Source organism: Paenibacillus aceti (assembly GCF_003614185.1).
GTDB lineage: Bacteria > Bacillota > Bacilli > Paenibacillales > Paenibacillaceae > Fontibacillus > Fontibacillus aceti.
Window position 1 is genome coordinate 3067324 of the sequence record NZ_KZ987724.1, and the last position, 57671, is coordinate 3124994.

The 57671-nt window shown below is 43.8% G+C and carries 54 protein-coding genes, 3 pseudogenes and 2 other annotated features (2 of these 59 only partly in view); of the genes and pseudogenes, 9 read left to right on the forward strand and 48 right to left on the reverse strand.

What is annotated here, in order from left to right; translation table 11 throughout:
- Positions 1-583 (reverse strand) — a sequence feature (16S ribosomal RNA rRNA prediction is too short) (it extends 44 nt beyond the left edge of the window).
- A 413-nt stretch (positions 584-996) separates the two neighbouring features.
- From BFJ94_RS25635 to BFJ94_RS13715, 12 genes and pseudogenes are all read right to left on the reverse strand, one after another.
- Positions 997-2679: a LysM peptidoglycan-binding domain-containing protein gene (locus BFJ94_RS25635; RefSeq protein WP_205571024.1), complete on the reverse strand. Its 1683-nt coding sequence runs from the start codon at positions 2677-2679 to the stop codon at positions 997-999.
- A gap of 215 nt (positions 2680-2894) precedes the next feature.
- Positions 2895-3774, reverse strand: a pseudogene (gene ilvE / locus BFJ94_RS13665) (branched-chain-amino-acid transaminase).
- 5 nt (positions 3775-3779) lie between these two features.
- A complete protein-coding gene (pheA, locus tag BFJ94_RS13670) occupies positions 3780-4664 on the reverse strand; it encodes a prephenate dehydratase (protein ID WP_120463158.1) in 885 nt (294 codons plus the stop codon).
- Positions 4661-5629: a homoserine kinase gene (gene thrB, locus BFJ94_RS13675; protein WP_120465235.1), complete on the reverse strand. Its 969-nt coding sequence runs from the start codon at positions 5627-5629 to the stop codon at positions 4661-4663. The genes pheA and thrB overlap by 4 nt, the downstream gene beginning before the upstream one ends.
- Before the next feature lie 67 nt (positions 5630-5696).
- The gene (locus BFJ94_RS13680; RefSeq protein ID WP_120463159.1) at positions 5697-6983 is read right to left on the reverse strand and encodes a homoserine dehydrogenase; all 1287 of its coding nucleotides are present in this window, start codon (positions 6981-6983) and stop codon (positions 5697-5699) included.
- 47 nt (positions 6984-7030) lie between these two features.
- Positions 7031-7468 carry an ACT domain-containing protein gene (locus BFJ94_RS13685; RefSeq protein ID WP_120463160.1) on the reverse strand — a complete coding sequence of 146 codons (438 nt, stop codon included), beginning with the start codon at positions 7466-7468 and terminating at the stop codon, positions 7031-7033.
- 196 nt (positions 7469-7664) lie between these two features.
- On the reverse strand, positions 7665-8978 hold the full coding sequence (gene obgE / locus BFJ94_RS13690; protein WP_120463161.1) for a GTPase ObgE: 1314 nt from the start codon (positions 8976-8978) through the stop codon (positions 7665-7667).
- Positions 8969-9745, reverse strand: coding sequence for a Spo0B domain-containing protein (locus tag BFJ94_RS13695; protein ID WP_120463162.1), 777 nt, complete (start codon positions 9743-9745; stop codon positions 8969-8971). Before BFJ94_RS13695 ends, obgE begins: the two co-directional genes overlap by 10 nt.
- Positions 9746-9935: 190 nt before the next feature.
- Positions 9936-10247: a 50S ribosomal protein L27 gene (rpmA, locus tag BFJ94_RS13700; protein WP_120463163.1), complete on the reverse strand. Its 312-nt coding sequence runs from the start codon at positions 10245-10247 to the stop codon at positions 9936-9938.
- Positions 10248-10266: 19 nt separating this feature from the next.
- Positions 10267-10599, reverse strand: coding sequence for a ribosomal-processing cysteine protease Prp (locus BFJ94_RS13705; protein ID WP_120463164.1), 333 nt, complete (start codon positions 10597-10599; stop codon positions 10267-10269).
- Positions 10600-10612: 13 nt separating this feature from the next.
- The gene (gene rplU, locus BFJ94_RS13710; protein WP_120463165.1) at positions 10613-10924 is read right to left on the reverse strand and encodes a 50S ribosomal protein L21; all 312 of its coding nucleotides are present in this window, start codon (positions 10922-10924) and stop codon (positions 10613-10615) included.
- A gap of 13 nt (positions 10925-10937) precedes the next feature.
- Positions 10938-11021: a sequence feature (ribosomal protein L21 leader region), on the reverse strand.
- Between the two features lie 56 nt (positions 11022-11077).
- Positions 11078-11863 carry a DeoR/GlpR family DNA-binding transcription regulator gene (locus BFJ94_RS13715; RefSeq protein ID WP_120463166.1) on the reverse strand — a complete coding sequence of 262 codons (786 nt, stop codon included), beginning with the start codon at positions 11861-11863 and terminating at the stop codon, positions 11078-11080.
- A 347-nt stretch (positions 11864-12210) separates the two neighbouring features.
- Here BFJ94_RS13715 and BFJ94_RS13720 point away from each other — a divergent pair, with 347 nt between their 5' ends.
- From BFJ94_RS13720 to BFJ94_RS13730, 3 genes are all read left to right on the forward strand, one after another.
- Positions 12211-13155: a metallophosphoesterase family protein gene (locus BFJ94_RS13720; protein WP_120463167.1), complete on the forward strand. Its 945-nt coding sequence runs from the start codon at positions 12211-12213 to the stop codon at positions 13153-13155.
- A gap of 18 nt (positions 13156-13173) precedes the next feature.
- Positions 13174-14031 carry a DMT family transporter gene (locus BFJ94_RS13725; protein WP_120463168.1) on the forward strand — a complete coding sequence of 286 codons (858 nt, stop codon included), beginning with the start codon at positions 13174-13176 and terminating at the stop codon, positions 14029-14031.
- 161 nt (positions 14032-14192) lie between these two features.
- Positions 14193-14792 carry a hypothetical protein gene (locus BFJ94_RS13730; RefSeq protein WP_120463169.1) on the forward strand — a complete coding sequence of 200 codons (600 nt, stop codon included), beginning with the start codon at positions 14193-14195 and terminating at the stop codon, positions 14790-14792.
- Between the two features lie 286 nt (positions 14793-15078).
- On the opposite strand, the gene BFJ94_RS13735 is transcribed toward BFJ94_RS13730, so the two are convergent.
- The 19 genes and pseudogenes from BFJ94_RS13735 to BFJ94_RS13825 form a co-directional block, all read right to left on the reverse strand.
- On the reverse strand, positions 15079-16272 hold the full coding sequence (locus tag BFJ94_RS13735; RefSeq protein WP_120463170.1) for an Rne/Rng family ribonuclease: 1194 nt from the start codon (positions 16270-16272) through the stop codon (positions 15079-15081).
- Between the two features lie 66 nt (positions 16273-16338).
- Positions 16339-17196, reverse strand: a complete 858-nt coding sequence (locus BFJ94_RS13740) for a M50 family metallopeptidase (protein WP_120463171.1) — start codon at positions 17194-17196, stop codon at positions 16339-16341.
- Positions 17189-18097 carry a M23 family metallopeptidase gene (locus BFJ94_RS13745; protein ID WP_120463172.1) on the reverse strand — a complete coding sequence of 303 codons (909 nt, stop codon included), beginning with the start codon at positions 18095-18097 and terminating at the stop codon, positions 17189-17191. The genes BFJ94_RS13740 and BFJ94_RS13745 overlap by 8 nt, the downstream gene beginning before the upstream one ends.
- A gap of 144 nt (positions 18098-18241) precedes the next feature.
- Positions 18242-19036: a septum site-determining protein MinD gene (minD, locus tag BFJ94_RS13750; protein WP_120463173.1), complete on the reverse strand. Its 795-nt coding sequence runs from the start codon at positions 19034-19036 to the stop codon at positions 18242-18244.
- 3 nt (positions 19037-19039) lie between these two features.
- Positions 19040-19699: a septum site-determining protein MinC gene (minC, locus tag BFJ94_RS13755; protein ID WP_120463174.1), complete on the reverse strand. Its 660-nt coding sequence runs from the start codon at positions 19697-19699 to the stop codon at positions 19040-19042.
- Between the two features lie 76 nt (positions 19700-19775).
- Positions 19776-20306: a rod shape-determining protein MreD gene (mreD, locus tag BFJ94_RS13760; RefSeq protein ID WP_120463175.1), complete on the reverse strand. Its 531-nt coding sequence runs from the start codon at positions 20304-20306 to the stop codon at positions 19776-19778.
- Entirely contained in the window at positions 20306-21181 is an 876-nt protein-coding gene (gene mreC, locus BFJ94_RS13765) for a rod shape-determining protein MreC (protein WP_120463176.1), read from the reverse strand. The genes mreD and mreC overlap by 1 nt, the downstream gene beginning before the upstream one ends.
- A gap of 194 nt (positions 21182-21375) precedes the next feature.
- Positions 21376-22410: a rod shape-determining protein gene (locus tag BFJ94_RS13770; protein WP_120463177.1), complete on the reverse strand. Its 1035-nt coding sequence runs from the start codon at positions 22408-22410 to the stop codon at positions 21376-21378.
- A gap of 39 nt (positions 22411-22449) precedes the next feature.
- On the reverse strand, positions 22450-23139 hold the full coding sequence (gene radC / locus BFJ94_RS13775) for a RadC family protein (protein ID WP_120463178.1): 690 nt from the start codon (positions 23137-23139) through the stop codon (positions 22450-22452).
- Between the two features lie 129 nt (positions 23140-23268).
- Positions 23269-23406: pseudogene (locus BFJ94_RS13780) on the reverse strand (Maf family protein); the annotation flags it as partial.
- Positions 23361-25199 carry a recombinase family protein gene (locus BFJ94_RS13785; protein ID WP_120463179.1) on the reverse strand — a complete coding sequence of 613 codons (1839 nt, stop codon included), beginning with the start codon at positions 25197-25199 and terminating at the stop codon, positions 23361-23363. The pseudogene BFJ94_RS13780 and the gene BFJ94_RS13785, both read right to left, overlap by 46 nt.
- A 39-nt stretch (positions 25200-25238) precedes the next feature.
- Positions 25239-25481: a hypothetical protein gene (locus BFJ94_RS13790; RefSeq protein WP_120463180.1), complete on the reverse strand. Its 243-nt coding sequence runs from the start codon at positions 25479-25481 to the stop codon at positions 25239-25241.
- A gap of 344 nt (positions 25482-25825) precedes the next feature.
- On the reverse strand, positions 25826-27256 hold the full coding sequence (locus tag BFJ94_RS13795) for a DNA primase family protein (protein ID WP_120463181.1): 1431 nt from the start codon (positions 27254-27256) through the stop codon (positions 25826-25828).
- A 162-nt stretch (positions 27257-27418) separates the two neighbouring features.
- Positions 27419-28132 carry a hypothetical protein gene (locus tag BFJ94_RS13800; RefSeq protein WP_120463182.1) on the reverse strand — a complete coding sequence of 238 codons (714 nt, stop codon included), beginning with the start codon at positions 28130-28132 and terminating at the stop codon, positions 27419-27421.
- A gap of 1 nt (position 28133) precedes the next feature.
- Positions 28134-29465, reverse strand: coding sequence for a hypothetical protein (locus tag BFJ94_RS13805; RefSeq protein ID WP_120463183.1), 1332 nt, complete (start codon positions 29463-29465; stop codon positions 28134-28136).
- Between the two features lie 130 nt (positions 29466-29595).
- Positions 29596-30201 (reverse strand): hypothetical protein, encoded by a 606-nt coding sequence (locus tag BFJ94_RS13810; protein ID WP_120463184.1) that lies wholly within the window; start codon positions 30199-30201, stop codon positions 29596-29598.
- Positions 30202-30391: 190 nt separating this feature from the next.
- Entirely contained in the window at positions 30392-31780 is a 1389-nt protein-coding gene (locus BFJ94_RS25640) for a stalk domain-containing protein (protein WP_205571025.1), read from the reverse strand.
- 61 nt (positions 31781-31841) lie between these two features.
- Complete coding sequence (locus BFJ94_RS13820; RefSeq protein ID WP_120463185.1) at positions 31842-32372, reverse strand: hypothetical protein; 531 nt, start codon at positions 32370-32372, stop codon at positions 31842-31844.
- Positions 32369-33223, reverse strand: a complete 855-nt coding sequence (locus BFJ94_RS13825) for an SHOCT domain-containing protein (protein WP_120463186.1) — start codon at positions 33221-33223, stop codon at positions 32369-32371. Before BFJ94_RS13825 ends, BFJ94_RS13820 begins: the two co-directional genes overlap by 4 nt.
- Before the next feature lie 207 nt (positions 33224-33430).
- Here BFJ94_RS13825 and BFJ94_RS13830 point away from each other — a divergent pair, with 207 nt between their 5' ends.
- The 4 genes from BFJ94_RS13830 to BFJ94_RS13845 all read left to right on the forward strand — a co-directional run bounded on the left by BFJ94_RS13830 (position 33431) and on the right by BFJ94_RS13845 (position 35626).
- Positions 33431-33634: a helix-turn-helix domain-containing protein gene (locus tag BFJ94_RS13830; protein ID WP_120463187.1), complete on the forward strand. Its 204-nt coding sequence runs from the start codon at positions 33431-33433 to the stop codon at positions 33632-33634.
- Positions 33635-33801: 167 nt separating this feature from the next.
- Positions 33802-34485: a helix-turn-helix domain-containing protein gene (locus tag BFJ94_RS13835; protein WP_120463188.1), complete on the forward strand. Its 684-nt coding sequence runs from the start codon at positions 33802-33804 to the stop codon at positions 34483-34485.
- A 15-nt stretch (positions 34486-34500) separates the two neighbouring features.
- On the forward strand, positions 34501-35193 hold the full coding sequence (locus BFJ94_RS13840) for a helix-turn-helix domain-containing protein (protein WP_229716822.1): 693 nt from the start codon (positions 34501-34503) through the stop codon (positions 35191-35193).
- A 76-nt stretch (positions 35194-35269) separates the two neighbouring features.
- A complete protein-coding gene (locus tag BFJ94_RS13845; RefSeq protein WP_162944281.1) occupies positions 35270-35626 on the forward strand; it encodes a hypothetical protein in 357 nt (118 codons plus the stop codon).
- A 36-nt stretch (positions 35627-35662) separates the two neighbouring features.
- Here BFJ94_RS13845 and BFJ94_RS13850 read toward each other — a convergent pair whose 3' ends face one another.
- The 4 genes from BFJ94_RS13850 to BFJ94_RS13865 are packed head-to-tail and all read right to left on the reverse strand — an operon-like array spanning position 35663 to position 41866.
- On the reverse strand, positions 35663-36853 hold the full coding sequence (locus BFJ94_RS13850) for a restriction endonuclease subunit S (RefSeq protein WP_120463191.1): 1191 nt from the start codon (positions 36851-36853) through the stop codon (positions 35663-35665).
- Positions 36850-38409, reverse strand: coding sequence for a type I restriction-modification system subunit M (locus BFJ94_RS13855; protein WP_120463192.1), 1560 nt, complete (start codon positions 38407-38409; stop codon positions 36850-36852). Before BFJ94_RS13855 ends, BFJ94_RS13850 begins: the two co-directional genes overlap by 4 nt.
- Positions 38406-39083: a restriction endonuclease subunit S domain-containing protein gene (locus BFJ94_RS13860; RefSeq protein ID WP_120463193.1), complete on the reverse strand. Its 678-nt coding sequence runs from the start codon at positions 39081-39083 to the stop codon at positions 38406-38408. Before BFJ94_RS13860 ends, BFJ94_RS13855 begins: the two co-directional genes overlap by 4 nt.
- Before the next feature lie 29 nt (positions 39084-39112).
- A complete protein-coding gene (locus BFJ94_RS13865; protein WP_120463194.1) occupies positions 39113-41866 on the reverse strand; it encodes a type I restriction endonuclease subunit R in 2754 nt (917 codons plus the stop codon).
- A 240-nt stretch (positions 41867-42106) separates the two neighbouring features.
- Here BFJ94_RS13865 and BFJ94_RS13870 point away from each other — a divergent pair, with 240 nt between their 5' ends.
- Positions 42107-44272 carry a hypothetical protein gene (locus BFJ94_RS13870; protein WP_120463195.1) on the forward strand — a complete coding sequence of 722 codons (2166 nt, stop codon included), beginning with the start codon at positions 42107-42109 and terminating at the stop codon, positions 44270-44272.
- Between the two features lie 164 nt (positions 44273-44436).
- Here BFJ94_RS13870 and BFJ94_RS13875 read toward each other — a convergent pair whose 3' ends face one another.
- Positions 44437-45303 carry a virulence-related protein gene (locus BFJ94_RS13875; protein WP_188831373.1) on the reverse strand — a complete coding sequence of 289 codons (867 nt, stop codon included), beginning with the start codon at positions 45301-45303 and terminating at the stop codon, positions 44437-44439.
- A gap of 231 nt (positions 45304-45534) precedes the next feature.
- Between BFJ94_RS13875 and BFJ94_RS13880 the strand changes: the two genes are divergently transcribed.
- Positions 45535-45786, forward strand: coding sequence for a single-stranded DNA-binding protein (locus tag BFJ94_RS13880; protein ID WP_205571027.1), 252 nt, complete (start codon positions 45535-45537; stop codon positions 45784-45786).
- 99 nt (positions 45787-45885) lie between these two features.
- On the opposite strand, the gene BFJ94_RS13885 is transcribed toward BFJ94_RS13880, so the two are convergent.
- The 12 genes and pseudogenes from BFJ94_RS13885 to BFJ94_RS13935 all read right to left on the reverse strand — a co-directional run.
- Positions 45886-46860, reverse strand: a complete 975-nt coding sequence (locus BFJ94_RS13885) for a hypothetical protein (protein ID WP_120463196.1) — start codon at positions 46858-46860, stop codon at positions 45886-45888.
- 17 nt (positions 46861-46877) lie between these two features.
- The gene (locus BFJ94_RS13890) at positions 46878-47294 is read right to left on the reverse strand and encodes a Rieske (2Fe-2S) protein (RefSeq protein ID WP_120463197.1); all 417 of its coding nucleotides are present in this window, start codon (positions 47292-47294) and stop codon (positions 46878-46880) included.
- Between the two features lie 115 nt (positions 47295-47409).
- Positions 47410-47595 (reverse strand): hypothetical protein, encoded by a 186-nt coding sequence (locus tag BFJ94_RS13895; protein WP_120465238.1) that lies wholly within the window; start codon positions 47593-47595, stop codon positions 47410-47412.
- 180 nt (positions 47596-47775) lie between these two features.
- The gene (locus BFJ94_RS13900) at positions 47776-48216 is read right to left on the reverse strand and encodes a hypothetical protein (RefSeq protein WP_229716824.1); all 441 of its coding nucleotides are present in this window, start codon (positions 48214-48216) and stop codon (positions 47776-47778) included.
- Between the two features lie 90 nt (positions 48217-48306).
- A pseudogene (locus BFJ94_RS26215) lies at positions 48307-48477 on the reverse strand (YkgJ family cysteine cluster protein); the annotation flags it as partial.
- Positions 48478-49512, reverse strand: coding sequence for a hypothetical protein (locus BFJ94_RS13905; protein WP_120463199.1), 1035 nt, complete (start codon positions 49510-49512; stop codon positions 48478-48480). It lies immediately after the preceding pseudogene.
- A gap of 21 nt (positions 49513-49533) precedes the next feature.
- Positions 49534-51078 carry a hypothetical protein gene (locus BFJ94_RS13910; RefSeq protein ID WP_120463200.1) on the reverse strand — a complete coding sequence of 515 codons (1545 nt, stop codon included), beginning with the start codon at positions 51076-51078 and terminating at the stop codon, positions 49534-49536.
- 312 nt (positions 51079-51390) lie between these two features.
- Positions 51391-51690 (reverse strand): recombinase family protein, encoded by a 300-nt coding sequence (locus BFJ94_RS13915; protein WP_120463201.1) that lies wholly within the window; start codon positions 51688-51690, stop codon positions 51391-51393.
- Between the two features lie 90 nt (positions 51691-51780).
- Complete coding sequence (locus BFJ94_RS13920) at positions 51781-52497, reverse strand: hypothetical protein (protein ID WP_120463202.1); 717 nt, start codon at positions 52495-52497, stop codon at positions 51781-51783.
- Between the two features lie 260 nt (positions 52498-52757).
- Positions 52758-54287 carry a PIN domain-containing protein gene (locus BFJ94_RS13925; RefSeq protein ID WP_120463203.1) on the reverse strand — a complete coding sequence of 510 codons (1530 nt, stop codon included), beginning with the start codon at positions 54285-54287 and terminating at the stop codon, positions 52758-52760.
- A 114-nt stretch (positions 54288-54401) separates the two neighbouring features.
- Complete coding sequence (locus BFJ94_RS13930) at positions 54402-56954, reverse strand: UvrD-helicase domain-containing protein (RefSeq protein WP_120463204.1); 2553 nt, start codon at positions 56952-56954, stop codon at positions 54402-54404.
- 235 nt (positions 56955-57189) lie between these two features.
- Positions 57190-57671: the 3' portion of a WG repeat-containing protein gene (locus BFJ94_RS13935; RefSeq protein ID WP_120463205.1), read on the reverse strand. 331 nt of this gene lie beyond the right edge of the window; only the last 482 of its 813 coding nucleotides appear in the window; its start codon lies off the right edge, out of view; its stop codon occupies positions 57190-57192.

The following is a 57671-nucleotide window of genomic DNA, read 5'->3' on the forward strand; positions in this document are numbered from 1 at the left end:
TTACGCCCAATAATTCCGGACAACGCTTGCCCCCTACGTATTACCGCGGCTGCTGGCACGTAGTTAGCCGGGGCTTTCTTCTCAGGTACCGTCACTCCGATAGCAGTTACTCTACCGGACGTTCTTCCCTGGCAACAGAGCTTTACGATCCGAAAACCTTCATCACTCACGCGGCGTTGCTCCGTCAGACTTTCGTCCATTGCGGAAGATTCCCTACTGCTGCCTCCCGTAGGAGTCTGGGCCGTGTCTCAGTCCCAGTGTGGCCGTTCACCCTCTCAGGTCGGCTACGCATCGTCGCCTTGGTGAGCCGTTACCCCACCAACTAGCTAATGCGCCGCAGGCCCATCCGTAAGTGACAGATTGCTCCGTCTTTCATTATCTTCCCATGCGAGAAAATAAATTATCCGGTATTAGCTAACGTTTCCGCTAGTTATCCCAGTCTTACAGGCAGGTTACCTACGTGTTACTCACCCGTCCGCCGCTAACCATCAGGAGAGCAAGCTCTCCATCAAGTCCGCTCGACTTGCATGTATTAGGCACGCCGCCAGCGTTCGTCCTGAGCCAGGATCAAACTCTCCAATAAAGATGAAAGGAAGTTTTACCCGAAGGTAAAATCTCTTTCAACTAAACAAGTGTTTGACTTGCTCATTTTGAATCTGACTTATTTCTTAGATTTCACTTGACGTGAAACACGCTCACTCGTTGTTCAGTTTTCAAAGATCAACTTCGTTTTCGTTGCCGTCTTTCGTTCTCGGCAGCAACTCTTATACTATATCATGTTACTCATTGAAAAGCAAGTGTTTTTTTGAAAGTTTTTAAATCCTTGCTTGCAACAGCTTGTCCTTCTCACATCCGCTGACGATGGATTATCGTTCAACGGATTATTAATATACCATACAATAACTCTCCCTACAACCCTTTTTTTCAAAAAAAAACATAGAAATAAAAGAGCAGGGCATCTACCTCACTCTGCCCCGCTCTTTTCTATTTCTATCGTTATCCCCAAGGATTGCGCCGAGTCGAACTCTTGCGGCTCTTTTGGGAGGTAGATCCCGACTTGGAGCTGGAGCGTTTACCGCTTCCTTTCCTGCTTACGGAACCTGATTGACTTCCCGAGATTTTAACCTCTTTTTTAGCAGTTGTCTTTGATTTGGTTTGCGGCTTCTCAGCTACATCCTCCTCGGCGACCCTACCTTGTTCTGATGCGAAGCCTGCTTGTTGTTCTCGAGCACCGCCCAATTCATTGAATGTGCCAAATCCTCCCTCAAACGTTACAGGAGCTACAGGAGCATAATATTGAGGCTGCTGAACGACGGGAGCGCCATAATATTGGTTAGGAGCATAGTTAGCAGGATTAGCCTGGAACGCAGGGTCGAAAGGAGCTACTGGATACTCATAACCATAAGGATACCTATAATGGCAGCCGCAGGAATACATCGGCCATGGCCCAGGTGCGGGTCCATATCCAGGTCCATACCCTGGCCCACACTGCTCCGGAGATAGCCCTGGAAAAGGACTGTTCGGCGCAATCGGCGCTACGTTGTTATCACTATTAGGTGTTGGGCCTCCCCAGCCACTTTGCCCTTGTGCCCAAGGTTGATTGTCCGGCTGCCCTGATGGCATCCATCCCATTCCCATCATATTCCCCATCATGTTATTGCCTTGCTGCATCCAATCCTGGCCTAAACCTGGGTATCCTCCGGTCATAGCCTCGTTCTCCATCATCGGCCCCATCATAGAAGGACCCTGGTTGGGAAGCTGCGGGAAATCATAGAATGAAGAGATTTGGTGTGATTTATGGTGCATCTTATGGTCATCGCATCCATGGGTGGAAGACGGGTACATCGGCATTCCGCCCCCATAAGGATCTACAGAATAATATGGAGACGACGACCAAGGCTCCGGACATTCTGGAACTGGCTTGCACGGCGGCTCTTCTGACTTAACGGATTGGAACTGTATTTGTTCAACGAATTCCAGTTTGATTGGCGGCATCGGATTAGGGGCAGGCATTGGCGGGTTGGAATTTTCAATCGGTGAAATCGGCTTCGGCATCGGTGGATTTGGGTTCGGAGCTGGCGGGTTTGGAGCGGGCATTGGTGGATTCGGATTTGGCGCTGGAGGTGTGGGCTTTGGTTTTGTCATTTCTTCCTTAGGTGGATTCGGTTTCTGCTCAGGTTTCTGCTCAGGTTTCTGCTCAGGCTTCGCCTCTGGTTTAGTTTCCGGCTTTGTCTCTGGCTTTGGCGCAGGTGCTGGTGCTGGTGCCGGTGTCGGCTTCGGCGCAGTATTCTTCTTGCCTCCTGTTCCGGGAACCTTCCCTTCACCACTATGCCCTGGCGGATTCGCCATGCCTCCCCCCTTAACAGGGATCAAGACGATATCCCCTGCCTTCAGCACATTTGGATCGCTAATTTGCGGATTAGCATTGATAAGCGTCTGCAACGGGATGCCCCAAGCTTTTGACAGCTTCCACAGCGTATCCCCTTGTTTGGCCACATGCTTGTAGCCTTCACCCTCAACCTGAACCGCACCCGCCGGAATCTTCACCTTCTCTCCAAGGGTCAGTTGATCCGGATTGGCGATTTGCGGATTGGCTTCAATCAACTTTTCCAGCGGTACATTGTACTTTTGAGATAGCTCATATAATGTATCGCCTTTTTTCACGATGTGTATTTTCACGCGCTAAAGACCTCCTAGGTTTCTTCTCCGGTACGTGATATTCGCCCGGGGCCCAATTAATACATCCTATGCAAAAAGCCCAGTTTTGACATCCTTGAAAATAAAAAAAGCTAAAACAATCCCGCCCGAGGATTTGAGGCATGAAAAACCCCCGCCATCTCATCAGATGCACGGGGGCCATGACCTTAACATTAATATGAATTGTCAAAATAGGATTACCAGACCTTCAATCCATCCTGATCGACGATACTGCGGAAGTCTTCAAGCAATTCCAGTGTAACCGGGCCTGCCGAACCGCCGCCAATAATACGTCCATCTACCTCACGAACCGCGATGACCTCAGCCGCCGTCCCTGTCAAGAATACTTCATCAGCTACATAGACATCATGCAGAGTGAACGGCTCTTCCTTCAGCTTCAGCCCCTTCTTCTCGCAAATTTCAATGATCGCCTGACGAGTAATCCCCTCCAATGCTCCCAGATAACAAGGTGGCGTCGTAATAACCCCGTTCTTCACGATAAAAATATTATCGCCGGAGCCTTCCGTAACATAGCCTTGGGCATTCAGCATAATCGCCTCGCCAGCGCCAGCCAGGTTGGACCTGAATTTTCACCAGAATATTGTTCAAATAATTTAACGATTTGATCTTAGGATTAAGCGCATCGGGAATATTGCGGCGCGTCGATACGGATACGGCCTTCAATCCATTCTTATATGCTTCCTCCGAGTAGATCGCAAGCTGCTCCACAATAATAATGACAGAAGCCTTCTCGCAGCGATTAGGATCAAGCCCTAAATTGCCCGCACCGCGAGATACAATTAAGCGAATATAACCGTCGCGCATCTCATTGCGGCGCAGCGTCTCGACCAACGCCTGCTCCATCTCTTCATAGGTCAATGGAATTTCAAGCATAATCGATTTAGCGGAATCATACAGGCGGTTCAAATGCGCTTTGCATTTGAAGATATTCCCGTTATAAATGCGGATGCCCTCGAAGATCCCATCGCCATACAGGAAACCATGGTCATACACCGAGACTGTCGCTTGCTCCTTCGTAACGAATTGACCATTTAAATAAATCCATTGTTCTGCCATTAATACTACACCTCCGAATTTAATACCTTGCTAGAATAACTAGGATAGCTTCCAAGCACTCTGACTTGGCATCCTAAGGCCTCGATTTCTTCTATAGCAGAGGGAAGCAGTACCGCGTCCAGAGCGGCCAATACATCCATATAAAAATAATAACTACCTAATCGCTTCTTCGTAGGTCGTGATTCTATTCTAGATAAATTCAGCTTGCGCCATGCGAATGCGGATAGCACCTGATGCAGCGCACCCGGGAAGTCCTCCGGCAGAGTCACGAGAATACTCGTCTTGTCCTGCGCACCCTGTACTGGAATTTGCAACGGCTTCGGACCGATCAACACAAAACGCGTGTAGTTATTATCATGATCCGTCACTCTGCTTGCAAGGATGTCCAGAGCATGCTGCCTCGCTCCAAGCGAAGTACCGATCGCTGTCCAGCCTTCACCTGGATTATGCTTGACCAGTTCGATCGCTTCCGCTGTACTGCCCACATTCTCCAACTCCGCGTGCGGCATATGCGTCTTGAGAAATTTCATGCATTGCGCCATCGCTACCGGATGGGATAGCACTCTGGAAACCTGGGAATAATCATTCTCCCCCGCAGCGCTAACAAGCTCACTGCGCCGTCCAATCAAATTCTGAATGGAAGGGTAGACCCATTCCACCTGCATCGGAACATCCACTTCATGGACGAGCCAATCCATATGCAGACTCACCGAACCCTCGATGGTGTTCTCCATAGGAATAACGCTATAATCCGTCTGACCCTTCTCCGTTGCCAGAAAAACGTCGGAGATCTGCTTGAAATGATGCAGCTCCACAGGCTCCTCGCCAAATAAGTGAAGAACTGCTTCATGAGACACCGTCCCCTCAGGCAACAATGCTATTCGTTTCATGCTTTGACTTCCCCTCTTACGTAATCCAGTAGTGAACTGTCATTATCCATAGTAAGCTCCTGAGCTCCATATGTGCAAGGTTTAAGCCAAAGCGTTCTCGCCGATATATCGTGAGACTTAAGCACTTCTATCAGGAAGCCTTCCAGCTGTTCTCGCTTTCCGGCCTGCCCATCCACAAGCGCGAGCAATGTAGGCCCTGCTCCGCTCAGCGCCGTCCCCAGCGCGCCATGCTGTGAAGCCTCCTCCAGAATTTGCATCATTCCAGGCACCAGCGGAGCCCGATAAGGCTGATGCAGCCGATCCCGCATAGCTGCGGAGATCAGATCGAGCCTTCCCATAGCCAGAGCGGCCGTCAGTATTGAAGTATGACCGACATTATATACTGCATCACTTAGACTAACCTGCTTGGGCAATACTTCACGCGCCTTGGAGGTAGATAATTGGAATTCAGGTATGGCGACCAATACCTCCAGCTGCTCTGGCGGCTCAATGCGCAGAATATCAGCATGGACTCCGTCCCATACAGCTGTAATTATCCCGCCATAGAGTGAAGCCCCAACATTGTCAGGATGATGCTCCAGGGCAACAGCCATATCAAGGAGCTTAGAAGCCGATAATGGCGAGCCAATTAATGCATTCGCGGCATACAAAGCCCCGACTATAGCCGAAGCACTGCTGCCCAGACCACGAGTCAACGGGATATCCGAGTACATGGAGATCTCCAGCTCGGGAATGTCCACCCCCGCCTCAGCAAAGACGGATTGGGCCACAATGTATACAAGATTACTTTTATCCTGAGGAAGACCTTCCAGATTGTCACCATATAAATGAAAAACCGTCGAAGCTGCAGGCTTCATCTCCACCCACGAATAGAGAGACAACGCCATGCCTAATGTATCAAAACCCGGCCCCAAATTCGCCGTGCTTGCCGGAACCCGAACCCGAACACCCGAGCTGCGAATCATACTCATAACCAACCACCTTCATATCTGTCACCGATCATAGTCATCATGTCATAAACCATATCCTCTTCTAGCCTTCCACACGGTATGCACTCTTCACTTTGCGGATAACATCCAGCGACTCGAAGTGATTCAGCACTTTGTCCATGGCCGCCTTGCTTGCATTATGCGTTACGATAATAATCTCTGCATCGCTCGTGCTTGCATTCGGAGACTGCACCACCGATTCCAGGCTGACATCATATTCAGCAAACACCTGAGTAATCTTCGACAACACGCCCGCTTTATCCGCCACCTGAAGCAGCAAGAAATTTTTATATGCGATCTGTTCGTCTGTTCTCAGCTTCTTCGGCTTATATGGGCCGATCGCTCTCAGACCGTTGACACCGAGCTTCTTATTCTTAATCACTGCGACCAAATCAGCTACAATCGAGGTCGCCGTAGGCATTTCCCCTGCACCAGGGCCATAGAACATCGTCTCGCCTACCGCCTCGCCGTAAACATATACGGCATTAAATACACCATTAACAGCGGCAATCGGGTGGCTATGCTTCACCATTGTCGGCTGCACACTGATACTATACTCATCATCCTGCCGTTCAGCGATTCCTAGTAATTTAATCTCATAGCCCATTCTCTTGGCATACAGTATATCTTCCTTGCTAACTGCAGTAATGCCACGTACCGCCACATCCCGCAGATCTACGTTCGTCCGGAATCCAAGCGATCCAAGGATCGCCATCTTACGGGCGGCATCCAGCCCCTCAACATCAGAAGTCGGATCAGCCTCGGCATATCCAAGCTGCTGTGCCTCCGCTAATACATCATCATAAGAGGCACCTTCCTGGCTCATTTTCGTTAAAATATAGTTTGTCGTTCCATTCACAATCCCCATGATCTTCAGAATGCGATCCGAGGAGAAGCCTTCGATCAGCGTGCGAATAATCGGAATACCTCCGGCTACGCTGGCTTCATAGAATACGTCGCATTGCTGCTCCATCGCCTTCGCCAAAATTTCCGCACCATAGAGGGCCATTAAATCTTTATTGGCTGTGACGATATGCTTGCCGCGGTTCAGCGCCTCCAGAATATATTCCTTCGTCTGTTCCACGCCGCCCATCACTTCGATAATGACATCGATCTCCGGGTCATGGATAACTTCCCAAGGATCCTCCGTTAATTTGTTACGTTCGATATCAATGCTGCGATGCTTATCTATGTTCTTCACCGCGACCTTCTCAATGACAATCGGTGATCCGACCTGACTGCTCAGATCCTCCTGATGCCCTTCCACAATCCGGACGACGCCGGTGCCAACTGTACCCAGTCCAAGCAGACCTACCTTTACTGATTTCACTCGCTGTCCCCTCCTATATCCCACTCTCGGGTAATCATTTTGACAACCTATCCTTGACCGACGATCTCTGCCTTTTTTACGCCGGGGGTTCCCTGAAGCATCTCAAGCATCCCGTCCAGCTCCTCGGTCAGACGCGATGTTTCCACGGAGATAACTACATTTGCCTTGCCTTGCAGCGGAATACTCTGGTTAATGGTAAGCACGTTGCCGCCAGAGCCAGCGATCATTCCCAACACCTTGGATAGAATACCGGAGCGATGCTCCAGATCGAAAGATATCGTGACAATGCTCTCGCGTTCAATCTGATTCAACAGATGAATTCCGTCCTTGTATTTATAAAAGGCGCTCCGGCTAAGTCCTACTTGTGCCACGGCTTCATTGACTGTCTTTACATCTCCTGAAGCGAGCAGCTGCTTAACCTGAAGCGTCTTGAGCACAGCATCCGGCAGAATATCCTCGCGAACCAAATAGTAGCGTTCCTTCACAAACGTCCTCTCCTTAGAGACTTATGTTTTTGTATAGTGGACATTATAACGGAAATCTACTATTCCGGCAATCCATTTTTCGCATAATTAACGTAGACTTCCACCCAAATCTATATATTCAGAAGGTAAATATACAGAAAACGGCTACTGTCCACGTAATGGGGACGTACCCGTCTCTGTATGCTTTATTTATCCATTAATAGTAGTAACTGCTGCCTTCCACAAATTCGAATTCAAAATCACCGATGCGCACAATGGTCCCGTCCTCGGCACCGCGCTTGCGCAGCTCATCATCAACGCCCATATGGCGAAGGGTGCGGGCCAGCTTAAGGATAGCCTCATGCGAATTGAGCTGCATCCGCTTCATCATGCGCTCGATCTTCTCGCTCTCGACGACGAAGGTCTCGTTCTCCCGACGAATTGTGAAGCTGTCGTCTTCCTTCTTGTCCAGCTTATAGATCTTACGCTCTGTCTGTTCAGCAACTTCTTCAACCGCTGGTGCATCAGGGATCTGATCTAGCAGATCTGCTGTCTTATACAGAAGCTCCTGAACACCCTGGCGGGTCAGAGATGACATCTCCAGGATTTCGAGGTCAGGATGTATCTTACGCACCTGCTCACGGAATTCCACCAGGTTGTCCGCCGCTTCAGGAATATCCATCTTGTTCGCGACGACAATCTGTGGCCGACTCGCCAGCTCAGCATTGTACTGCTCCAATTCGGCATTGATCTTCTGCCAGTCGTCGAACGGATCGCGGCCCTCTGAACCGGCCATATCCACGACATGAATAATCAGCCTTGTCCGCTCGACATGGCGCAGGAACTCATGTCCCAGGCCTACGCCTTCATGTGCCCCCTCGATCAGGCCAGGCAGGTCAGCCATGACGAAGCTGCGACCGTCCCCAACATCAACTACACCCAGATTCGGCGTAATCGTCGTGAAATGATAAGCACCAATCTTCGGCTTCGCGGCAGATACGACCGAGAGCAAGGTTGATTTGCCAACACTCGGGAAGCCGACCAAGCCGACATCGGCCATCACCTTCAGCTCCAGCACGATCCAGCGCTCTTCGCCCTCTTCACCATTCTCGGCCAGCTCTGGAGCCGGATTATTCGGTGTAGCAAAACGGATATTGCCACGGCCGCCACGGCCGCCCTTGGCCACTACAACCTGCTGCCCGTGCCGCGTCAAATCGGCGATAACCTCCTGGGTATCGTCATCGATAATGACAGTCCCCGGCGGAATGCGCACAATCATATTCTCTGCATTCGCGCCGTTCTGGCTCTTGTTGCGTCCCTTCTCTCCGCGAGGCGCCTTGAAATGGCGCTGATAGCGAAAGTCCATCAACGTACGCAAACCTTCATCCACGCGGAATATAATGTCGGCTCCTTTACCGCCGTCTCCGCCGGCCGGACCGCCCTCTGGTACGTACTTCTCCCGTCTGAAAGCGACGATCCCGTCTCCGCCGTCGCCTCCTTTTACATATATCTTCGCCTTATCTACAAACATGCGTTCACCTCATTCGTATTATGCACTGAAGTCTTTACTGGAACTCTAAGTCTGCAAGAGAACCGATTTGAATCGATACGCTCCGCCCGGACGCTCTTGCCAGACTGCCAATCATCAATATATTTCTGTAATTTATCAGCATTGCCCGCTTCACCCTCAGGATAAAAGGCTACGACTACCTCGCCATTCTCCTGATACATGCATAGATGGAGTTCTAACACCTCATCCCATGAAGAGCGGCCCATGAACTGAAATTTCTTGATTGTATCCACAATCGCTTCCGTCAACTCTTCAGCATCCTCTGCCCGAAGCATTACATCCAGTTGCAGCTCATCCCTGATCTCTATTCTGAGATCAATTGATCTGTTCACCTCACGGAAGGATTGTAGAAAGAACACGAGCGATGGAATGCCCAATCTTGAAATTTTACTCTCTAATACCATATGTTCTTTTATTCTTTCCACACAGATACCCAGTTTATCATATTTCCCAAGCTTCATATAGCCATATATAAGCTGAAGATCATTCATCCAGTCATGCCGATGATGTCCTAAAGTAGCTGTAGCCGTTCTCTGTACCGATTCCAGCAAATGCTTGCGCTCAACTGCGGCCCGTCTCTGGATGTATCTGATGTAGCCCTGAAATAGGATCAATAAGCATAGGGCGATAATGATATACCCGTAGAGTGAACGAATGAAATACATAGACGTCAGGCAAGACAGCACCAGCACCGCATAGAGAGTTGGAACCGCGAATCGATGTTTCATAGCCTTCCTCGTTTCTGCACAGATTAGGTAAAAAATGTACCTTAATAACATACTCAGTATATCACAATCCTTGTCCAAAAACGCTTTTCAGCACATGGATCTCTGCCAGAAAATTCCGTCTAAAAATTAAAAAATCCCTGGCACCTAGATGCCAAGGACTTTGTAAACCTTCGCTATATCAGCAAAGTTCTTAAGCTTCGACTGCAGCTGCTACCGGAGCAGCTTCCACTGGGTAGACGCTCACTTTTTTGCGGTCGCGGCCCCAACGTTCGAACTTCACTACGCCGTCAACTTTTGCGAACAGCGTATCGTCTTTACCGATGCCCACGTTAGTACCTGGGTGAATTTTCGTTCCGCGTTGACGAACGAGAATGCTTCCGCCAGTTACAACTTGACCGTCTGCACGCTTAACGCCAAGGCGTTTCGCGATACTGTCGCGTCCGTTCTTCGTGGAACCTACGCCCTTCTTCGAAGCGAACAACTGAAGATCCAATTTCAACATTGTCCATCTACCTCCTTCTTCAAATAATAACGTTCTGTATCTGAATATACGTTCCGTATGAATCCTCGATACTCTTAAGCATTACAACCATAGACGAGAGCAATAGCTGCACCTGGTCCGAGGCCTCTGTCTTCACATCAGCAGGCAGCTTCGCATTAAGAAAGCCGCTCTTCATCTGACATTCCATAGCAACTCCAGCGAGTTCCTCGATGGAATTAACGGTTCCAACAGTGATAGCCGATACCCCAGCACATACTATATCTTTCCCGTGATCCGCGTAATTAGCATGACCTGACACTTTAAAGCCGACTATACTGTCATCCACTTGACGTAAAACAGAGACGATAATCACTTATCGCACCTTCTTACGCTTGGATTTTCTCGATAGTTACTTTAGTGTAAGGTTGACGATGACCTTGTTTCTTATGGTAGTTCTTCTTAGGTTTGTATTTGTATACGACTACTTTTTGGCCCTTGCCGTGCTTCTCAACTTTCGCTGTTACACTAGCGCCGGATACCAATGGAGTTCCCGCTACCAAACCTTCACCTTTGGATACTGCCAATACACGGTCGAACGTCACGCTAGCGCCGTCCTCAGCATTCAATTTCTCGATGTAAAGAACATCGCCCTCTTGAACACGGTATTGTTTACCACCAGTTTCGATAATTGCGTACATTTGCTTGCACCTCCTCATGTCTCAGACTCGCCTAATTCAGGTGCCGCTCTCCAAGGAAGCGGTCTTGCATACCCGATCGGAGCGGTTACAGCATGTGTACAAGGCTCACTCATATCACATACCCTAGTATATTACCACGACGAGATATGAAAATCAACTGGGATCATCACCGCTGCCAATCAACACCTCGACATCCAGCCTGTTCAGAGCTTCAATCCATTCCGGCGAGCAGCCCGGATCGGTTACAATCATGGAGATCTGCTCCAGAGGAGCAATATGTGCGAAGGTCGTGACTCCGAATTTGGAGTGATCGGCGACCACGATAGTTTCCTCGGTCCGCTGCATCATTTTTCGCGATACCAAGGCTTCCTCCAGATGATAATCAGTGACTCCATCGACGATTGAAATACCTCCGGCTGAAATAAAAGCTTTATTCACTTTAAACTGCTCCAGGAGTTGATGCGCGATCGCATCGGTCGCCGCTTGACAGTTCTTGCTGACCTCGCCACCGGCAAAGATCACCTTGCCCTGAAAATCCTCCAACGCACAGGTAAGAATCGGTACGGAGTTGGTAATGACCGTCACATCGGCGCGATGCTTCAACTCCCGCATGATCTCCAAAGTGGTCGTACCGTTATCCAGCAGGATCGTCTCTCCCTCTTTCACCAACGAAGCCGCGAGCTTGCCAATCGACTGCTTCTCCGCATAATGCATTTGCGACCTCTTGAGGAAGGTCGGTTCAATCCACTCCGAGCGAGTCTGTACCGCTCCGCCATAGACCTTGCGCAGCTTCCCTTCCTTCTCCAGCCGATCCAGATCCCGGCGTATCGTCTCGGTCGAGACGTTGAACAGCGCCGCGAGCGCATGCACCTGGACCTTACCTTCAGCGCTTAGCTGGGACAGTATAGTCTGACGACGTTCCTCGTGAGTTAAGGACATAAAGACTCCTCCTATATAAATTGGTTTGGCGAATTTAGCAGGATTTATCAGGAATTAGCAGGGGCCATTCCAACTATATCTCAACTATATTCCACCGACACATTCCATCGAATCAATTCCACCGAACCTATGTGTTTTGTTGTTGTTTTCATTTTTAGTTTATAGGTAACTCACAACCGTTGTCAAACTGCTGCGCATTACCGGCAAGGCCAATTGTTAACGCAATGTATACGAAATTTGTATTATTGTAAAAAAGCATTGACAAAACGATTCCCTGAGCATAAAATCAACACGAAAACAACATTAAATTAACATAAAACAACACCAAAACACCAAGGAGGGGCATTATGAGCCACCGCTTAGCTTTTCGACAGGATGGAACTTTTACAATTGTACAATTTACGGATCTTCACTGGAAGGACGGAGGAGACGCGGATCTTCAAACCCGTGAATTAATGAAGCTGACACTAGATGCGGAGAAACCAGATCTCGTCGTATTTACAGGAGATGTGATATACACGGGTCACAATACCAATTGCACCGACCCGGTTCAAGCCTTCCGCGATGCGGTAGCTACAGTAGAAGGATACGGCATCCCATGGGCAGTTGTATTCGGCAACCATGATACAGAGAGCATGATTACTCGGGAAGAGCTTATGCAAGTCATTCTCGACCATCAGCACACTGTAACGGAAGCTGGACCGAAGGAGATCTACGGAGAAGGCAATTATACGATTGAATTAATGGATTCCAAGGGACGTCCGGCAGCGAATCTGTATTTCCTGGACTCGGGCAGCACCTCGCCTCTACCGCATGTTCCCTACTATAACTGGGTACGCCGCGATCAGATGAACTGGCTGGCTAGTGAATCGGTCCGGCTTAATCCGGCGGATCAGGCGGAGAAATTGCCAGCGCTTGCTTTCTTCCACATTCCTGTTCCCGAATATCAACAGATGTGGGATACCGAGGTCTGCTACGGCCATAAGCATGAACCTGTCTGCAGCGCGCCCGTCAATTCAGGCTTGTTCACCACCTTACTTGAGATGGGGGATGTCATCGGTACCTTCTGCGGCCATGATCATGTGAATGATTATCACGGTACACTTCATGGCATTCGCCTCTGCTATGGCAGAGCAACAGGCCTCAACACTTATGGTCGCGAAGGCTTCCCGCGCGGTGCCCGCGTCATCCGTCTGACGGAAGGCGAGAGAGATTTCACTACTTGGCTACGCCTTGAGAACGGTTCGAAGATCACTGAGCAGCCTATCCATCAACCGGAGAATGCAAAATAACAGAAAGGCTAACCTACAATGCTGATACCTATTTTACTTGTTCTCGCATCCGGACTATGTCACGCTGTCTGGAACCTCTTTACGAAACGGAGCATTAACAAAGGCGTCTTCCTGTGGACGATTATGATGATCCCCGCGGTCCTTCTACTGCCTGTGCTAATTGCAGAGCTCTGGAGAACTCCGCTATCCTGGGGTGACTATGGACTATTAGTGCTGTCCGTTGTGTTACAAGGTGTATACTCCTGGCTCCTGTCCAAAACCTATGAGCTAGGTGATCTATCGCAAATTTATCCGATTATGCGGGGCACAAGCACCTTGCTGGTGCCTTTGATCGGGGTTGTTTTTCTCAAGGAATCCTTGTCTCTATTCGGTTGGACCGGAATCATCCTGATGATCGGCGGGTTCTTCGTACTTAGTGGAGTCACTGTCGGAAACAAGCAGACCGCTAGACAACCACAAAGTCTGAAGCCCTTCGCCTTGGCGCTTCTGGTAGGGCTGTGTACGACCAGTTATGTATTCGTAGATAAGCTGAACCTTCAGAATATCTCTCCTCTGGCTTTGCTCGAAGTGACCAATATCGGTTTTGTAGCGGGTCTGACCCCGCTCGTGCTGACTTCAAAGGCATTGAAGCGAGAATGGAAGGCCAATCACAAGACGATTCTTCTCGGTGCGATCCTGAATCCTGGCTCGTATCTGCTCTTCCTGTTTGCGATGCAGCAGGCGCCGATGGCTCATATTAGCCCATTGCGAGAAATCGGGACGGTGTTCGCTACTTTCCTCGGCGTGCTGATTCTCAAGGAACAGCAGGGCCTGAAGCGGATTGCTACCTCGATTATCATCTTCTGCGGAATTATGCTGATCGGGATATTGGGATAAGTCAAGTTCATAGCGTTAAGTGCATAAGTCGAGTCTGGAGCGTGATCTCCGGCTCGGCTTTTTGGCTTTTCACCCCACGAGCATTGTAATATTTATACATATTAGGTATCCTGAATTTGAATGAATTGCTTGAGTTCCTATTATTTAGTCGAGGTGAAAATATGAAAAAAAGACTTTCTAGACTGCTGGTCTCGGTCTGTTTTCTTGTCTTCATCGCGGAATGGGATCGTCAGGGATATTATACGATGCGCTATAATCTGAGGAACTCCCAGGTCACCAGACTGTGGGATAACGATGATGGCGGAAGCACGTCCATCCGTGCTATTCATCACCAGAGGATCTATTTCGGTTATTACTATCCTTCTGAGGAGAGAGGGATTTCAGACCTGCTGGATGAGCGAGCGCTTAAGGTTTATTCCTCCCAGCTGAACGGGAAGGATATCCAGGAAGAAACGGGCATTCCGCCGGCACCGATCATTTTCAATACGCTGATCGATGATCAGTACAGCTATGTGCGCCCTGTATCGTTCCAGTTAAAGAGGATTGAAGGGATTGCTGACGAGTTGAAAATCTACAAGAACTCTAAGCTTGTTCACAGCATCCCTATGTCCCCTGAATCCGTGTATCAATCTATAATCGTCGGAGATGAGCGTTATATGTTCATGACAGGAACCGCTGATAATAAGAGCTATATTCAATATTTAGATAAGCAGGAGATCGAGACGGGGACAGCTGATTTCAAAAAGATACTGGAAGATTAGGTAGAATATTTCTAGCTATCAAATAGAAAACCCACACTTCCATGGAAGTGTGGGTTTGGGCTAACAATGCCTATTCTAATGAAACTGGGTAGCGCTATTTGCGCCAAAAAGGGCCGCCCGCGATTCTAAACGAAACTAGGTAGCGCTATTGAAGCAAATTTGGGGGCTAATGCCCGGTTTTGACCAGAATAGCGATATGAGGTTTCGTTAAAATTTTCTTATCGCTGATTTGGCGAAAATAACGATATGGTGTTTCGTTAGAGATTCCGCAACCCCAGCCAGCCGATTATTCACTCAACAACAGTACATTTTCTTCACGCACCCGCTTGCGGGTCATCTCCAGCAGGCCAAGCTTGGTCCAGCCCAGAATATGATGCTGGGTCCGGTCGCCCTCCAGCGAGGATTCCAGCATATCCAATACAGCATTCTGATGCTCTTCCCGGTCCATATCTATGAAATCGACAATAATAATGCCGCCGGCGTCGCGCAGCCGTACCAATCTGGCAATTTCCTGCGCCGCCTCCATATTCGTCTGGAACACCGTCTCCTCCAGCGTCTGTCCGCCGGTGAATCTACCGGTATTTACATCGATCACCGTCATTGCCTCGGTATTATCCCATACTATGTATCCGCCGCCCGGAAGCCAGATTTTCCTCTGGAAATCCTTCTCTAGCTGCTGGCGAATTCCATAATGCTCGAACAATCCTTCCTCGCCGCCATACACCATAAGCTTGGGCGATTTGCCTGGAAGCATCGTATCCAGAAAAGCCGTAGTCTGTTCTAATTGCTCGCGGCAATCCATAATCAGCTCATCCGTCTCCGGACTATAGATGTCCCGCATTAATCGCTGGAGCATCCCGAGATCATGGTGAAGCAAGCTCGGCGCTCTCACATCCTCCGCTTTGCGCTGAATATGATGCCAACGCTCCCGCAGCATCCCCAGATCCTCTGCTATAGCCTCCGGCTCCGCATTCTCCGCCACCGTGCGCAGAATAAGTCCTTCCTCTTCGTCTCGCAATTCCTCGCCAATCGTCCTTAACCTTGCTCTTTCCTCTTCCAGCCCAATTTTCTTGGAAACCGCAACATAGCCTGCCGTAGGCATGTAGACGAGCCACCTGCCCGGCAAGGAATAATGAGTCGTTACCCGAGCCCCCTTATTCCCGAAAGCATCCTTAACCACCTGTACAACCAGTTCTTGTCCCGGTTTGAGCAGGCTTGAAATCAACGGCTTTTGCCGCGGCTGTTTCTCCAAATGCGGGTGAAGCAAGTCATCGATATAAAGAAATGCATTCTTCTTCTGTCCGATATCGACAAAAGCAGCCTGCATACCAGGAACTACATTCACAACTTTGCCCTTGAAAAAGCTGCCCACCAGTCCCCGTTTCTGAGAACTTTCCGCTGCATACTCCACCAGTCTGCCATCTTCCAGCAGCGCCATTTGGGTGGAATCAGGACCGCAGTGAACAATCATTCGCTTCATCATCTCACCCTTTGCCTTACTTTCTATCAAAAAACTGCCCTACCATTATAACATGACATAGGCATGCTAAGCGCCTGGCTTTCCCCGTAAAAAAGAGGAAATTATCCGCTGCTCCGGCAAGACAGCCACGATATCCCCTTGTTGATTCATCACATAGACGAAATGATACTTCTGTCTTCTAAATAGACGCAAAATTTGCTCCAAAGGTTGCGATTTATTCGTTACAATCGGCTGGGCCAGCCCTCCGTTCATCCAATGGCGTACATACACTTGCTCCCGATTCACTAGAAAACGCATAAAACGGTACATAATATTGCGATAATCCATCCAATTTGAATAGAATAGAAAGATTCCGACCAACAGCAAATTTAAATTGGGCATGCCTTGTCCAAACATATATGGGACTACTGCATACAGGATCACTAACACGCTGAACAGTAGACTGATCCGCAAGGAATAGACGAGTGTGAGGTGAAAGGGAAGTATCGTGCTGCAGAGTGATTGCCATACCTTGCCTCCATCGAGGGGCAGAATCGGCAGCAGATTAAATAGAGCGATCAGGAGATTACTATGGATAAAATAAATAAAGAAGGCGCCCTCCCATAATCCACAAACCTTCAGCAGCAAGGATATACCTATTAGAATGACATTCTGCAAAGGCCCGGCCAAGGCGATCGCGATCTCCCGGCGCACGGTCAGATGACTCGTATCCTCCATCTCCGCCACCCCACCGAACGGAAGCATCTGGATGGACAGCACATTTACGTCGAAGCATCTGGCGGCGAATACATGGCCTAGCTCATGGATGAATACGATCGCGAACAAGGCGATCAGCTCCAGGAAATGCCCGGTCAGCACCGAAGCGAGCATGATGATGACAAAAAAGGGATGTACCGAAATCTTGATGCCACTCCACTTAATCAAACGAAATCACATCCGCGGGATCGATATATCGATCATTCTTTTTCAAGGCAAAATAGAGGGTTGGAAGTGCATCTCCTTCACCAGCAGCAAGGCTTCCGATGGACTCGCCCCCTTCGATCCAGTCTCCCCGGTTCACCGTGGTCTGCTCCAAATATCCATAGATCGATTTATATCCATTCGCATGCTGAATCGTCACTGTCATCCCTGTCAGCGCATCCTGCTTCACATCCAGTACACGGCCTGTATCGATGCTTCTCACTAGCAGGCTATCCGCCGCAAGCTGTTTCGGAACTAGCTCAACCCCCTTCAGATTCAAAGCAAAGGGATTAGCCAGATGTCCGCTCAGCGGTGAGATAAACCCCCTGGCCGCTCCAACCTTTACCCCCTTCTCCTCATTATGCTTGAAGATCGGGATGAAAGAGGGTGCTCCGCCTATATTTTTCTCATACCATGCTTCGATCGCGCCAAAGTCCATCTCCTCCGTCATGGCCTTGGCCACGAAGACTCTAACGGGAAAAGCCCAATCCGGTTCATAACGCTCTATCCCCCAGATGCCGATAAAAATAAGCGCACTGATCAAAAGACGCAGAAACATCGCCGTCCAGAAGCTGATACGCCGCTTCCCGCCAAAATAGTCATCCCTTTCACCGGAGTAATAGCTGGGGCTCTCCTGCCATCGTCCTTGCCCCCGCTTCCAGAGCAGCTCAGGATCTGCCTCTTCCTGCTGATCTATGATGTTAGGGTAACGGTTGGCAGGCTCCCGCTGCACCGACTGAGCCGACAGGCGATAAGCAGGGTCGCTCCATTCCTTCTCCTGGAGGACTGGCCTGTGCGCTTCCGGTGAGGTTAACTGCTTGATCCTCTCTTCCCGCCGCTTCTTAATATTCGACTTCACATCCATCGTCCTCATTCCTCCGCTCAGACTGCTTGTCATACTCTATATTTATGAGCGGTCGAGCAGGAATATGAACAAGCTTCCCCCGCCTGACAATTCAAAAAAAACCGATGCTAAGCATCAGCACCGGTTCATTTCTATTTTATCTAATTAGCCCATTCCAAAAAACTTCTTGAAGCGCTTGAAGCGCCCCTGCTTCTGCTCTAACAGCATCAGCGGCACGGTATCTCCCAGAATACGACGCGCGATATTGCGATAGGCGATGGCAGCCATTGATTCTGGATTCATCACCGTAGGCTCGCCAGTATTGGCCGCCTTAATGACGAGTTCATCATCCGGTACGATCCCCAGCAGATCGATATTCAACACCTGAAGAACGTCATCGATATCGAGCATATCGCCCGTCTTCACCATATTCGTGCGAATCCGGTTCACCACCAACTTCGGCGAGGAAATCTGTGAATTTTCCAGCAATCCGATAATCCGATCCGCATCGCGCACGGCAGCGTTCTCCGGTGTCGTCACGACAATAGCCTGATCGGCGCCAGCGATGGCATTTCTAAATCCTTGTTCGATCCCGGCAGGACAGTCGATGATAATATATTCATATTCCTTCTTCAGTTCCAGTACAATATCCTTCACCTGCTCAGGCGTCACTGCATTCTTATCCTTGGTCTGCGCAGCTGGCAGCATGTACAATTCATCAAACCGCTTGTCCTTGACCAGCGCCTGATTCAAGCGGCAGCGTCCTTCAGCCACATCGATCAGATCGTAGATGATTCTGTTTTCCAGTCCCATGACGACATCGAGGTTCCTAAGGCCGATATCCGTATCCACCAGACATACCTTCTTGCCGAGCAGCGCAAGCGCTGTGCCGATATTTGCCGAGGTAGTCGTCTTGCCGACACCGCCTTTGCCAGACGTGACAACGATAGCTTCTCCCATCAATTACACCCCTTTGAACACGTTTAAATCCGGCCTCACCCGGAGCAAATTCGTAATCTTATCAATCTGCATTTGCCCGTCACGTAAAAAAGCGAACTCCATGCTTGTCTCCCGATTCTCCCACTCATCCGGTGGCCTGCTGATAATCTCTGCGATCCGGAGCTGGGTAGGTGCCAGATAAGAGGCCGCGATGACCGCCTCCTCATTGCCAGCTATGCCCGCATGGGCCATTCCCCTAAGCGCTCCCATTATTAAAATATCTCCGGTACACGTAACCGTTCCCCCTGGATTGACATCCCCCAGGAAGAGCAGGTTGCCTTCATGATGCAGCACCTGCCCGGAACGAACCATTCCGCACATCGTGGCAATTTTCGCCGTGTCCTCTTCCGTGATCATGCCTGGTGTGTCCACGGAGCGAATAAGCAGATTGCCTTTTTGTCTCAATATATCAAGCAGCGCTTCCTTCTCTTCGTCCGACACGATCCTCATCCCGAATTTCACATCAACATGAATGATCGGGCCAGTCAGGATGTTCTGATGGCTATGCTCCAATTTATAACGCAATTCGTCAAGCAGAGCCCCGAATTCGCAAGTATCGTCAAACAGGAAAACCAGGCCATCCTTGATGCCCTTAATTGTCACATGGTTGGATTTCACCGTCATAAGCCTGTCCCTCCCTCTTATTCAATTCGCGTAGATGCGAACAAGTTCCTGCTTGCATTCCTTGAAATATGCGAAGTCAGGACTTCTGTTCCGGGGAGCGACGCTTGGTGAGAATCTCAAGCTGCCGTCTTAGCGGCACATAGATTGCCAGTGCGAACACAAATTGCACGAACATATTCGGTATGATGTGATTGACGAGCGCCCATGAATAGGCCTGATGAGTTAGCTCGAACAAGGAATAGATGCCGAATATTGTAGAGTCCAGCAGCAGACTGCCGAAGATGATGAGGATCAGCACCATCGGAAGCGGGATCGGACGGGATCTCGATGGAAGTCCCACCAGATACCCGGTAAATCCCATGGCAAAAGAGTAAGGCCCAATGATAGCACCATAGAAGACAACATCATGCAATACTCCAAAAATCAGACCGAGAACTAGCCCGGTATGTCGGTTCTCAAAAATGGAAAAATACATAATCACCACAAAAACCAGATGAGGAAATAGCCGCGTCTGCCATGAATATGGAATTAACCAGGGGACAATCGTTCCCTCAACAATGAACAGGACGAACAGCAGCAAGATTAATATCGTTTTTCTCTTCCTCACTATTCTTCAACCTCCGGAGCAAACACCACGAACAGTTCCTTCCAATCAGTAAAGCTTGCTGCCGGTTCTACCGTAGCGGTGTAGGTCAGACCATATTGGCCGACTTCGATCTCCTTCACCTTACCGATCACCATCCCTCGAGGGAATACGCCACCGATGCCCGAAGAGACGATCAGATCATCCTTGGCAAGCGGAGTAGGCGATGTAATCCGTGACATGAGGAAATAACCGGTTGTCTGATCATAGGACTCAATCATACCGAATACATCATTCTCCTTGCCTTGAGCGGTCACAGCAATCCCGTTGGAATTGGGATCCTTGGCATCCATCGTGGTCGCCAGTCTGACGGTAGAGGTGAAGTTACTCACATGGCTAATGACGCCGACCAGCCCTTCTGCAGACGATACAGCCATTCCTTCCTTAACCCCTTCCCGTTCACCGATGTTCACGACGATCGAACGGTTAATCGGGTCATCATTGATGCTCACGACCTGAGCGATCTTCCATATATAGTCATACTGTTCTTTCTGAGCCTTGGTAAAATCAAGATCCTTCTTCAGTTGCTCATTCTCCTGCTCAAGCCGATTGAATCTCGCTTTGTCGCGTGTATAATGAGCCAAGGCGATCTTCAGTTGTTCATTCTCTTCCTGTAAAGAACGCAGGTTGGAGATGTCCTCAACCACACCTGCTATGTATGAGGTGGGTCTATAGAATAAATTTTGCACGAAGCCAACCGTATCCTTCACAAATTTCTCCGGCCAGGACAAGCCTGCTCTCGATCCGAGGGTAAAGCCCATCACCGCGATAAAAAGAATAAGTCCGATCAACAAAACAAATAATCTTTTGTTGCCAAGTAGCTTAAACAGTTTAAGCACCCTCCAACCTTACGAATTTCTTCTATTGTAGCTCCTCACAGTTTGTCTTTGAAACAAGCAGAAACGAATCCTCGTCCTCTGACGAACGGTATCCGTTTCTGGCAATTAGCTACACAAATAGAAAAGCGGCTTGGCCATCCATAGCCGGATGGCGCCGCTAATCAATATTAATTTCCGCATCTATCCCGCCGTTATTAGCGTCTGGAACGAAGCGTCGAACTGTTCTTCGTCTTGAACAGATGAATATTGTCCAGGGCACGGCCTGTACCGATAGCTACACAGTCGAGCGGATTATCAGCAACGATCACAGGCATCCCGGTTTCACTGGCCAGCAGCTTGTCCAGGTTGCGCAGGAGCGCACCCCCGCCGGTGAGGACGATACCGCGGTCCATAATATCGGCCGCAAGCTCAGGAGGGCATTTCTCAAGGGTTACTTTGACAGCATCTACGATAGCGCTGACCGTATCGTTAAGAGCTTCTGTAATTTCATCGGATGTAATCGTGATCGTCTTCGGCAATCCGGTAACGAGGTCACGACCGCGAATTTCCATCGTCTCTACCTTCTCAAGGGCGAGCGCAGAACCGACATCCATCTTCAATTGCTCGGAGGTTCTCTCCCCGATCATCAGATTGTATTGACGTTTAATATACTGAATGATCGATTCGTCCATCTCATCACCAGCGACGCGCACCGATTTGCTCGTTACGATGCCGCCGAGGGAAATCACAGCAACCTCTGTCGTACCGCCGCCGATATCGACGACCATACTGCCTGTAGGCTCCCAGACCGGCAGATCGGCACCGATGGCCGCTGCGAAAGGCTCTTCAATCGTATAGGCCTCACGAGCTCCTGCCTGCTTGGTCGCATCCTCAACAGCACGCTGCTCTACCGCAGTAATTCCGGAAGGAACACAGACCATGACATTAGGATGACGCTGGAACATCGAACGCTGCTTCTGCGCCGAACGGATGAAATATTTGATCATCGTCGCCGTCGTATCAAAATCAGCGATAACCCCATCCTTCATCGGACGGATCGCGCGGATATTGCCAGGCGTTCTGCCGATCATTTTCTTAGCCGATTCCCCTACAGCAACGATGTTCTTATTATCAGTATGGATGGCAACCACCGAAGGTTCCCTCACAATAATTCCTTTGCCACGGATATAAACAAGGGTATTTGCAGTCCCTAAATCAATTCCTAAATCTTTCGAAAAGCCACCAAACATGCTGTAATCTTCCTTTCTTCCTGTATCTAATCAATTATATTACATCAAACCCTGCTCCTTCAAACTCACGAATTGACCGTCTCCAATCACGATGTGATCCAGTACATCAATTCCCACAATTTCACCCGCTTCGCACAGACGGCGCGTCATGCGGATATCTTCCGGACTTGGCGTCGGATCTCCGCTCGGATGATTATGGGCGCAGACGATCGATGCACTACTGCATTTAATCGCAGCGCGATACACTTCGCGAGGATGAACGATCGATGCGTTCAAGCTACCAACGGAAAGCGTCTCTTGAGCAATGATATGATTTTTCGTATTCAAAAAAAGACATACAAAGTGTTCCTTAGGTAAGTATCTGAGCTGCTCCATCAATACGTCTGCCGCGTCTTGCGGACTACGAATACTCGCAGTCTCCGGCAAACGTGATTTAGCCAGTCTTTGTCCAAGTTCGATCCCAGCCTTGATCTGTACAGCCTTGGCCGTACCGACCCCTTTCATTTGCGTTAAGTCGTCTAGACTACGATCTACTAGGCCGCGAATGCCGCCGATCTCAGCGAGAATCCGCTGGGCCATATGGACAGCCGACTCATGCTTCGTGCCGGTCCGCAGCAATATCGCTAACAGCTCGGCTTGGCTGAGCGCCCCTGCTCCATATTCCATCATCCGTTCTCTCGGGCGCTCCTCGCTAGGAATGTCACGCAGCATATAAGGTGCCAAATTCATCTTGAACCCTCTCCTCCGAATATTAGTTCAGTACCAAGTCTTCTAAAGTCTTAGTCACAAGCTTCATTCGGAAGGATATGCTTTATCACTTCCTAGTATAAACGGATTTATTTTCTTTTTGTTACATTTCTACAATACATATACTCCAAAATTGCGAAGCATATCAACGAGCAAGGATAGCGGAAGACCGACAACATTGAAATAGCAGCCTTCTATACCAGTTACGATCGTTGCTCCCAAGCCTTGAATGGCGTAAGCGCCAGCCTTGTAGTGCACGATGGTTCTTTTAAGCTGACAGTATCATTGACGAGTTCCCCGCCATAAAAGTTTGACGCCAAAGTAGAAACTAATGTTTTGATTACCGCCCCCGCTTTATAAGTAACGGTGGCTTTATAGCCGTCACCGTTACCATCAGGGTCATGATCCCCACCTTCGTACTGTAGCAATTTCTCAATATTGGCTTTCAAGTAAATTGTAGGTTCTCCGTCTTCGTTGACAATTATTTTATCAACTAACAAACTAAGATCCTTACGATCAAACATCTCTTTTCCAATAAGTTCATCAAGAACACTCAACGCAGTAACTGAACCTTCCTGAAACCTTGAAGATTGCTTTTTAATTTCAGTTAAATCATCAATCTGCCTTTGAATATCTTTGATTAGCAAACGCTTCTCAGCTTCAATTTCTGCATATGCTTCTGAGATAATTTCCTCATCTTCGGGGCGTCGAGCAACTTCATTTATCCTCTGCTTCATTGTTACTTTCAGTTCATCAGAAAGTTGCTTTAGACTTGAATTTAGCCTCTGGAGGGACTTATCTAGATTGTCTGTTCTTTTCACCTGATCTTTCAATTTACCATCGAAACCACTAATTGCATTGCTCAGTTTTTCTCTGAGGACAACAAGGTGGGCTTTTATTGCAAGCAGCAATGTTCGATCTAAGATGTAATGTGTTGTACAAGCTATTTTACCTACTCTTCTGTATGTCCCGCATATGTAGGACTTGTGTTTGCCTTCCTTATTAAGAGCAACAAATCCACGTCCGCAATCGGCACAAACAAGAAAGCCAGTGAATAGGTTTACATGCTTATGTCCCGAACCTCTATAATGCATGGTGAGACGTTTTTCAGCGATCTCCTGTGCAAGTTCGAAATCCTCCACACTTACCAGAGGTTCGTGATTATTTGTAAACACATAGTGCTGAGACGGATCGACCCTCAGAATTTTCCCATTGATCTCAGCAAGCTTATATTTACCTTGTCGAAGTACTCCAATGTAAAAGTCATTTCTTACGATTCTTTGAACCATTCGCTGAACCCAAACATGTGTAACATCTTTTTTGTAAACTTTACCTTCAGCTTCTTTATTTCTTTGGATAACCATTGATGGAGTAGGCACTTCGTTTTCAGTCAGATAAATACAAATTTTTCTGTAGCCGTCACCTTGTAAATACATTTCGAAGATCTTCTTAACCACCCAAGCAGTTTCTTCATCAATAATTACTTTCTCTCGGTTAAGCGGATCTCTCTTGTAGCCGTAAGGAACTGCTGACAAATACTTGCCATCAATCATTTTGGTCTTGTTGTTATCTTTTATTTTGGTGCTTATATCTTTGACATACCTCTCATTATACCACGTTTTTATTCCAAGTATCGAGTCGTCATCAACGAATGAGTCGTAGTTATCACTTATCAGAATTACTCGAACACCTAACCTTTGCATATCTTCGAGAAACAGCAATGTATGAGCATTATGCCGTCCGATACGTGATATGTCCTTTACCAAAAGCACAACTTTATACCCATTTTCAATTGCAAAATTAATATCTTTTAACATCCGAGCAAAATCAGGTCTGTTGAAAGAATATCCGCTGTAATTATCATCTTCGTACAAATTCTTTTCAGAAATTTCTTTCCCAAACACCTCTTTTGCATGATTCGAAATTATCTTCTTTTGGGCAATAATTGTAGCGTAATTCTTCCTATCTTCATCGCGGCTAATGCGTGTATAACCAATCAACAAACACTTATCTCCAGAATTTACAACCTTAAAATTAGTCATATTTGATACCCCATTTCTTATATTTTCATTGGATTTGGGTCATTGTACCTTGGTATCGAAAACTGGTTCAACATTGTTTTTGAGTGCGTTTTGAAGCACTAATTTTTCAAGACCAACAAGGACATCATCAGTCCCAGAAACGAATGTGATCAGTTTATAGGACTTGAATTTTCTGGTCTTGAGATCTTCCTTGAGTTCCAAAAATTCCGCCGAATCCTTATCCTGCTCAGTCATCCAGACATACACCAACTTATTTGCATTATCCATCTTCACTTTGATCAAGATAATGCACCTCCAACGACCCACAACACAGACATGTTGGAATACCAGATCTTGGAGAGGAAGGTCTTTCTTGACTTGACTAACTTACTAATGATCGCAGACATGTTTAACACTCCGTTTTCACTATATTTGGAGCGGTAACTCCATGCCTGCTTGTTAAGGACTCTTGAAAAATATCCGTAACACGAACTCAACTCAAGACAGGTGCAGATCAATTGGACTCAAAATAAGAAAAAGCACTCACTTCCTGACTAGAAACAGTCAGAGAGATAAGTGCTTCATAATTGAAATTCTACAAAATAGAGCTTTCCTCCTTAAGCTCGCAAGCGAGCTACTTCAAAAACTCACTCCGGATAATAAAAGTAAATCCCAAGCCCCTCGACATAAAAATCACCGTTGATTTTCTTCTCGCGAACTTTAATGCCTTGCTCGATGAGAACTCTGCTGAACATCTCCCAAAACTTTGTGGAGCCTATGGACTTTACATTGTCCAAGCCATTATTATCTGCCCATCTTGAAAAATCTCGCTTAAAGTCTGATCTTAAGGTCTGTTCACCTTCAGCCCAAAATACCCGCGCTTTGAAATACTCGGGGATCGGGTTTTGACTGACCTTATAATCCTCTAATGCTTTTTCACACACTTTACTTTCGGTCAGATTAAAGTTGTTATCGATTAAACGAGCCAAGCCTTTCATTGCAAAATTCAGTATGCCTGGTAATTCTGTCAGCAGCTTATCGAGAAGTGATTTGTCCATGTAGCTTACCCCCTCAATAGGGGCTTCGCCTGCTCTCAACTCCCGATAAATTTTGTTGAAAGGAATGATTTGAAGTCTTCGGAAATACCCATTTGTTAAATCATTTGAATCCATCATACTGTTCAGCAATACAATCGTCTTAGCAAACAATCTTGTGTTGAAAGAAGCTTTGAATTTCTGCTCGACGTTTACCGCATCTCCACCAGTTAAGATTTTGAAGTTCTGAGTGTTGAATTTCCGATCAAATTCATTCTCGGTCGAAACATTCACCAGCTTTCCCGGCAGGTTTTGCATACCAAAACGACCACCAAGATCTTTCAACGAGACATTTGACACATTTTCAATTCCGATAAGGTGACGGATGACTTCTGATAATACACTCTTACCATTTGACCCCGAACCTATGAAGAAAAACGCCTTTTGAATCTTAATGTCCGGTATAAAGCAGTAACCCATTATTTCCTGAACAAGTATGATACGCTCCCTATCACCTTCAAAGATGTCGAATAGGAATTCTTCAAACTTCGGACACGATGCTGATCCGTCATATTCAATCGGAATTTGAATGGTGGATAAGTAGCTTGGGTCATGATTAATAAATTCCATCGAATAAAGATTTAACATTCCATTCGTTAAGTTTATAAGCCCCTTTTCGGGATTCATTTCTTCAACAAATGGTATCTCTCTCCTTAAAGCCTCGAAGTACTCACCCTCCCATTTCCGACACCAGATATCCGCTTTTGCTTCATGAATAATACCGCGGCAGATCGCCTTTAACATCCTGTCGTTCATTTCGATATAATACCCCTTACTACAATAGGCATAAATCTGCGCATTACCTAGTTGAACGAGATGCATTCGACTTAATGCGTAAGTGGCGAATGTATTAGCGTTCATTTCTAGATCTCTCTTCCCGTAAGTAATCCCCCGTTCTTTAAGCGCGAGACGCTCATCGAGCTGCTCTACAATTGGTGAGACACAGGATTTCATGACTTCAAGAGTTTGATATGATGCTGCCATTTTTAAGCACACCTTTCTCGGGTTTGTATATCACTCTCCGAGACTCTTGAGCACTTTCCCAATTTTCGTCTCAACTCCTGCATAAAAAAATGACCCTAATTTATTTTGGATGAATAAAAACAGTGTAGACCACCAAAGGTATTCTACACTGTAGTCAGGTTTTTATTTGGATGTTAAATGCAGTTCCCTCATGCTTTGTGCTTTCCTCTTCTTGCCTTCTTCTCTCTTTTTCAGTAGATGCTCCAGTAATGGACCATACTTATCTGCGTACTTCGGTATTACCTTCCATTCACCTTGAACTTTCTTGTCGATTGGGATGATCTGTTCAGTAATTGGAACAACATCTTCTCTATAACCTGATTTGTTCTTGGGCTTATTTCTCTTAAATTGAATCGATGGTGTGGGTAACTTGGCGTCTCCTTTTTCAAATGCTTTCAAATATAAGGAAACATAGCCACCTCTAGGATCATCATTAGCTTCAAAAAAACCAGCGTACTCATCCCTTAACATCAAGAACATAAACTCGTAATAGGTAAGATCAAACTTTTCATTTGCTTTTACTTTACGTTTTCCGATCTGATCTTTACTTATTCCCGTATACTTATCCAAACGAACATCAATGACAGGAACATCGTCAATATCTACATCAGAGATCAAGGTGATACCTACCTTTGTAGGACATGGTTCAGATTTCCTCACACCATCTGCGACATTACGCTTTGACTTAAATGATTGAAATCCGAGTAAAGTAACAAAATGTAGAGTATGAGACAATGAACATAAATTCTCTTTTCGACTCTTTGGCATATCCGCTATTATCTGATGACCGATTTCTAGAAATCTTGAATTATATTTTGTTTTCTTACCAGCACCCATTTTACCCCTCCTTCGGATCTAATAATCTAATCGAGTATCCTGGCTTTCTGTTTTTTGAATAATAATACTTCTCTAGGAACCTATCTTTTTTATACTCAACATTGTAATCTTCGAACACATGATAGACCGTATCAATTGTTGAGAAGAAGGCTAGTTTGTCTCCTTCATTTGTGGGAATGAACTGATAGCTTCCATCTGTTTCAAATAATTGTTGAAGAAAATTATTTTCATTGTATGTATACCGCTCTACACCAAAATCATTTAGATTGAACTTTACTGTCTTTCCAAAAAAGTAAGTCTCTTGATCGTATCTCATAATTTTATCATCTCGATGACTTATAAGAGTTCGATTCCCTTTTTCCCTTACATACGTAGGTATCTTTTGGGCTACACGCAATTCTTCGGGAATTGAATTTATGGCTTCAATTTCAATTTCCTCTGTCAATCGCGTCTTGACTCTTGGATAGTATGTTAATGAGATAGAGTCTTCATCAAACCCTTCAATTACTGCAGGGTAGCACTCAGAAAGTTTACCCGGATTGGACTCCGTTGCACCTATACGTTCATACAGCAGTACGACATCACCTATCTCGAATTCGCTTGTAAGATATTGAAACTTTTCTGCTTTATTGTAGAATCGGTTCATCCATCCCCGCTGTCTGAATTGCATAACGAAAGCTATCCAATCAAATTGATGCTCTTTAATTTCGGATGGACCATCTGCGGCTTCATTATAGAATTTATCAAGTTGTATTTTATCTGTGCTCGATTCTTCAAGATACCTTATCTCGACTAATCCATCGAGCAAACTATTTCCGAATCGCATAAGGATGTAAAGATCCACATATTCGAAACCATCAGGATAAACTGCCCCATGATCAATTATTAATTTCGGAATAGGTTTGTTGACCTTAGCACTTCTTACCATGATATAAGCAATTAAGCTGATGTATCCTGCAGATTTTTTACTTGAAGCATTCAAGACTTGATTAGCCATAATATCTGATTGCAGTTCAAACACTACTTCATCGTCGGTATCTTTCTTAAAGTAGACTCCCTCAACCGATTTTGTAAAGAAGTTCCTATCGGAGTAAGGTTTCAATGTCCCGATTGGTTTGAACCCCACATCAAGCCCGTTTGTTACCACGAAACTGAAGTGTTCACCGATGAGCAATTCCTCTGAAATTGTTACATCGGACAAAACCAATTTCTTCTTAAGCAAGGTTTGGGCATACTTGTCGAGTTCATAGGCAAGCAGAAGCTCCGAACCTGTATAAATAGTGGTTACTTTCTTGTCTAAAGGTAATAATTCGTTTAATCTTATGACATCCATTTTCAATTCTCCTTTCACATGAAGCAATCATTGGTAGTATTCTCTATATTTTAACCCATCGATAGTTTTGGCTCAATTATAGAAAAACCACCTTCCAATCGGATAAGTGGTTACGACCTGTTTCCAATCTTTACTTAATGAATACGACATACACCTTATCTGTCGTTAGCAGGTTACTATCTTCATAAATTTCGACCTTCTCCTTAATATCAGCCTGCAAATTCTTTATTAAGTGCTGCGCGGCGGATAAAGTATGGTCGCCAAAATCATAGATCACCAAAAATTTGAACGCTGCCGCGGGATCAATCGATTTTACTTTTGATTTCCCTTCAAGTAGCCCCCTGATATCTTTTACGATTCCGTTTCTTTGAGCTGAACCAAATTTGTAACCATTATTGATCGGCTTGTTACATTTGATCTCAGCAATAATATTGACCTCTCCAGTAACGATGAGATCGTATCCATTATCATTCGGTCTGCTTTTAAGAACTTGTTCCAAGTAAACTTGATAATTCTCCTTCACATAAGGGAAGCGATCACTAACCCAGTCAATAAATCGGATGGTCGTTTTGTATGTAATGATGTTATGGATGTCCTTCAACGTAGTCTTTATGTCTTCGAAGTCTTCAACTGACATCCGAGAATAGTAATCTTCATTGGAGCCGGTTATTTTATTGGCTACGAACTGGTTGAAGCGTTCTTTTAACTCGGATTCTCTATCATAAGGTAAGCTCATTTTTTACCCCCTGTTAAGACAAAATAGTATGTTTATCCACTAATTGTATCTCGAGTGGCTCCTTTGGCTCAACAAAAGAAAATAATGCTACTGAAATCCGCTTCCTTCGATGCCCCCTAATACAACAAGGGCAAAATAAAAGATGGTGCCTGTTACAGACACCATCCGAAATGGAACCCCTAATGGTCAATTACTCTTCATCTTTGTAATCAATCTTCGTGTCGATTCCAACTGTATTTGTTTTACTATCCCACGTTACGCCAATGTTGAACGCTTTTGCGATGTCGCGGAGCTTGAAGTAGTTGTTACCATCTATTGTGTAGGCGACCAAGCTTACTTCCTTGCCATCAATATATAAGGTGGAAGAAGTAGGCTTGGCTTCTTTTGTTGCTGGCTTAGCGGATACTTTAAGCTCTCCACCCGCAGGAGTGTACGCTTTACCGGAAAGAAGACTAATTGCATTCTTTGCTCCATCCCATTTCACTTCAAATTGTTTCTCGGTGCCATTCACAACAGATGCGATGTCGCGAAGCTTAAAGAAGTTGTTGTTATTGATGTTGTAGGCTTCAAAGGATACTTCTTTGCCGTTGACGATAACCTTGGAAGCGGTTGGCTTGGCAGATACAGGCTTGCTCGACTGATTTATATCTGCATCAACCACTTTGTAACGATTGAATCCTTCATACATGAAGTAAATATTCTTAAACGAGTCGATTACATTACGATCTTTGTCATAAACCTCTATAGATGCAACTAAAACATCGTCTGTAAGAACAGATTCGAATGTAACACTCGGCATATATACTGAAACTTTACCATCTTTGAATTCCTCGTCTACATATTTCATTTGACCTCCAAAATAGCTGTCGACACTCACATAAACTGAATGAGCCTTTGGGTTTGTAGTTACTAGATCGAACAAGAATACATTAGAGTCCTTCTCAAATTTCGGAGTCTTTAAGGTGATCGCAGAGACTTCAAAACCACCGATCTCATCGTCATTTCCCTTAACTTTCTGAAGCTTTAAAGAACTGCTCGGGAATTTAATCTTATACCCCGAATTTTCATTAAGAACATTTACTGTCGACATACCTTGTTCGGCTTCACTGTTACCGGATTCGGAGTTAGTCTTAGGATCATTACTTGCAGTTCCTTCGCCTACAATCTGCACCACGAATTCGGCAACAGTATCAGGTGAAAACTCGCTGCCGAAGCGCACGTTCACCCCATAATAGCCCTTCTTGCTGAGACTTACGGTACTGCCTTTTACAGCGATATCTTCGGAAGCTTCTCCCATAATGAAGGACTCACCACCAAGCTTCGCGTCAGGGAGGAAACTGATACTCGGATGCGGGTCTTTTCCGGTAATAGTAAGCGTTACTGGCTTGTCGGATACAAAAACCGTATCTCCAACACCTGATCCTTCATCAATAAACTGCTTTTTATCAGTTACGTTTGAGATTGAAACATAACCTCCTTGCTTCGTCTCAACTTTCGCTCCACTCTCAGCCATAACCGTTAGTGAAGTAAACAGGGAAATAACCAAAGACAAGACCAACATCATAGATATCTTCTTCATTTTCCATCACTCCATTTTCATTGTTGTATGCTTATCATGAGCAATTGCTCTAAAAGCCAAGTTATTGAACTGTTCTCTTCGCCTGATACATCGATTGGATAAATAACTGGATATCTGATTTTTCAAAGTGGTGTTCGCTAATACAAATCCTTTTCCCTACAAAGGCGACTTCGAACAGCTTGTACCTCTTAAATAGATAAAGAACCAAGGCGATAACAAAGACTCCTGCCAATATCGAGCTATAAAGCTTAATTTGGCTAAAATGCGCACCATATTTCTTCATTCCTCTAGAGATCTGCATTAGGATCGTGATTAATACCCCGACCGTTACAAGGTAGTAGAGATTACGTCTCGATCTTTTACGTATGTAGCCAGCACCAATGAAATCTTGAAGCGGTATCGATTCGGGTTCGAATATTTTTCTGGAAGTGTCGCCATTATCATACCGATAATGTTCACCGAAAAAGTGGATGTACTTATTGGTAAGAACTACTACAGGCTTTTGACCCTTGTTCCCGATGTTACCTTTACCTAATACCGCTCTGATCTCCTCACCATTGCTCAAGGTTAATCCTTTAACGACAGTACTCATTTGTTACCATTGGACAGGAGATTCTTTTTTGCTTCGTCAAACTCTTCTTGGGTGATAAGCTTCTGCTGTAGTAGTTCGGAGTATTTCTTTATCTCGTCAGCAATTCCAAGTTTGGAGTTAGTTTCAGTGGGCGTTTGTGGCGCGGCTGCCGCTGCAACCTGAGTAGGCGCTGATTCTACAACATGGTCTTTAGCCCTTCTAAGTTGCTTCTGAAAATCGTCGATCTCTGCTTTATCATACAAATTGATGTTGAAGGCAATCATACCCCCTGCGAAGGAGATCTCGAACAAATTTTTGCGTTTCAATATGTATGCAGTTAGCGTGATTGAAAAGCTCAATATTGAAGCGATCAATACAAATGTCAAAATGTTCATAACTGTTGCCTGATCACTACTTCCCAAGCTACTTAGAACACCGAAAAGAATGATTGATAAAACTAGTGAAGATAAAGAAGTAATCAACAGTGATATCGGATTAACCCTGGTGTAACCTGTTCCGGTCACATCCTTCAGATCAACCATCCGCTCTTCAAAAGACTTTTTCAACTTACCAGCTTCTTTGTAGTAACACTTTCCTTTGAAGTAAACCCGCTTGTTACTAATGACGGAAAATCCACTGGCAAGCGAACCCCCTGATAGGAAGTTGATGATATAACCATTACCAATTGAAGCAATATATCTCTCCGTTGGTTCTGCGAATACTTCCCTGAACTTTTTCAATACTTCTTCCGATAAAATTGCACCTCGACCTAACTTTCCCTCAGCTGAGACTTTAAAGAATGCAATTAGCGGTGGAACAATAATCACGAGTAAAAAGAATGTGATGATTAATTGTGGTGCTGAACTCGACAAGTGCATCTTCTCCTTTGGTTAGACTTTATTTAACACTGTCCCACTGCCCCTTCTAGACAAATCCTCATTATTCCTTACCAGAGTAGGCATTTCGACATATATTGATAAGTATAATATAGGAACTATACTTCGCCAACTATAATTAGTTATCAAAAATTCGCGTATTCCCTAACATAAAGGAAACGAATGCAAGGGGCTGTATCCTTTATGAAATTGAAAGAAGCTAGGGAAAAGAAGAATCTTAGCCAAGAGAGCGTCAGCCGCGCTGTTAATATATCTTTGAAGCATTATCAAAACATTGAACACGGTCTGACAACTCCAACTGTCAATATTGCATTGCATATCTGTGAAGTGTTGAAGGTTGACCCCCGAAAAATTGATGAGTGGAAAGACAGACGACCGCCTGTTTAATCAGATAACCCTTAGTCCATGATATTTAGAACCTACTCCTTAGTCAGTTGACTTTAAGTCACATCGAAAACACCACCTCGACTAAATTATCCATCATATCTATAACTTTTGACCTACTATCCCGATATACTTATTAAGAAGAATATGGGAAGGAGGTCTTTTTGTTTGTGGACATACGGAATGAATTTGGGCAAAGAGTCCGTGAATTGAGGGCGAGAAGTGGCATGTCTCAGGAATCGCTTGCATATCGCGCGGGGCTTGATCGTACATATTTAAGTGGTGTCGAACGGGGAGAACGCAATGTCAGCCTGGTTAATATCGAAAAGATCGCCGCGGCGCTTTCTGTATCGGTTGAATACATGTTCTCTAGTGAACGCTTCTCATCAACCCCTGCATATCAACCTAATGACTTCACGATACCATTTACAGAGCGGTTTAAATATCAACTCGATGGTGACCGAAAGATTCTCGCCTTTCAAGTTTATGGGTTACTTACAGGAGATAATGTTGATTTTATGTCTAAGACCCTTATGAGGATTTGTAGTTCCTTTGGAAAGGGTGAACTGAACGTTTTTGTTGATCACCGTGATATGAAAGCTTCTGACGGGGAGCCAGTAGTTTACTCACCAGAAGTTGCTGAACGAGCTATAGCTTTTCAACGGAACTTGCTTTTGTATAGCAGTAAAGCCGTGGTGCTTTGTAATTCAGAATTTCAGGTTCATCAACTTAATCGAATTACCCAAGAAAGCGGCATTCCTACAGTCCCACTATACGGTCGAGATAAAGATATGGTCGGACAAGCATACGAGCTGCTCAACATTAACGGGAATGACTTAATTAAAGTGCATTAGTTTGAGGTGGATTTAGTGAATGTAAGAATTGAGTTTGGGAATAGAATACGTGAACTCCGAGCAAGAAGTGGTATGTCTCAAGAAGTCTTGGCTCACCGAGCAGGAATGGATCGGAGCTATCTAAGTGGTGTAGAACGAGGATTACGCAATATCAGCTTGGATAATATCGAACGACTTGCTAAAGCATTGAATGTGTCGATTTCGTATATGTTTGCAGTCGAAAGGCTTTCAGATACCCCTGCTTACCAACCGCATGACTTTACCGTTCCACTCTCTGAGAGGTTCAAATATCATGTTGACAGTGATAAGCGGATTCTGTCATTTCAGGTAACTGGATTGCTAAATGGTCAACATGTAGACCATATGTCGAAAACCTTGCTGGGGATATGCAACGCCTTTAAGAAAGAAGAACTAAGTGTTTTTGTTGACCACCGAGATATGAAGGCTGCCGATGGAAAGCCAGCTGTATACTCTCCAGAAGTAGCAGAAAAAGCAGTTTTATTTCAGCAAGAGCTTACTACATATAGCAATAGGGTAGTTGTACTCTGCAATTCTGAATTTATGGTACAGCAAATGAATTTTGTCACTGCGACAAGTGGGATTCATGATAAGTCGATTCACTTGTTCGACCACGACAAAGAAATGGTAGGGAAAGCATACGAGTTGCTCGACATAAACGGGAATGACTTGATACAAGCTAAAACTTAAAGCCGCCAATAACTGGCGGCTTTAGAATTTCACAGGATGCATGTGTATAATAATCATAAAACAGGGAGATGTTGAATTGGTTCAGATTTATGATTTTCTTTCTCGTCAACCACTCAGTAAACTCAAGCAACACAACTATGAGCAGAACGATAAGATTATCGAACAACACGGCAAATACATTGGAGTGCTTACTAAACAAAGAACTGAGTCGCTACGGGAAATAATTGATTTGATGAAACTTAAGAAAAATCAGATTAAACAGTTAGTGTCTGAGTTTGAGGAATTGCGCTCTGGATATGATGAGATGGTTCAAGAAGCAGTGAGCTTTCTTGAAGCAAAGAAAAACGGAGTAGATTTCGATCCGGAAACATGGGATTTCTACGTGGACGTTAAGGGGCATAGTTGGGTAGTAAAGAAGGAGAAAGAAGATTGACGGGTCAAATGGAAAGTTCCAATTGACCCGTCTTTGTTAAATAAACATTTGTTGCATTAATCCAGCTTTAAGCTGATTAAGAGCCTTCACTTTGGTTTCTTCTTTCAAGATTTTTTCTTCTAAAGTAAACAGAAATGAAGCAATTTTTTTCTGTTCTTCTAGTGAAGGTATTGGAATGTCTAGGCTTCTAATGGAATCCCACTCAGTTCTCGGCATCTTGGAACCTGAAGATACATTCGCTGCCTGTTGAAACATATCACTTTGTATTATAAAGTACAAATACTCATTGCAAACTTTAGAGTTAGTTGTTGTTATAACCCAAATCTCTGATGAGCATATCCCATCGAAAGTTGCAAACCAATACTTCTTAAGATATGGTCGTAATTTCCCAAATAAAACAGCACCTTTACTGAATTGATTTTTAGTGCTTTGCTGCTCATGCGATGAGAAATATCCGTTGATTTGACCTCTATTACCAACAATATTCTCGAGCTCAATGCATGGTATGTTCGTCTTACTTTGTGGATTTATCTTTTTGGAACTGTTTGTGGCTATTTGCTCAAATATTTCTATGTTCCATTCAGGAAAATCCTGACCTCTATCATCTTTGAAACGGAGTTCCTGCGAATAAATCTTTTGTAACATACCCTTCTTGAACAACTCCAATTGTTCGATCTTATCCTGTTGCTTCTCAATCTTTCGATCAAGTAATGAAAAGAAGTCCCCGATCTTTTTTTGCTCTAAAAAAGTTGGAATTGACCGTTTGATTTTTATGAATTGCGAAAAGTGAACTCTTTGCTTTTCGATTAATGAACCAGTAGCAATTGATTTATATTGTAAAATCATTTTTCCTGTCTTCAATAAATTTTCAAAGAATTCACTATTAAATCCTTCTTTTGTTCTAAAGACATTATAATAGCCAGAAACAGCTATACTCTGACCCCCATTATATTTTGCAACTGCACCCAATGTAAGGTTCATTGGATTGTACACAAATTCATCGTCTTTGACAATCTTATAATTATCCTCATCTTTTTTTAAGAGAAAAGAACGTTCATACCGTTCGCTTTTTGGGGTAACACCTTTCTCTAGAGTCAAACTAAAAAGTGGGTAATTAGCTGTATCACTAGTTCGTTCATTTACTTCTTCAAAAACCTCGCTGAAGTCCACTTCTTTCCACTCTTCAGTAAACTCATTGAAACGAATCGATGGCACTCTAGTACTCATCCGCTTACCCCCAATTCCTTTAAATATGAAGCTAGGGTAGCATCAATTTGAGCAAGTTCATTATCAATTTCTTGTAACCGAGTTTTAACTGACACAATATCTATCACTTCTTCATCATCAAATGTATCGACATACCGTGGAATGTTCAAGTTATAGTCATTGGTCTTAACTTCATCGATACTAGCTGCATAAGAGTATTTGTCTATCTTACTTCGATTGGCGTAAGTATCGACAATTTTGTCCACATCTTCATCACGAAGTCTATTCTGATGTTTTCCCTTTTCAAAATCATTGGATGCATCGATAAATAGAATATTGTCATTATCTTCCCGGCATTTTTTGAACACAAGGATGCAAGTCGGAATATTAGTACCAAAGAAAATATTTGCCGGTAAGCCGATTACCGCATCCAAGTAGTTTTTTTCTTCGATCAAGTATTTACGAATTACTCCTTCCGCCGCGCCGCGAAACAATACCCCATGAGGAAGGACAACTGCCATTGTTCCGTTATCATCAAGATGATGAATCATATGTTGAACAAAAGCGAAATCGGCTTTGGATGCGGGAGCTAGTTTACCGTAGGCACTAAACCGCTCATCTTGCAGGAACTTTTCATCAGAACTCCATTTCGCTGAGTATGGAGGATTTGCTACTACAGCTTCAAAGCGCATATCAAGATGCCGCGGCTCATCCAAACTATCGGCATTTTGAATATCGAAGTTATGATAAGACACATCATGCAGGAGCATGTTCATACGAGCCAAGTTATAAGTAGTTGAGGTTTTCTCTTGCCCGTAAAACTTTCTGACTCTCGCTTCCTTGGCAACCCTCAAGAGCAACGATCCTGAACCGCAAGTCGGGTCATAGACATTTCTTAAGTCATTCTTACCCAGTGTAACTATCTTAGCAATGATTTTGGAAACTTGTGGTGGAGTATAGAACTCACCAGCTTTTTTCCCCGCATTGGCAGCAAACTGTCCGATCAAATACTCATAAGCATCGCCCAGAACGTCAATGTCCACATCATCATGTAAGAAGGGAATATCATTGATATTGACCATGACCTTAGCGATCAGCTTGGAACGAGACTTTACATCACGACCCAATTTCGAGGAAGCCAAGTCCATGTCATCGAAAAGGTGTTGGAAGTCATCTTGACTCGTCGCTCCGAGTGTAGATTCGGTTACTTTGTTGATTGCTGCTTGCAGCATTTCAATATCGAAATTGCCTTGCTCTCCCTTACCAATTTCCTCAATCATGCTCGAAAAAAGGTAGTCTGGTTCAATGACGTAGCCAATTTCCTGAATTAGCTGATCTTTTAAAGCGTCTCGATATGCTTGATCCTTCCAAGCATCTCTGTAAGAAACATTATCTTCCTGAAGAAGACTATTAACCCGATCTTCCGTTTTGTCCGACAAGTAACGATAAAAGATCAGACCAAGAATATATTTCTTGAATTCGTAAGCTTCAAGTTGACCACGAAGATCATTCGCCATATCCCAAAGCTTCTTATGTAACTCGGCTTGTTGATGACGCTGTAACTCAGTCGTTGTCATCTTTTTACCTCCTCCTTTAGATACCCTATCAATAGCTGTTTGATATATTGCTGTTCCCATACGATTCTCTCCTGATGTAGACGATTTTTTCGATGTAATAATCTGTGGACGCTACCAATCTTCACTTGATCGTCCATAGGTGGCAAAATAATTTCCAATGCCCTAAGCATTTGAATTGACAAAGCTGCTATACTGGAACCCTGCGTAGCGATCTTCAATTGTTTGCGACAGTCTGGATGATCATTTATAAACCACTCCAGATAGTCGGGATGTAATTCACTTGTAGGCTCGATTATGGCAAAGTTAGAAGGAATCAACTTTCCGACATGCTCCTGCTGCAATGCTACTGCTCGTTGTCCAGTCAAGCTAATTAGGACTAAACCCTCCCTAGCGAGCGGTAAAGACCCTAAACGATCCTGATCTACATGAACATCTTGATGATTTTCTACCGATGAAGTGGGATCAGGACTTAACCACTCATTCATTTCTTTCATCGTGTAGACCGGAAGCTTTACTGCCTCTAATGAAGGTGACGTCTGGATACGAGAAAGAAACGCCCCTTGCACCACCGTTGCACATTGTTCTAGATTCAAACCAACCCTCCCCTTTGCTATTTTTCCAAATAGCATTGAAACCAACAATTTCATGATAATAAAAAACAGCAGAAAAGGCAAGTCCTTTTCTGCTATTTTTATAAATAGCACTATGAATAACGTGTGGTGTGCTCGGTAATGAACTCAATGATCCGTTGAATCATTGCTCTTTTTTGAAGGAAAGGCAACCTAACAACATCGCTTATCTCTTGTTGGTTAACAAGCCCACCGTACTCATATTCCTGCACAAAGCTTTGGATTACTTCAGGCGATAACCCCACTTCACCTGCAAATGCCTCGATTTCCTTCATACGTTCTTCTTGTTCGAAAGCATTGTAGTTATCGTCTACCGAATCTGCATTGGTTAATGTCGGTACTACTTTCCGCAAGAAGTCCTTCAGCAAATTGGCTTTTAGTCTGAGTTGCTCATTGTCAGCCCGATCGATCTCATCGACAATATCTTTTACTGACTTGTCTCGCTGCTCCTGATTATCGAAATCAATGTTTCGGATCAGATTCATAATGTAACTAACATTAATCCGATCTGTATGCATCAGCTCGATTAGGAAGTCAACGTTCGCCAAGATCGATTCTTTACCTCCGCCGCGCTTAACTTCATCATAAATACGGAGATACTTGCTCTTGTAATCCTGGTACTCCTGTTCAGAAATACCCAATCGAGCCGGGTCGAATTCAAACTCGGTAAAAGTTTGGAGACGAGTCAGATATTTGGTAAGCTCACGGAAGCTAACCACAAACTCTTGTTTTTCTTCCTCCCGCTCCAAAGCATCTACTTCCGCTGGCGTAGCGGCAAGAGCTTTGACTTTTACCAGAGCTGCCCTGAACATTTGAAGGTATTCTTCGTAACTCTTCATCAGGACATCATCGACGCTATCTGTCTTTGAGAACAACTTGATTGCCTCGTCCGTATCTTCCTTGAGATTGCGGAAGCATACAATATTCCCATAAGGTTTGGTCGCTTTCTCTGTCCGATTGGTTCGGGAGAAGGCTTGAATCAAATTATGATATTTTAAGAAGCGATCCATGTAGAGAATATTCAAAGTTTTGCTGTCGAATCCTGTCAAAAAGATGTTGACTACCAGTAAGATATCGATCTGAGCAGTCTTGACTTTACGAGAAACATCGGCAAAATATCCTTGGTACTTATCTGTTGAGAAGTTGGTTCCAAACATAGCATTGTAGTCCTTGATGATACGTTCAAGGCTATCCCGAGAATGCTCGTCTTGTCCATCGCCTTCACTGTCCTCATTCTGCCCATAGGTGAAAATGCCGGCAATCTTCAAGTTATGTGACATTGACTTGAAGGTGTCGTAGTACTTAACCAGCATCGGGATGCTATCCACAGTGAATAGTCCTGTATACCCCTTACTGCGTGACTTCCGATCATGATGAGTTATGATGTTCTCAGCAATCAAACGAATACGATCATCATGCATCCAGACTTCATCAGTCAGAATTCCTTTGACGCGGGTCTGATCCTTTTCGTTAATTGAAACATCAACCGTTTGTATGTAATCCACCGAGAACCCCAAGACATTGCCATCATGAATCGCATCTTTAATCAGATACGTATGTAGACATTTCTCAAAAATATCGGCGGTTACCCGACCGTCTTGGCTTTTGTTTTCCTCGAACAATGGTGTCCCCGTGAAACCAAAGTACTGCGCCTCTTTAAAATGATTGTCAACGAGTCTTTTCATCTTACCAAACTGACTGCGATGACACTCATCAATAATGAAGACAACCCGCTCCTGTTGATACGGCTTCATGATCTCCTCATATCGAGGATTTTTTATTGCGTTCGCCATCTTTTGAATTGTAGTAACGATCAACGGCTTCGTTAAGTCCGAAATTTGTGCCACCAATTTTTCAGTATCGTCTGTCATGTCTACTGAATCCGGTTCAAATTTGTTAAACTCCGCCAAGGTCTGACTATCCAAATCCTTACGGTCAACAAGGAAGAAGACCTTCTTTATATGCGGTTCGTTCGCAAGGATTTGACTCGACTTAAATGAAGTTAATGTCTTTCCGCTACCAGTTGTGTGCCAGATATAACCGTTGTTCTTGGTTTCCAAGGCACGCTTAATAAGTGCTTCAACTGCATAGACCTGATACGGTCGCATGACCATTAATAGCTTCTCGGTCTCATTCAATACCATGTACCGGGCTATCATCTTAGCCATGTGGCACTTTTCTAGGAAGTTGGACGTGAAATCACTTAGATTGGTGATACGATTATTTTCTGCATCCGACCAGAAGAAGGTGTGCGAAAACAAGATGTCACCATCAGAGTTTGCAAAATATTTCGTATCAACCCCATTGCTGACAACAAACAGCTGCAGATAGCGATATAACCCCCTGAAGGAGTGTTTTCGATACCGTTGGATTTGATTGAATGCTTCTTTAAAATCTAAGCCGCGGCGCTTTAACTCGATCTGCACTACAGGTAAGCCGTTAATGAAAATTGTTACATCATAACGATTTTTATACGTCCCTTCGACTGTTGTCTGATTGGTGACCTGAAAAATGTTTTTACACCAATCACGGGTATTCATCAACTCAAGATAGACCTCTGTTCCGTCATCACGCTGGAACACTTGTTTATCCCTCAGAATCTTTGCTGAGTCAAAAATGCTCTTCCCATCAATCTGTGTTAGGAATCGGCTGAACTCCGCGTCTGTTAACGGCTGACCATTTAATTTCTTCTCATTGAACTTATTCAGTTGCTGTTTGAAGTTTCCTAAAAGTGAATCGTAATCATTTATTGTTACTCGCTCGTACCCTTGACGAACAAGTTGCTCGATTAGATTTTTCTCAAGCTGGGCTTCCGACTGATAGGACAAATGTAAAACCTCCTCAGGTGTTCTTTACCCCACTCATACACAGGAGTCTTACAATATTCTACATTTCCCAGCCGATATCCTTCTAAAGCCCCATTTATTAAACTTCTCTTTCAATGGACTGCTCTCGCAATAGATGCAGCAGTGTCTGATCCAATGCCTCCTAATCGACATTCTTCATCACAATTCTGGAAATGTGATACAATAGTTTTAATATTCAATGTTCCTTAGAGGGGGGTTATTATGTCGGAAAAACACGCAGATAAATTACTTCATGTCCAGAATGGAGTTATACGTCACCTGTTATATTCAAAGGTAGACGAGCAGGATTTAATCAACCGTTATCGTGTAGTTGTCAAACGTGAAGTTAAACGAGATTTAAAAGTGGCTTTGGAGCGACTTGACAAGCAAAAACTAGTGGAGATTGTGGCTATCTCACCAGAGATAACTGAATCTGATATCGAAACCTGTTTTGAAGATAATCGATACAGCCGCAGACCCAATTTTCGGCTGTATATGCTGCGTCCGCATAACCCTCAACTTAGTTCATCCTCATTCATTGCAGATCACAAGAATAATACTGGTGTGTCCAAAATGAATGAGCTCCTCAAGCCAATCACTTACCCCAATGACAACATATTTGGACTACTTGCTATTGACCAAACAGTTGTCAATCACGAAACGGTAGAAATCTCATTACAATATCAAGAAAGATATAATTACATCAATCCTGAAACCGAACAGTCCGATTTTATTTACGAATTGAAGTTCGGCTTCTTATGGATCAACTTTGATCAACGCTTTGTGAGCATTAGTATACCTACTGAGTCACTGGTTGGAACAATATCCAAAACTCTTGAAAGAGCCTTTGATTGCTTTGTTTCACCTGTAAACATCACCAAAAAGATTGTCGACAGTGTGTTTAGCAAAGAGTCAATGAAAAGAACCACTTTGAGCAATCCTGACCCCGAATCAGGTAAGCCAAGCAAAGTTACTTTGGCTGACAGTGATCTTGGTAATAAGGTTGGTCAACTTACTGAATTCGATGGGTACGACTCGCCAAGTTCAGTTTATCAAGAAGCAATCGACGAGGACGGAGACTTCTTCTCAACTCTTGGGGTCAACAATGACAAAGGCAAGATTTATCTTACCCGTCAGCTTAAAGCCTCTGAAATGAGACGTTGGGGGATTTGGCGAATCGGACAGATCATGAATTACATAAACTCCATACAGGAAAATGGCGAAATCGATGATAAGTTCGAATCATTTGGACTTGATGAAGATCCCGATCTTGTTGCCTTCACAACTACAAATGACGAGAAAAAAGTTATTTTGGAAGTCATTAAGGCAGTTGTCACCTGTAAGGTAAAAAAGATTGATAGCTTCAAGCTCCACGACTTAAATGTTGATAAAATTGTAGGTTCACTGAAGAAGCATACCATTTCCCACTTCTATCCTTACTGCGATACTTGCGACCATTATGCAGATATCACCTGTAATAACTGCGGAAACACCGACTTGTTAACGGTTTCCGTAAAAAGAGGACAGGCTCCAAAGGTCGTATGTTCATTCTGTTACACTGAACTTCAACAGGATAACGTTCGCTGCTTAATGGATCATAAGGTCAGAATCGATTCCTGGTATGATGGAGTCGTAATTAATCCTAAATCAACTTTAGTCGAACTTACCGAAAAGATCATAAACAAGTATTTTCCGGATGAGGGATTTTCGCACGAAGAAGAATCCTTCTATCTTCAAAACAATGTCGTTCACTATTCATCTAGAGTCGCTTCGAAAGTCATGTTCAAAGTGAGAGAACTACAACAATTTAAGCCCGTTTGGGATCGGAGAATTACCCCTAAACGCCGCGAAGAACTTGCTGAAGTGTTGAGCTTACTTAGAGAGAAATGTTCTAAACATAGTGTAGATGCCTGCCAAGCCTGTCAGCATGAAAAAAGCGTCCGCTGCATAATGAAACCTTTTGTAACGTTTACTGATCATAAATTACATCCGCATCATGGACAAGAATACGGTGACATCAGCTTTACCATCCAGATGCTTGGTATGGACGATGCCGTATTTGTAGGGATAGCCAAGAGTTATGAGAAGAAACCGATAAAACCAACAGACACAAAAGCTTATGAGATGCTTCAACAGTTTGTTTATAAATGTAAGGACACTACTGTCAATGTTTTAGGAATTGTGGTAGCAGGGGAACTTGAACAGGGTTTTGTAGCCGTGTTGCAGGATCTTGCCGGAAGGTACAAAAAGAAAGTCGTAATGTGGACTTACGAGGAATTGATGTTGGTGGTCGATTTTGCCATCAAGAAATATGATTTATCAATCGCTGAGGTTGTTGAAGAACTAAAGGCAGACAAAGTCAAAAGAAAACGGAAGCCTGCCAGTTAATATTTCGCAAAATCAACCCTGTCAATTCGACTTCGACAGGGTTGATTCATTTGCTATCAGACAGTGGGCAGCCTAACTATGTAGCACATCAACTTAAGATTCATTTTTGGAACAAAATACCCCACCAGACGAATTTCTTGATGCAATATTCGACAGATGGTGTATTATCCCTTCCTGTTACTTGAAATCATGTCTTTAGCATCAGTTTCGTTAACCTCTAATACATCAGTCGAAACCTTCTCTGGCTTTTTGCCATCCCTGAATGCAGAGTTACCATCAAGCTTCGCCAACAATATTTTGCGGGTTGTTTTATACTCCTCTCCCACCATACCGAGCCGGATCAAGAAAAGTCTGAAGGTAAACTTACCGTTGTCGGTGTCCTTGCCTTTGGGCGATGTATACTTTAACTTCATCGCAGTCTGGTTTAACAGTCCGACAAGCTGCGTGTAGGCATGTATCTCTTCAGGACTGCGTTCTGCTTGGAAAAACTTAAAGATGATCGTACTGCTATCAAAACTGAACGTGATGCCTGGGCAGTATTGTTTACCAATTTCTGATATCACTGTCTTGAAACTTTCCAGTGTATCGACATTAGCCTCATTGATGGCTTTAGCAAAATTATCTTCGATAATATTCGATTCAATACCAAGTGATCTTTTTACAAGTACTTGTTTGCTGTAAAGCAAATTAACCAAATTTCTTAGGGATACCCCTGTATGCCCTTCCAGCGGTACGACTACTTCAAGTAGGGCGTTTGAACTTATTGTCGAATCGGCTGGATCACCTGATTCAACTTGAATGACTTGGTCATTGGGTTCGAGCGGTTCGTCTTGTATGGCAGCAACCTGTCCAGTTAATACGCAGTCGAGATCAGCCTCCTTGCCATTCGAAGTCGTGATCTTGCCCGCTCTGTCAATCGAGTAAATCTCCGTATCAGTCTCAATCTGATAAATGAAGCTCGGAACCCCCATATACTTAGGCTTTACTCCAAAATGATCGCCTAACGTCTTTATGATTTCTTTTCTGTCCATAACAACCTCCAATTAGAATTTACATCTTCAATGAGATAGGCGTTACCGCCTTTCATTGAGGTTGTTGTAGTTCTAACTTGGACGGTGTTTTAATGCAAGTAATTGTTGAGCATACCCCAAATAAATACAACTTGACGGATATAGAAAGCAGATGTACTATGTAACTATAAGCTACTAGCCACTAGCTATTAGCTACTATGAGTAAATCTCGAACAGAAAGGAGAATGTCAAATGAGAATCGATAAAAACACTTCTCTGGAAGACTTGATGAACATTGCCAAAGCAACTGTTCCAAGTCTGGATCAAGGTGAGGAGTTCCTTGTCAAAGACCTGTTTCGGGGCTTTGAATGGAACCGGATCGCTAAGGGCAATCGTACTAAGCTTGGCTCCATGTTCTTAAACTACGCCGAGAACCATGCGAGTAACTCCCTTGAGATATTAGGGAAAACGCCGCAAAATCAGCAGATGTACAGAAAGCTGTAGCTACAAAAAGAACCGAATCAGTGTGCATCCATACCACATCGATTCGGTTCTTTTCATTTGCCTAAATGTTCTTGAGATGAAACCAGCATGACCATTCCTTTAACTATTTTGACGCGACTTAGTGAGATCCCTCGCTTCGGATATCGTTGAGCAAGTGAACAATGTATCCAACATACACCACACTCTGCCATTGGGGTATATGTTTCCGGTCTTAACTTCATTACTTGGAGCAAATGGAACTCCTAAGTGATATACGAAACTTGGTTTCCACTCCTCGTCTTTAGCCTCCGTAAAAACTTTAGACATGTTAGTGACAACCTCATACCCTTCTATGTGATGAATCGATTGCAGTTTTCCATCATAACGAAATGCAATGTAGTTAGGTGGCTCTTTTACCCATCCATTACCACCGACAGGGTGAAAGTATCTCCTCTTCTTGCTAATAATGTCTCTCCATGAAATTGACCAACCATCAGGAGATCCAGCTCCAACAGATACTACATACACCATATTCGAGTCTTGCTTCTGCATTGTCATCAAACTCCCCAAATAAACATTCAATTCTTGCAATAACCGCTTCTCAGCATGTGTTCCGAGTGGATGTGCCAGCTTGGAGAATTGGTAAAAGTCCTTCCATGATAATACCTCAACCGGAAAACCATTTACTTGATCTGGGACACGGTGCTTGGCGTAATCTCTGCTGCATTCGCTCAATACAATCAGTCGCTTATCATGGCAAGGATTTTGTATGAAGGATGTTCTGGTTGCATACTTTTGAAGCTGTGTGATGTCTGGAAGGTTCCAGCCTCTCTTCGCCTCAATAATTAAGTGAAATTCTTGGGTCAACTCAATTTCTATATCAGTGAATCCTTTGCCCTTTTCATATTCCTGCATCCGAATTTCAACTTCATTAACATCACCGTTCCATTTAAGAACATTTTGGAGAAAGACCTTCAGAAATGAAGGGCACTGCGTCAACCCCCATGCCACACTATAGCTTATATCATTCTCGTGTTCACCTAAAAGCTGAAATACGCTTCTCATTTCTCGACTATGTAAAAATAATTTTGTCATGTCATTTACCTCAGTCGCTATGATATCATTCGTTCAGGCACTGCTTGAAACTTATTCAAGCAACCCCTCACCTGAATGTTATTTCCCCAAATATAGAACTTCCAATGCTCACCTTCTCTAGGATTCACAATCTGATTATCAAGAGTCATCATTGTACGCAGTTCTTTGAAATCTACAATATAGATATTACCCCCTTCCAAACGAACCACTAAAACTGCTATGTCCGCATCATCCAAGAGTTCGACCTGTTTTGTCGTAAGGTCGAACCAACCCTTACCGATCGTATGAATCTTGGAGTGTGGAGTGCAAATGACAATCTGTTTTCCATCCACAATTCCCTGATACATAATTTTCTTCCCCTTAATCATAGAAAAGGAGCAGCCGTACTTTTTCTCCAACTTGTTAATAACAATTTTCTTGTCAGGAACAGGCATTGTAATACCCCCTTATTCCGTCTTTTCCATATCATAGCATATGGTTTTGTAGCCTGCAGATGATTTTGCATGGCTAAAAGTTGTTGTTAATCTGCCGCGGCTAAACACTGTTACACTACTTATTTCTGTCCCCAGGCACAAAGTCATTCCGACACCACCTGACAAAATTGGCTGAATGGGTTAGGTATGTCTTGGCGGTGTTCTCTTTAAGAAGACCGGCTTTCAGATTCTCGATTACCTCTTGCTCGTACTGCTCATACAATAACTCCAATTGCTTAATAAAGTCTAGCGATGCTTTCATCCGGTTAGCCCCCTCGAGATAAGTCTTAAGTTCATTATAATGAACTGGTTCAGCCATTTTTATCAGTAGTTAAAGTCATAGTCGTTTCCTCCAAGATAAAATCTTATAATGATTATCGTCATTTAGTACAAAAGCCAGATGCATATATTTGCACCTGGCTTTAAAGAATCAATTACTAGCTTACCATTCAAGCGCATCGTCTTCTTGATAAATTGAGATTGCGTAATCGATAAAATCCATCAATTTTCTCCTGCTAATTTTATCTATACTGATTTGATATTTTGTACCATACTTCATATGGAGTTCTAGGGCAGTAATATCTAAACCTAAAAATCGGTCTTCGTTAATACTTGTATAATCAATATCCTCATATTTTGCTATGAATTTTGAAGTGAAGTTTGCCGAATCCTTCACGCAAACTGAGTCAATCGTTAAGACTAATCCAGACTTTCCATTGCTTCCAATGCTCGTATCAGTAATATCGATTATTTCATCCTTGCTGTATTGACCTTGACAAATAATTGCCCTGGCATTTTTTACTCTTGGTGCATATTCATCACCGGGTGTATAGCCAAAGATCTCTTCAAACTTTGCAACCAGTGCAGACTTTAAATCACTCATTTCATTGCTCTCCAATCTCTTAAGCATGTCGCATGACTTATAGTTTATTGCGTAGAATTGTTCGAGAGTCATTTGATCTTTAAAGAACAACTCGTAGGATTCATCTATTCTACATATGACGGGGCGAGTTTCGTAAATACTACATAGATTCGTCTCCACGTCAAAATGAAGACATACCCCATCGCCCCGATCCAAATGTTTGTATTGCTCGGTCATCCCTACCTTTTTACAACACAATCCGCATTGATCACAATAAAACATTTATTGATTCATCAGCGAATTAAGATACTTATTACCGTTCTCAAGCACATATTCTGTCGCTTCATCCAATTGACCCTCTTGCTTAAGAAGCGGCGAATCGAGAATAACCTTAATAGCCTGAGCTAATTGGACGCATTTGTATATCTCTTCTTGTTCTGTCTTAGAATAATCCTGCCAGTTAACCCCTTTTGAATCAATAATATCGCGTAACACTCCTACTTGATAAGCAAAAAAGACATCTAGCTTTTTTAATAGCTCAGTTAGCTGATTCGCTCGAGTAAAAATTGCTTTCAAGGCTATACCGATGTTCCTTGCCTGCTTCTTAAAAGCCTTGGCTTTATCATAGTTGCCGTATGCATCGTTTAAAGCGGATTTAGCTTGGCTCGCAAAAATAGCTCCACCAATGGCAAGTGCTGGTCCAGCCACAATACCCCCAAGAACAACCATACCGCCTGTTACTCCTAAACCGCCTGCGGTTAAAGCCCCTCCACCAAGCCACGCCAGTGTCGCGTTTGTCGCGGCTACACCTGAAAGGGTACCTAATGCCGTACCAGTCGTAGCTGTAACTATAAGCCCACCAAGTCCACTCATAACAACACTGTATGTACCGTAGGCAAGTAAAGCCCCAGACCCGATTGCCGCTAATCCGTTAATCGCTATTTTCTTCGCTTCAAATGATGCCTCCTTTAATTGCTTAAAACTCTCACTTGTCGGATTGAAGTTTTTGAGTTCATCGATCCCTTGGCTGTTTTTAAGATCGATATTCTTAATTTTTTCAAAATTCAATACAAAGTCATTGATCGACGTTGTAAGAATTCGAATTTTCTCCTGTCCAAGTTCTGTAATGGCTTCATTTGTACTTTCCCTTGCCATTGCAATAAAGTCTTCCGACTCTTTTGCAATGTCCTGGGACGTCTGGTTAATGGATTTAGCTCTATCCATATCCCTCTTTGCTTCGAAGCCTTTCTTGACTCCTGCCGCGGCAGTAATAGCCGCTATCCCTGCTGCAATTGCAGGTATTAATGGTAATGGCATGTATACTCCTCCTTGATAAAATTAAAATTCTAAGACCGCATTCTTGTCGGACATAAAAGTATCAAACTCTGTGAAATTCTTAAATTTTAAGGCTCCACCCATTTCAATCGCAATATTACTTAGCCCTTGCGTGAATAACTCAATATTTTCAAACCGACTTGCAGTTTCAATCATAGAAAGTGAATCAGTAAAAACCTTCTGTCTTTCAGCGTAAAATCTTTCAACCATTTCCTGTAGTTCATTACCCTGTTTATTCATCGCTTCTATAGCGGCTGATGCAATTGCACTTATCTTTGCCCTTCTTTCTGCTGAAAATCGTTCCTCTCGAAGGGTCTGCATACATGCATTATAGATTGATGAGCTTGCTAAATATCCAACCATACCCCCAATGACTGTTCCTACGCCTGGGAATACTGCTGTTCCTATTGCCGCACCAAAGCTGGCTGCCATCATGCCGGTACCTTTTTCACCTAATTCTTCAACAAGCTGAAGGCTATCTATTTCACCTTTGGCATATCGAATTAGCGATTTACCCACTTGAACTGTGGCAGTGGCGATCATAGCAGGCATGTTGCTCTTTGATAGGTTAACAAAGACACTTTCCTTACTTGCTGCCATGAAACCCCTGATAGCAGTATCAGTAGCACCTATGACATATGCAGTAGCAGCTCCTGCCGCAGTATCCTTGGCTACATCCACAATCGCCTCTCCGACACGCTTCTTACCTCTAATGAGACTAGTTACGTTTTGGGCAGTTGAAATCGCTACAGAAATTACAGCTGCACTCTTTGCATTTTCAAGACCCGATTGATGTGCAGTTTCTAACACATATTTTGCAGTTGCTAATTTGGGATGTTCGCGCAGGAATATGGCTTCTTTTGAAGTAATTCCGCTATCCTTTAAGTCACTCGAAACTTGACGATACCTCTCTGCCTTCTCTTCTAAGATACCAGCTTTATCGAACTGCCCTTGTGTTCTAAGTTTTTCAGCTTGCTCAGTCAAGTCCCTTGCTTTATCCTCGGCGTACTTCTTTGCAATTTCGTACTGCTCTTGTGGGACTAAGACATCATTCCCACGATATCTATTCCAATCATCTTTCGTCATTTTCCTTACCAATTCTTCTGAACTCTTCTTTATTTCTTCCGGAGTCTCAAACTTCCCATAAAACTTCATTTGAGCACCCCACGTAGGGTTGCCCGAATCATCAATAGATAAGACGTCGAATTGCGGGTCATTTCCTCTACCGATATCATTAGATCGGTAGACTCGAGTGTCGTTCTTATTGATAATATTTTCGGCGTTCGTTTTATCAACATAATGGATCTCGGCTGAAAATCCAGCTTGCTGCTTTATATTCTGATACTTAAAATCAGGATGCACCTTCGATTCGGACATCTGCTTGAGTCCTTTTCTAATGATGTCTCCATCGGCATCGACAGATCCTTTATACCCCTTGATAAACTCCGATGCTGCACGACCATAACGCTCAATATTTTCTGTTGTTGCTGCTCCAATAGTCGAATCAATTAAACCGTTATGACCTTTTTTCTTATCTTTATCGCCCATAGAAATATCCCTTTCGAACGAATGGTTATAGGTATATTGTACCAATTCGACAATCTGCAATAAATACCTGCCTGCTTCATTATGTGATACTGCAAAAATTTGCATTGATGCTAAGGTACTGCTTACGCTTCTTATTTTACAAGTGAATTTTGACATAAGTCTGTCAGCGAATGTTTGTTCTCAATAAAAATTGTGACTTCTTACATGGGGAAGGTGGATAAGTGGGTAAGCTGTGTAGGACAGTTCGTATTGAAAATCGGGTAAACCTAATACAGAAAAGCCGCCAAATTAGTTGGCGGCTTTGCTTACCTCTTATAACGCGATTTTATCCAACAACACTAAACTGTACCGATTACCTAGCTCTGATACCTTAGCAAAATCTCGGGTCAAAGATCCCGCTGAAGCAACAATGATTGTATCTCCGTTCAGGGCGGTCTTCAAGAGCTTTTTGTAGCCTGGTCGATCATTGTCTAAGCCGCTAAACCCGTCATCGATGAATACTTCTTCAATGAGAAACCCTTTTTCATTGGCATACTGCATGCACTTTTTGACTTGGGCTATGATTGCATCAGGGGATTGCATTGCACTTCTTGCATAGACGTAATATTTCATTGTAAATTCCTCCGTTTGTTTTATTGGTTAGGATTGGTTGTTCTCTGGCTGTTCTTTATGGGCATCGAAAGAGGATACCCCTAAGGGGGATTAGGACTTGTTGTTGTATACCATGCTTCCGACAAGGCTTGCAAATGTCGATTCGATAGGGTGACCGAACAGTAAGCCCGAAAAGATTAGGTCATAATCACTCTTTGGATTAGTGAAATCATACCCCGCAAGGTAGTCTGATAGCTTTTGGTTACTTAAGGCGCGGATTTTACTTTTAACATACTGATTCATGAAGTAACCTCTCACTTCATCGTAGCGAGCCTCTTCCAGCAGCTCATACGATTTGATGAGGGCTTCTAAATCCAAGTGCTGGCTAATGGTGCCGCTTAGGGCGAAGCCAACTGTTTTCTGATCAGCAATTTGTGTTTCCTTGGATACTAAATCCGATTGTCGAGCCAGCTCATGGTAATCATTCTTGTCATGGTTGGCTACGGTAACAAATCCAATTGGCTTGAGTCCAGCCAATACTGCTCTAATGAAGTAATCTCCTCTGTTTTGCCCTTCTTTGTAATGCCATTCCCCACAGAAACCCATGTTAAGCCAGCGGTGCATTTTGGACTTGAATGGGAGATCTACTTTCGGAAATTTGTAGGTCGCCACGATGAAGCCATTGTTAAAGACTCTAACCACAATTGAGTTCTCCTGTTTCCGTGTGACGAAGGCTGATCGTCCTACACCTGGTTTGTCCATAACCTTTCCGGTCAAATTTGGGTTCGAGCTGCTCCATCCATCAATCGCGAGAAATTGGTTCATCATACTGTTTTGCCTCCTAGTTTTTATTTGCGTACACTATCTTGCCTGTGACTCTTGAGCAATATGTAGAAATTAAATAAGATGATGCCGGGGAGACATCATCTTTAGATTATTTTTTTTTACTGAATGCGCATTACCGTGAAGATGCCCCACGCCGAGCTATCTGAACCTTCTTTCTGAACAATGCTACACGCTCTTTAGCTTAGTGACATATGCCCAATAAAAAAGATGGTGCCTTGGGAGACACCACCACTTGATATTTTTTATATTGCAAGAAGACCCCTCATAGTCTTAATATCATCTCTCATCTTGTTAACAGAATCTCTGTTTTTCTGAACAACTTCTGATAGATCACGAATGACTTTTTCAAGTCGATATGTTTTTGATTCTTCTGAACCATCAGCGGCTCCACCGTCTTCATCGAAGTTTATATACCCATAATACACTTCGATTTCACCTTCTGAAATTTTTTCTGCATTCTTATGGAGCACAACCCATAAAGAATCCGAATCGTCATCCCTCGGATCGAGTTGACCTTCCACAAATAGCTTGACTGTATTACCTTCAAGATCAATAAAGCTTAACAACTCATCAACTGCAAAGTAATCCTTGTATTTTATACTGTCTCGAGTGATTTCTAGATCTTCTAATGAAAACAAGTGTTCATTCACGAATTCCATAACTGCATCTCTTACTTCTTCTTCCGTGAAACTAATATCATGATTGATTTGTAAGAACGGCGAGTTTACGTTATAAATCTGAATCTTTGCAACTAAGTCCGCAATGGGCTTAGCATTGCTATCAGTTTCAAACTGATAGTACTCATCAATGGCATCTTCAATCTCGGCACCTAAAGAAGAAAGCAAAGACTCAATCGTATTAGTTAGCTCTTCTACCTCAGTGCTCTCACTAATACCTTCTATGTATGCATCATCAGAGGATAATGACGACAACCCAACTGATTCTCTTTCCATTTTATTCAAATCTCGACGAGAATCCTCGACCATCTGCCTTCTTTCCTCTTCCTCCTCTTCTATCAATTGTTGATAAATGTTAGCTTCTTGGGTCTCTTCGGAAAAATCCTTAATTAAAGTTTTACTGTAGTGTAACCTGTAGTTGAATAACTGAAGTAAGTTATTTTGTCTTAGTGCCTCTTCGATATGTGGGTGAATCTGTTCTTTCTCCGTCTTATCGGTTCCTTTTGAGAAGTCTTTGTGATTTCGTGTGATAAAATAAATTCGATCTTCATCATTAATAGTCACAAAATCGCGGATATTTATTAATGTCTCAATAATCGTAGCATCTGCCCAAGATTCCTTACCCTCGATATGAAACGGACATTGCTTATATAGTTTTCTTCTCTGAACTTTTAGTAATAAATCTCTGTTCTCCTCAAGTCTTATCACATTTCTGTATTGCAATAATCCCGTTATCTTTTGAGTAGCATCATTTATATATCGCTCTTCATTTCTTCCAAACTCATCAACCATATTTCCAAGAGCTTGCTTTAACGGGCTAATCTTTTCATTATACTTCCTGATCTCCTCTACGTGATTTATCCAATAAACTTTATTAATTGATTTCCCAGCTTCCTCCACCAATTTACCTACATTCTTGACCTCACCAGCAATATGTCTCTTTACTTCAGTTTCAATAATAGCAGGTAACAAAATCTTCACTTGATCATGATCCAGCAACATTTTTAACGTCTCGTAGGAATCTGCCGTATGTGATTTATTCCTAGATACGATCATGTCGATATAGATGTTGGTGTCAAGCAGTAAATACTTCATTGTGATATCCCCTTTATCTTTCCAGCTTGACTTCAACAGCGGAAAGTACGAGTATTGAAACTATTCGGACAAATAATCATAACAGCCTTTGCATTGTTAGTGTCGAGCTGCCCCTTAATGGGCAGCTATTACGTGAACTGGACTGACCTTATCAGAATCGATAATCGGTAAGTTCAGTTCTTTTAAGAATCTTGATCGCCCACATGGCTTATCTTGAATTGTCTTAGGAAAGGTCACATATAGCTTCTGTTTGGCTCTTGTAACTGCAACATACATCAGTCTTCGTTCTTCTTCCATCGTTGTCGGTGGTTCAGCTTTTTCTCTACACGATTGAACATCCACATCTTTGAGTTCTTCGGCATATTTTGAAGGCAGACCCCCATCATTGCAACCAATGACAAATACATTTTCAAAAGCTAACCCCTTGCTTCCGTGAATCGTTAAGAAATACAGGGCATTGTACTTTTTGTCATGGTACTTCTCCAGATTTTCCTTCATTTCATCCTTACGCCGCTTCATCCTCTCATGGAAACCGAGTAAGTCATTCCAAGTGCTGTATTTTTCGAGTTCCTTAAGAATCCATTCCTTTTCCTCATCAGTTACATTATCTTTAACTCTAGGAAAAGCTAAGAATTGCTCCGCGACTTCCTTCATGTTAACCGGCTTTTCTTGTTTCAGATTAATAAGATGAGTCAGGTACTGTTTTAGTGGGAGCGTGTCCTTGGTTTTAGACTTTTCAATGACTAGCGCACAAGCCTCGCGAATAACGTCAGATAAAGTAGCGATGTCTAAGGTTTGATACCACTGTTCAATAGCGTGCTTACTGACGAAATGATGTCCTAGTGCGTTAGTCAAAATGGACCTCCACAATTGAAGCTTGTTACCTCTTGAAGCCATTAACTCTTGCCACATACCAAACGCATTATTAAAATCCTGAATAGAAAAGATACCCATAACATCGTCCATTTTCTCGATGACATACGGAACCCCTTTAACATCTAGGGCTTGGAACATACTTTGAAGCTGTCTTCTCGATCTATACAGAACTGTTGACTTTGTATAGTTGATGGGATCGACTTTGCCCTCCAATACAAAGGGTTCTAGCTTACCGATCTCCTGGGATCTCGACAAAATCCAGTGAGCTTCTTCTTTGGTATCTGGACAGCCTACGATGATCGCTTCGCCATCATCTTTATGGAATGCATCCATCGACTTGGGTATACGATCATGCTTATTCTCAGAGATAACCCAGTTACCAGCATCTACAATCTTCCGCTTTGAGCGATAGTTCCTCATCAATCTTATCTCATGACTGGTGTAGACTTTTGGAAGATCCTTAATATAGCTAGGATCTGACCCCCTAAAAGCATAGATCGACTGGTCATCGTCCCCCACTATGATTAATTTCGAAGCACTTGTTGGGGGACAAATTAGTTTGACCGTTTCCATCTGTAACGGATTAATATCTTGGAACTCATCAATGAAGATATAATCGTATCTGTTCTGGACGAACTCTCTTGCTTCTGGATACTGAAGCAATGCATCGTATAAGTTAATTAGGAAGTCATCATATACAACAATCTCGTTGTCCTTCCTTACCTGATTCAACTCATTAATCATCATGTTGAAGCGGACGCTAACAGGAATATCTTCCTTATCATCGATTACACTGTCGAAATGCTTCTCGATATAATCGGTCATTTGGTCAACTGAGAACCCCATATTAATCCAGAAGCTTATACGATCAAAAATCGTCTTTTCGTTTTCCTTGTCAAACTTAAACAGTCTGTATTTGTTAATCAGCTTACGCAACTCTCTCTTGTACTCAAACTCGCCTTCATCAGCATTTCCGTTTTGAATCCCTATTGAGGAATAAGCAGGATTCTGCCTCTTTAACTGATTGAACAAGCTCATGAAAGTGCCATGAAAAGTACTGACATTGACCTTTGAATTTTCCACCCCAAGGAAGAGATTTACTCGTCCTTCCATCTCTTCTTTAGCCTTACGAGTAAAAGTCATCATACAGATCCGATTGGGGTTAACATTCTTCATCTGAATAAGGTAAGCAACCTTCGCACAGATCGTTTCAGTTTTACCACTACCAGCACCTGCAATAATTTGAAGATGCTTTTCCATACCGTATCGGATAGCTTCAACCTGATTTTCATTGAATGGGTTACCTTTTATCTTTTCAGCAATTTCAAAGAAGCTGCTGTCCCAATCTGTCTTCGCTACAGGATTATCTGATTGGGGAATCTGGATTTCTAAGATTTCACCGAATCTCGACTTATAATAAGAATGTTCACTTTCGATCTTAAGGTGCTTTTGCTGCAGGGCTTTATAATTATTCTTAGTCGCGGTTAGTTGATTCGAGAGTTCTCCATGACTGTCCGATAGATCAGAGTACTCTTTCTGCAGCTTCTTAAAATCAGAATCCCTCCTATAGAATTCTTGCTCAAGTGATTTATACTTTGTCACCATTTCAGAATTTATTTGCTGCATTTTCTCGATGGTTTTCCTTGCCGCGGCGAAATCATCACTAACTTTATTAAGCTTGGACGCTATAATAGCATTCTCATAATTGGCTTTGTCCAGCCTACTACGGAGATGAGTAACCTCTTCCAACAGTTTGTCTTTGCCTGTCAGCTTATCAACCAAGTTCTTCAATACCTTTAAGTCCTCCAATACTTTTCTGGTTGGTTATCACATGTGAGCGCGGCTCACGAAATAGTACTATTGTCTTGTAAATATTCACCATCGAGAGCCTTTTTTCCTGCTTTCTGTAAACAACAATCGACAAATCCCGCGCGTAAAGTCTTACGCATTTTCAAGAAAATAAAAAAGCGGCACCCCCTATTAGGTGACCGCTTGCATTGATTTATTGTCTTCATAAATCGAACCCTTAATTGATACTATACTTCAAACTATTCCATAATCTCCGCATATCCTTCATCACAACCGCTACATGGATATACCGCGAGAGTACTTCATCGTATTCAAGTGGAATTACAGGGATATTCTCTTTCGTAATTGTTCTCCACTTGCCATCCTTCTTTACGACTATCGCCCCTTCAATAAAACCTTCGAATCCGGGATGGAATGTGTTCATCATATCATCGTACTCGAAAGGAATCACTACTTCTCCAGCGGTATCAATGCAACCCCATTTGCCATTCGAATCTTTGACTGCGGCTAACCCCTTGTAGAAGCATTTGGCATCTTGATACTGTAATGGGATTAGTTCGTTACCGAACTGGTCGATGAAACCGAAATATTTGGGGCACTCTTTAATACAGAATAAAGGGGAACGTTCAGTGCCGTTCACTGGGTCATCGAGTAGATCATATTGATCGAAATCATCATCTTCAAATATGGCATCGATAA

What these genes read in the sequence shown, in the direction of transcription:
- pheA (WP_120463158.1), bottom strand. Translation starts at nt 4,664, where the DNA reads ATGAAACGAATAGCATTGTTGCCTGAGGGGACGGTGTCTCATGAAGCA.
- thrB (WP_120465235.1), bottom strand. Translation starts at nt 5,629, where the DNA reads ATGATTCGCAGCTCGGGTGTTCGGGTTCGGGTTCCGGCAAGCACGGCG.
- obgE (WP_120463161.1), bottom strand. Translation starts at nt 8,978, where the DNA reads ATGTTTGTAGATAAGGCGAAGATATATGTAAAAGGAGGCGACGGCGGA.
- BFJ94_RS13695 (WP_120463162.1), bottom strand. Translation starts at nt 9,745, where the DNA reads ATGAAACATCGATTCGCGGTTCCAACTCTCTATGCGGTGCTGGTGCTG.
- rpmA (WP_120463163.1), bottom strand. Translation starts at nt 10,247, where the DNA reads ATGTTGAAATTGGATCTTCAGTTGTTCGCTTCGAAGAAGGGCGTAGGT.
- rplU (WP_120463165.1), bottom strand. Translation starts at nt 10,924, where the DNA reads ATGTACGCAATTATCGAAACTGGTGGTAAACAATACCGTGTTCAAGAG.
- BFJ94_RS13715 (WP_120463166.1), bottom strand. Translation starts at nt 11,863, where the DNA reads ATGTCCTTAACTCACGAGGAACGTCGTCAGACTATACTGTCCCAGCTA.
- BFJ94_RS13720 (WP_120463167.1), top strand. Translation starts at nt 12,211, where the DNA reads ATGAGCCACCGCTTAGCTTTTCGACAGGATGGAACTTTTACAATTGTA.
- BFJ94_RS13725 (WP_120463168.1), top strand. Translation starts at nt 13,174, where the DNA reads ATGCTGATACCTATTTTACTTGTTCTCGCATCCGGACTATGTCACGCT.
- BFJ94_RS13730 (WP_120463169.1), top strand. Translation starts at nt 14,193, where the DNA reads ATGAAAAAAAGACTTTCTAGACTGCTGGTCTCGGTCTGTTTTCTTGTC.
- BFJ94_RS13735 (WP_120463170.1), bottom strand. Translation starts at nt 16,272, where the DNA reads ATGAAGCGAATGATTGTTCACTGCGGTCCTGATTCCACCCAAATGGCG.
- BFJ94_RS13745 (WP_120463172.1), bottom strand. Translation starts at nt 18,097, where the DNA reads ATGGATGTGAAGTCGAATATTAAGAAGCGGCGGGAAGAGAGGATCAAG.
- minD (WP_120463173.1), bottom strand. Translation starts at nt 19,036, where the DNA reads ATGGGAGAAGCTATCGTTGTCACGTCTGGCAAAGGCGGTGTCGGCAAG.
- minC (WP_120463174.1), bottom strand. Translation starts at nt 19,699, where the DNA reads ATGACGGTGAAATCCAACCATGTGACAATTAAGGGCATCAAGGATGGC.
- BFJ94_RS13770 (WP_120463177.1), bottom strand. Translation starts at nt 22,410, where the DNA reads ATGTTTGGTGGCTTTTCGAAAGATTTAGGAATTGATTTAGGGACTGCA.
- radC (WP_120463178.1), bottom strand. Translation starts at nt 23,139, where the DNA reads ATGAATTTGGCACCTTATATGCTGCGTGACATTCCTAGCGAGGAGCGC.
- BFJ94_RS13785 (WP_120463179.1), bottom strand. Translation starts at nt 25,199, where the DNA reads ATGACTAATTTTAAGGTTGTAAATTCTGGAGATAAGTGTTTGTTGATT.
- BFJ94_RS13795 (WP_120463181.1), bottom strand. Translation starts at nt 27,256, where the DNA reads ATGGCAGCATCATATCAAACTCTTGAAGTCATGAAATCCTGTGTCTCA.
- BFJ94_RS13800 (WP_120463182.1), bottom strand. Translation starts at nt 28,132, where the DNA reads ATGGGTGCTGGTAAGAAAACAAAATATAATTCAAGATTTCTAGAAATC.
- BFJ94_RS13805 (WP_120463183.1), bottom strand. Translation starts at nt 29,465, where the DNA reads ATGGATGTCATAAGATTAAACGAATTATTACCTTTAGACAAGAAAGTA.
- BFJ94_RS13810 (WP_120463184.1), bottom strand. Translation starts at nt 30,201, where the DNA reads ATGAGCTTACCTTATGATAGAGAATCCGAGTTAAAAGAACGCTTCAAC.
- BFJ94_RS25640 (WP_205571025.1), bottom strand. Translation starts at nt 31,780, where the DNA reads ATGAAGAAGATATCTATGATGTTGGTCTTGTCTTTGGTTATTTCCCTG.
- BFJ94_RS13820 (WP_120463185.1), bottom strand. Translation starts at nt 32,372, where the DNA reads ATGAGTACTGTCGTTAAAGGATTAACCTTGAGCAATGGTGAGGAGATC.
- BFJ94_RS13830 (WP_120463187.1), top strand. Translation starts at nt 33,431, where the DNA reads ATGAAATTGAAAGAAGCTAGGGAAAAGAAGAATCTTAGCCAAGAGAGC.
- BFJ94_RS13850 (WP_120463191.1), bottom strand. Translation starts at nt 36,853, where the DNA reads ATGAGTACTAGAGTGCCATCGATTCGTTTCAATGAGTTTACTGAAGAG.
- BFJ94_RS13855 (WP_120463192.1), bottom strand. Translation starts at nt 38,409, where the DNA reads ATGACAACGACTGAGTTACAGCGTCATCAACAAGCCGAGTTACATAAG.
- BFJ94_RS13870 (WP_120463195.1), top strand. Translation starts at nt 42,107, where the DNA reads ATGTCGGAAAAACACGCAGATAAATTACTTCATGTCCAGAATGGAGTT.
- BFJ94_RS13875 (WP_188831373.1), bottom strand. Translation starts at nt 45,303, where the DNA reads ATGGACAGAAAAGAAATCATAAAGACGTTAGGCGATCATTTTGGAGTA.
- BFJ94_RS13880 (WP_205571027.1), top strand. Translation starts at nt 45,535, where the DNA reads ATGAGAATCGATAAAAACACTTCTCTGGAAGACTTGATGAACATTGCC.
- BFJ94_RS13885 (WP_120463196.1), bottom strand. Translation starts at nt 46,860, where the DNA reads ATGACAAAATTATTTTTACATAGTCGAGAAATGAGAAGCGTATTTCAG.
- BFJ94_RS13890 (WP_120463197.1), bottom strand. Translation starts at nt 47,294, where the DNA reads ATGCCTGTTCCTGACAAGAAAATTGTTATTAACAAGTTGGAGAAAAAG.
- BFJ94_RS13895 (WP_120465238.1), bottom strand. Translation starts at nt 47,595, where the DNA reads ATGAAAGCATCGCTAGACTTTATTAAGCAATTGGAGTTATTGTATGAG.
- BFJ94_RS13900 (WP_229716824.1), bottom strand. Translation starts at nt 48,216, where the DNA reads ATGAGTGATTTAAAGTCTGCACTGGTTGCAAAGTTTGAAGAGATCTTT.
- BFJ94_RS13905 (WP_120463199.1), bottom strand. Translation starts at nt 49,512, where the DNA reads ATGCCATTACCATTAATACCTGCAATTGCAGCAGGGATAGCGGCTATT.
- BFJ94_RS13910 (WP_120463200.1), bottom strand. Translation starts at nt 51,078, where the DNA reads ATGGGCGATAAAGATAAGAAAAAAGGTCATAACGGTTTAATTGATTCG.
- BFJ94_RS13915 (WP_120463201.1), bottom strand. Translation starts at nt 51,690, where the DNA reads ATGAAATATTACGTCTATGCAAGAAGTGCAATGCAATCCCCTGATGCA.
- BFJ94_RS13920 (WP_120463202.1), bottom strand. Translation starts at nt 52,497, where the DNA reads ATGATGAACCAATTTCTCGCGATTGATGGATGGAGCAGCTCGAACCCA.
- BFJ94_RS13925 (WP_120463203.1), bottom strand. Translation starts at nt 54,287, where the DNA reads ATGAAGTATTTACTGCTTGACACCAACATCTATATCGACATGATCGTA.